We start from the raw sequence: 57,671 nt of genomic DNA, 5'->3' as shown, positions 1-57,671 counted from the left end.
TGATCCGGGCTTCGAGGCCGGCGGCATGCAGGTAGCGCGGCGCCACCACGCCGCGCAGCAGCGCCCGGCCGCTGAGGGCCATGTCGAGGATCGGCACCCGCATGGCGACCCGGCCGCCCTCGGCCCGGTAGCGGGCATTGTAGATGCGCAGGCGCAGGGCCTCGTCATGCTCCGACCAGGCCAGCACCACGTCGTCGACCTCGGCGGCGATGCCGTATTCCGACAGGCTGAGCGCCTCGGCGACATAGGGAACGAGGAAACCGAGCGACAGCGGCGCCTGGGAAACGCGCCACACCAGCAATCCGGCCAGCACGACCAGCGTTGCGGTGGCCGCCATGATCCAGCGCACCAGCAACCGACTCCACCCCAGCACTGCACGACGCGCCATAGACCTGTTCCGTCAGGGAAAAAACCGTTCTGCAGGGACCGCCGTCACCCGCCAGCCCGCGACTTGACCCCTTGATAAGTTTAGCCGAACTTGCCGGGCGGCACGAGGGGAACACATGCCTGTGAATACCGCGCCGGTCTGGCGCAACCTGCCATCTCCGTTCGATGCCGCGGCTGCGGCCCGCGGCTTTGAAAGCTGGACCGAAACCCTGTCCGGCCTGGAGGATCGCGGCCTCGCCCGGCGGCTGAAGACCCTGACCCTTACGGCCGCGGCCGGAAAAACCGGCGCCCGCGCCCTGCTGGACTGCCTGTTCGGCAACAGTCCCTATCTGACCGGGCTGGCGCTGCATGAACCGGAGACGGTCAGTATCCTGCTGGAATATGGCGCGGATGAGGCGACGGACCGCGCCATGGCCGCCCTGCGCGAGGCCGCCGCGGCCCCGGCCCTGGCCGAGGACGGGCCGGAGGCCCTGGCCCTGCCGCTGCGCCGCGCCAAGCGCCAGATCGCGCTGGCCACGGCGGTGGCCGACATCGCCGGCCTGTGGCCGCTGGAGCGGATCACGGAAACCCTGAGCGACTTCGCCGCGCTGGCGGTGGACAGCGCCATGGCGGTGCTGCTGCGCGCGGCGGCCGCGAATGGCGAACTGGTGCTGCCGGACCCGGCCGATCCCTGCCGCGGGTCCGGTTTCGTCGCGCTCGGCATGGGCAAGCTGGGTGCGCGCGAGCTGAATTACTCGTCCGATATCGACCTGATCATGCTCTACGACCAGGAGGTGGTGCGCTACCAGGGCCGCAAGTCGGCGCAGGAATGCTTCGTGCGGCTGACCCAGCAGATGGTGAAGCTGCTGAACGAGCGCACCGAGGATGGCTATGTCTTCCGCACCGACCTCAGGCTGCGGCCCGATCCGGGCTCGACGCCGGTGGCCCTGTCGATGGTGGCGGCCGAAACCTATTACGAGAGCTTCGGCCAGAACTGGGAACGCGCCGCCATGATCAAGGCGCGGCCGGTGGGCGGCGACATCGAGGCCGGCGCAGGCTTCCTGCAGCGGCTGACGCCCTATGTGTGGCGCAAGAATCTCGATTTCGCCGCCATCGAGGACATCCATTCGATCAAGCGGCAGATCCATGCCCACAAGGGCCATGGCGAGATCGCGGCGGCCGGCCACAACATCAAGCTCGGGCGCGGCGGCATCCGCGAGATCGAATTCTTCGCCCAGACCCAGCAGCTGATTTCCGGCGGCCGCGATACCCGCCTGCGCGCGAAAGCCACCTGCGATGCGCTGCGCGCCCTGGTCGCCACCGAACGGCTGTCGGAGGCGGCCTGCGCCGCCCTGATCGACGACTACCGCTACCTGCGCCGGGTCGAACACCGGCTGCAGATGATCGACGACGAGCAGACCCATACGCTGCCGGCCGAGGCGGATGCGCTGGCGCATCTGGCCGGCTTCCTCGGTTTCGCCGATACCGCGGCCTTCGAGGCGGAGCTGCTGGCGGTGCTGCGCCGGGTGAAAGCCTATTACGACGACCTGTTCGCCGAGGCGCCGACCCTGGGCAGCGAGACCGGCAGCCTGGTCTTCACCGGCACCGACGACGATCCCGAAACCCTGCAGACCCTGAGCGGCCTGGGCTTCACCGATCCGCCGGCGGTGGCGGCGATGGTGCGCGGCTGGCATTTCGGCCGCTACCGCGCCATGCGCTCGGAACGCGCGCGCGAGAAACTGACCGCGATCATGCCGCAGCTGCTGGATGCCTTCGCGCGCACCGGCAGCCCCGACGTGGCGATCCGCCGTTTCGACCAGTTCCTCTCCAGCCTGCCGGCCGGCGTGCAGCTTTTCGCGCTGCTGCAGGCCAATCCCGGCGTGCTCGACACCCTGGCCGAGATGCTGGCCGCCGCGCCGCAGCTGGCCGAAACGCTGGCGCAGAATGCCGCCCTGTTCGACAGCCTGCTGGAATATGCCGCGCATCCGGCCAGATTCGATGCCGCCCGGCTGACCGCCAGCCTGAAGCGGCAGCTGTCGGCGGCGCGCGACTTCCAGGACGTGCTGGACTGGACGCGGCGCTGGACCCACGAGCTGAAGCTGCAGGTGGGGATCGGCCTGCTGCGCGGCCTGCTGGACGGCGTTGCGGCCGGGCGCGCGCTCAGCGCGGTGGCCGATGTGGTGCTGGCCGAGCTGTTCGGTCATGTCGCGGCCGAATTCGCCGCCCAGCACGGCACCATCCGCGGCGCGAAGGCGGCCATTGCCGGTTTCGGCCGGCTGGGCAGCCGCGAGCTGACGCTGGAATCCGATCTCGACCTGGTGCTGGTATTCGACTGCCCGAAGAATGCCGGCGAGTCCGATGGCGAGCGGCCGCTGACGCCGGGGCTGTACTACACGCGGCTGTGCCAGCGCTTCATCAACGCGATCACCGCGATGACCGGCGAAGGCCGCCTCTACGAGGTCGACATGCGGCTGCGCCCCAGCGGCAATGCCGGGCCGGTCGCCATCGGCTTCGACGGCTATGCCGCCTATCACCGCGACGAGGCCTGGACCTGGGAGCATATGGCGCTGACCCGGGCCCGCGTGGTGATGGGCGCGCCGCCGCTGGCGAAGAAGATCGACAAGCTGCACCACGACATGCTGACGCGGAAGCGCGATCCCAGGAAACTGCTGGCCGATGTCGCCAGCATGCGGGCACGCATGGCGGCGCAGCATCCGGGCGCCGGCCCCTGGGACCTGAAGGCGCAGCGCGGCGGCACCGTCGACCTGGAATTCATCGTGCAGTATCTGCTGCTGCGCCACGGCGCGGCGAAGCCGGCGGTTCTGCACAGCCATCCGCTGGAGGCACTGGAGGCGATGGCGGCGGCGAAGCTGCTGAAACCGGACCAGGCCGCCACCCTGTCGGCGGCGGCCCGGCTCTATGCCACCCTGCTGGCGGCGACGCGGCTGGCCGGCCGCGAGGAGGCCGGCGATCCGGCGCGCTGGCCGCCGGCCCTGGCGAAACGGCTGCCGCAGCTGCTCGGCTGCGACGGCCTCGATACACTGACCGCGCGGCTCGAACGGATGCAGGCCGATGTGCATGCCCTGTTCGTCGCCCTGGTCGAACAGCCGGCCGCGCCGCATCTGGCGCTGGCCGACAGCCTTTCCTCCCGCGCAACCTGACAGGAACCGGCCATGAGCAAGAGCAATGCGAAAACCCTCGACGTCGGCGACAGGGCCCCGGCCTTCACCCTGCCCACCGATGGCGGCGGCAAGGTCTCGCTGTCGGCGCTGAAGGGCAAGATCGTCGTGCTGTATTTCTACCCGAAGGACGACACGTCCGGCTGCACCAGGGAAGCCATCGCCTTCAGCGCCGCAAAGGCGAAATTCGACAAGCTGGGCGCCGTAGTGATCGGCTGTTCGCGCGACAGCGTCGCCGCCCATGACAAATTCCGCGACAAGCACAACCTGAAGGTGATGCTGGCCGCCGACGAGGCCGGCAAGGTCACCGAGTCGTACGGGGTCTGGGTCGAGAAGAGCCTCTATGGCCGCAAATACATGGGCATCGAGCGGGCCACCTTCCTGATCGATGCCTCTGGAAAACTCGCCGCCATCTGGCGCAAGGTCAAAGTGCCCGGCCATGTCGAGGCCGTGCTGGAAGCGGCCCGGTCAGTTTAGAATCAAGCGCTTGCAGGGCTTTTCCACATCCTGTGGATAACCAGCAAGACACGGCGTAAGTCTGTGTTCGTGCGGGTTTTTTCCCAAATCGTCATCGATTCTTCCTTGCATTAACCAAACCAAATAAGCCCTAATCCCCTCACGACTTTGCGAGGGATTCCGGCAGCTATTTCGGGGGGCTGAGTGACACGACGCGCGAGACGACAATGGCGGGAGTTGCGCGACCGCCTGTTCCCTGAGCGGCAGATCATTTTCCGCAGCCGGGGCGATGTCCGCTATGTCGCCCTGTCGACCCGGGCGCAGATCCTGATGGCGACCACCGTGGTCGCCTTTGCCGGCTGGATCGGCTACGCCTCCGTCAACGTCTTCTACCGCGATGCCATGCTGGACGCGCGCGACCGCCGCATCGCCGAGCTCAGCCTCGCCTATGACCGCCTGGCCGCCGATTTCGACCGCAGCCAGGAAAGCTTCGTGGTCGCCTCGCGCGACCTGGAGGAACGCTACCGCCGCCTCTACGACATGGCGATGAAGCAGCGCGCTCCCGGCCTGCCCGCGGAAGGTGGCAGCGGCAATGCCGCACAGCCGGCCGCACCCGGCGGCAACGTGCAGACCGGCGCCCTGCCCGCCGCCCGGACGCCGGACGGCAGGACCGCAGACACCAGGACGGCTGACGCCAAGACCGCCGCGGCGCCCGCCACCGCGGCGCCGGCCGCCCCGACAGCGCCCACCCCGACAGCGACCGCCGACGCGGTCAGGCCGGCCGACGCGGCAAAGGCCGCGCAACAGCTGGCGGTGGCGACGCCCGCCGCCCTGCCCGACAGCCATAACCACGACGACGCCGACGAAACCGCGGCCAGCGAAGATCTCGAGGGGATGGCCCGCGAGAACAAGGCCCGCCCGCCGATCCCGGCGGTGAAGCCCGGCGACATCGAGACCCGCATCCTTGCCGTGCGCGGCCGCCAGCGCGAATTGCTGGACGACCTGTCGCAGCGCACCGAGAAGAGCGTCGCCCAGCTGGAAAAGGCCCTGCGCATGACCGGGCTGGACATCACCGGCATGCTGGCGCGCGCCTCCGACGCACGCGCCGATATCGGCATCGGCGGCCCGCTGAAATCGCTCGGCCTGCCCGACACCCGCAGCGCCGAGGCCCGGGGCGTCGCCGTTGCCTCGCTGGGCAGCGATGCCAGCAAGATCGAGCAGGACATGCAGTCGCTGGAAGGCAAGCTCGGCCGCTGGGGCGAGCTGATGATCCTGGCCCAGCGCCTGCCGCTGGCCATGCCGATGACCGGCGATCCGGAAGTCTCCAGCAAGTACGGCCGCCGCGTCGATCCCTTCACCAAGCAGTGGGCCTTCCATGCCGGCACCGATTTCATCGGCCCGGCCCGGGCGCCGATCCTCGCCACCGCCCCCGGTGTGGTTGTGTTTGCCGGCCGCAAAGGCCCGTATGGCCGCACCGTCGAAATCGACCATGGTCTCGGCGTGAAAACGCGGTATGCTCACATGAGTTCGATTGCCGTCCAGACCGGCGACACCGTTCCCTTCGGCCGCCAGGTCGGCACCATGGGATCGACCGGGCGCAGCACCGGTCAGCATCTCCACTATGAAATCCTGCTCGACGACGACCAGGTCGACCCGGGCAAATTCATCGAGGCTGGCTACCATGTTTTCAAGCAGCAAGAAGACCGCAGCAGCGCCCGTTAAGCAGAACCCGCCGTCGATCCTGAGCGCAGGGCTCACGGTCAACGGCGATCTGGTCAGCGATGGCGAGATGCAGATCGACTGCCTGGTCAATGGCGACGTCACCGCGGTGCGGCTGGCGATCGGCGAGAATGCCCGCGTCACCGGCGAGGTGATGGCCGAACAGGTGCTGATCCGCGGCGAGGTGGTCGGCCGCATCCGCGCCAAGTCGGTCGAGCTGGACAAGACCGCCAAGGTGCGCGGCGACATCTGGCACGAGCTGCTGTCGATCGCCGCCGGCGCCAAGGTCGAGGGCCACTGCAAGCAGACCGAAAATCCCCGCGACATCCCGGCCAAGCTGAGCGTGATTTCGGGCGAGGCCGGCCATGACGCCGCCGCCGATAAGGATGCGCCGGTGAAGTCGGCGCCGAAGCCGGTGAAGGCCGCCGGCGGCACCGAACTGCCGCTGCCCGCCATGGCCCGCGCCACCAGCTAGGCGGCATCTTCGATCAGACCGAAAAGGCGGCCTGCGGGCCGCTTTTTTTGTTGCCGGCTAGAAGCGCCCGTCGCGCAGGAAACGCAGCACGGCGGCGATCACCCGGCGGTCGGATGGCAGGAAGCTGTGTGCGGCATCCACGGCGATGGCATCCGCGGCACCGGGCAGCATGGCGGAATCCCGCTCCACCGTGCCATCGCCCGGCTCGCGCGCGCCATGCAGCAGATTCACCCAGGCTGCCGGATTGACCGGGTGGAAGCGGCCGGTGCCGGCGATCACACCGGTCTCGGGCGACGGTTGCGGAGGCAGCGCCGCCAGCCAGGGCGCGTCGCGGCCAAGCGCCGCCGCCGGCCGGCCGAACAGGGCCGGGATCATGCGGGTCAGCGGATGGCCGAGCAGGCGGTCGATCACGCGGGCGCCGCGGTTCGGCACGCCGACCAGCACCACGCGGCCGACAGCCAGACCGGGCAGCGGCCGCGCCAGCGCGGCGCGCACCAGCAGGCCGCCCAGCGAATGGCCGACAATATGGGTGCGGCCGGAAATGTCCGGCAGGCTTTCGAGGAAGCCGCGCAGCCCGGCGGTCAGCGTCGCGATGTCATGGCGCCGGCTGGGATAGCCGTGATTGACGACGTCGTAGCCCGCCGCCTGCAGGGCCCGGGCCATGCGGCCCATGCTGCGCGGCGTGCGGGCCAGGCCATGCAGCAGGATGACGCGGTCGCCGCTGCCTGCCGCCGCCATCGTGCCCTGCGGCCTATGCCGCCTTGTCGTCGCCGCCGGCGCCGACCTTGGCCGCCAGCTGGGCAGCCATGAAGGCATCGAGGTCACCGTCCAGCACGCCCTGGGTGTCGCTGGTTTCCAGTTCCGTGCGCAGGTCCTTCACCATCTGGTACGGGTGCAGCACATAGGAACGGATCTGGTGGCCCCAGCCGATATCGGTCTTGGCATCGTTCAGCGCCTGCTGCTCGGCCTCGCGCTTCTGCAGCTCGCGCTCGTACAGGCGCGCCTTCAGCATCTTCATCGCCTCGTCGCGGTTGCGGTGCTGCGACTTGTTGATCTGGCAGGCCACCGCGATGCCGGTCGGGATATGGGTGATGCGCACCGCCGAGTCCGTCTTGTTGACGTGCTGGCCGCCGGCGCCCGAGGCGCGGTAGGTGTCGACGCGCAGGTCCTTGTCCAGCACCTCGATCTCGATGGTGTCGTCGACCACCGGATAGGCGCCCACGGAGGCGAAGCTGGTATGGCGGCGGGCATTGGAATCATAGGGCGAGATGCGCACCAGCCGGTGCACGCCGCTCTCGTTCTTCAGCCAGCCATAGGCGTTGGGGCCGGAAATCCTGACGGTGGCCGACTTGATGCCGGCCTCCTCGCCCTCGCTCTCTTCCTGGAATTCGACCTTGTAGCCATGACGCTCGGCCCAGCGCACATACATGCGCAGCAGCATCGAGGCCCAGTCCTGGCTTTCGGTGCCGCCGGCCCCGGCATGCACCTCGAGGAAGCTGTCATTGCTGTCGGCCTCGCCGGACAGCAGGCTTTCCAGCCGCGCCTGGGCGACTTCCTTCGACAGGCCGGCAATGGCGGCCTCGGCCTCGTCGACCACGGCCTGGTCGCCCTCGGCCTCGCCCAGTTCGATCAGGTCGATATTGTCCTGCAGGGCCTGTTCCAGCCGGCGCTGGGTGCCGATGGCGCGATCCAGGCGGTTGCGCTCGCGCAGGACGGCCTGGGCCTCGGCGGGGTTGTTCCACAGGGCGGAATCCTCCGCCCGGGCATTCAGTTCTTCGAGTTTCTTGACCGAGCTATCCCAGTCAAAGAGACCTCCTCAGCAGTCCGAGCGACTGCTGGATTTCGTCGGCCATCGCCCTGATTTCGGCGCGCATCGTTCCGTTCCTGATAGGGTCCGTTCTCGGGGCCGGACCATACGGATTCCGGCCCGGTTCGTCAAATCGGCCGGTTTCCCGCTGTTATCCGCGCTGTGCCTTCACCAGTTCGCGCATGCTGTCCAGCGAGATGGCACCGGGGATCAGCTGGTCGCCGATCACGAAGCCGGGCGTGCCCTGGATGCCGAGCCTGTCGGCCAGCGACAGGTTGGCGCGCAGCACGGCTTCCGTCTTCGGCGACTGCATCGCCACCTTCAGCTTCGCGACATCGAGGCCGGCTTCCTTCGCCATGCGCAGCACCGCCTCCTCGCCCAGCTGGCCGCGGAAGGCCATCATCGCATTGTGGAAGGCGAAGTATTTCGCCCCCTTCTCCTGCTCCAGCGCCGCCACCGCGGCCCGCGCCGCCGTCACGCTTTCCGGCCCCAGCACCGGCAGCTCCTTGAGCACGACGCGCAGGTTCCGGTCCTCTTTCAGCAAAGCCTCGATATGCGGCTGCACCTGCTTGCAGTAGCCGCAGCGGTAATCGAAGAACTCGACGATGGTGACATCGCCCTTCGGGTTGCCGGCCACATAGGAGACGCCGTCGTCGTAGATCTCCTTCGCATGGGCGGCAATCGCCGCCCGGCCCTGCGCCGCCGCCTTTTCCTGCTGGCGCGCCTCCAGGGCATGCATCGCCTCGACCAGCACTTCCGGATTCTGCAGCAGGTAGTCGCGGATCACGCTCTCGATGGCCTTTTTCTGCTCGGCGGAGAAAGCCGCAGGCTGCTGGGCGCGGACGGGCGCGGCGGCCAGCAGGCCGGCGAGCAGCATGGCAGGGGCCAGAATGGAAAAACGGGTACGGAATCGCATCGGGAAGGGTTCCTGTGTCAGAGCTGCGGCGACTATGGGGTGGCGGCCGGCGACGGGCAAGGCACGAAGCCGTGAGGGCCGGAACGTCAGCGGTTGCGCTGCAGTTTGCGCTGGTCCTTGGCGACGGCGATGATGTCCTGGGCCCGCAGCCAGCCGGGCTCGCCCTCCTTCATCAGCCTGGTGGCGCGCTCGGCCTGGCCCTGGGCATCGCGCAGTTCGCCCAGCACCAGATAGCGTTCCGCCGAGGCCAGCGAGGCCATGCCGATATCGCCGCTGCGGCCATAGGCCACTGCCAGCTGCTGCCAGGCACCGCTGTTGTCGGGCTCGCGCCGGGTGACGTCGCGCAGGATGGCGATCGCCTCGGGCAGCCGGCTGTTATCCTCCAGCGCCACCAGCCGCTGGCCGAGCCCGAAGGCGATCAGCGATTCGTTCGGTGCCAGCCGGTGGGCTTCCGTAATCGGCGGCAGCGAGTCGGCCACCCGGCCGATATTCAGCAGGATGTCGGCCTTCAGTTCGTGGAAGAACGGATCATTCGGATAGGCGGCAATCAGTGCATCGGCCTCCTTCAGCGCGCGCTGGAAATCCAGCGCCTGGAAATAGGCGAAGGCCCGCGCATAGCGGCCATAGAGGCTGGTGTCGGTTTCCGGATATTTGCGCAGGGTCGCCGGCAGGCCCTCCAGATAGCCGACCAGCTTGGCCTGCATGCGCCGGAAGCGCTCGATATTCTCCGGCGTGTCCTGGGCATTGCGGTACGGCGAGCGCGAGGCCCGCGATTCCAGGGCGGCGACGCGTTCAGGCGTCATCGGATGGGTGCGGGAATAGGGGTCCTGGCGGCCAACCAGCAGCGCATCCTGCTGGCCGATGATGCGCAGGAACTCGATCAGGCCGCCCGGCGTCTGCCGGGTTTCCTCCAGATAGGTGGCGCCGGCCTGGTCGGCCGCCGATTCCTGGCCGCGGGTATAGGCAAGGAAGCTGCGTTCGGCGATATGCTGCCCGCCCAGCACGGCGGCGGCGGCCCCCTCGCCCGAGCCGGCCACGGCGGCGGCGGCGCCGAACAGCATGGAGAGGATCATCGCCGTCTGGGCATTCTCGATCTCCTGGCCCATGCGGACCAGATGGCCGCCGGCGATATGGCCGATTTCATGGGCCAGCACGCCGATCACCTGGGCCGGCCGCTCGGCCCGGATCAGTAGCCCGGTATTGATGAAGATGCGCTGGCCGCCGGCGACGAAGGCGTTCAGCGTACGGTCGTTGACCAGGTGTACCGAGATCGAATCGTTGGACAATCCGGCCGCCGCGAACAGTGGCGCGGCATAGGCGCGAATGGTATTTTCGATCTCGGCGTCCCGCACCAGCTGGGCGCCGCGGCGCTGCGCCTCCGCAGCCGTCGGCAGCACCGTTCCGGCCGCTGCCAGCAGCACGGCGCAGCCCAGCATCATGGCCCGGCGGACCCCCATCGCGCATGTGGATACGGACAGGCGGCCGGACACGGACGGCCGGCGGAAAACGGAGAAACGGCGCATGGAGGACCCGGCGGTCATGACGAAGCAAAGTCCCGGCAGGCTGGCCGGAAAGCGCCAGCCCATTCTAGGTAAGGGCCCGACCTCCATGCGTCAATGCGTGCTGCTCGCCGCGATGGCACTGATCCTCGCAAGCTGTTCGGATTCCGACGGAATCCAGTCGAAACCGAGCGCCGGGCAGATCGATTACCTGAGCGGCTTCCTCGGCGGCGTGGCGGCCGACGAGCCGCGTGCCGCGCTGGTTGCCCGCGACACCCTGTCGGCCGGCGGCACCGCCGCCGACGCTGTCACCGCCGCGGCACTGGCCTATGCGGTCACCTATCCCGGCGGCGCCGGGCTGGGCGGCGGCGGCATCTGCGTGGTCGGCGACCCGATCACCGGCCGCGGCCGGGCCGAGACCATCGACTTTCCGGCCCGGGCCGCCGCCGGCGGCGGCCCGCTGGCGATTCCCGGCATGGTGCGCGGACTGGGCCTGCTGCAGGGCCGCTACGGCAAGCTGCGCTGGGAAGCGACCGTGGCGCCGGCCGAACAGCTGGCCCGTTTCGGCGACGGCGCCAGCCGCGCCTTCCTCCGCTCGGTCACCGAGACCGATCCGGCGCTGGCCGCCGATCCGGCCCTGGCCGAAATCCTCGGCGGCCCCGGCGGCCGCCTGCCCGCCGAAGGCGCGATCCGCAGCCAGCAGAAGCTGGCCGGGGTGCTGGCCCGCATCCGCAGTGCCGGCCCGGCCGATTTCTACCAGGGCCACCTGTCCCAGGTGGTGCTGGCCGACATGGCGCGCGAAGGCGGCCGGATCACGGCCGAAGACCTGCGCAACTATGCGATCACCATCGAGAAGCCGATCGCACTGGAATTCGAAAAGAGCGTCACCCTCTATGCCTCGAACAATGCCCGCGGCGGCGCCATTGCGGCCTGGCTGGCCGAACAGGGTTTCGACGATGGCGGACTGATCAGCGGCTCGCGCTTCCGCGCCGACCGCTTTGCCGAGAATATGGGCCAGGCCTACCGCAATGCCGGTGCCGAGGCACCGAAACGCGGCTACGGCTCGGCCAGCATCGCGGTGATCGACCGCAACGGCCTTGCCGTCGCCTGCAGCTTCAGCATGGGTCCGGCCTTCGGCAGCCGCCGGGTCGGCCGCGAGACCGGGCTGCTGTTCGCCGCACCGCCGGGCGTGCCGGGCGATGAAAGCCCCTACATGGCGGCCATGGTCGGCATCAACGGCAATGTGCACCAGGCTTTCATTGCTGCCGGTGCCAGCGGCGGCGCACCGGCGCCGGCCGCCCTGGCCCAGGCGGTGCTGCAGACCACCCTGGCGAAATCGCAGAAGGACCCGGCACCGCAGGCCATCGCCCTGCCCCGCCTGTTCCATGCCGGCCCGCAGGCGCCGGTGCTGGCCGAGCCCGGACTGCCGGCCGACAGCCTGGCCGCCCTGCGCGGCCGCGGCCTGGCCGTCACCGAGGCCGGCCCGCTCGGCCGCGTGACCCTGGCCTATTGCGGCGAGGGCGTGCCGCGCGCACCGCAGAGCTGCAGCTTTGCAGCCGATCCGCGCGGCTTCGGCCTCGCGGTCGGCCGGCTGTTCTGACCCGGCGGCCACCGCGATGCCCGGCCCCGCTGCCCGCGCTCCCGGCTCCCGCGCCTCTGCCGCCAGCCCGCTGACGCCTTCGCGGCGCGGCGCCATCGATCCCTTCTATGTCATGGAGGTGATGAAGGCGGCGGCCGCCCGCGAAGCCGCCGGCGGCGACGTGATCCACATGGAGGTCGGCCAGCCCTCGACCGCGGCACCCCGTGCCGCCATCGCGGCCGCCACCGCGACCGCGCAGCGCGATCCGCTCGGCTACACGCTGGCGCTGGGCATCCCGGCACTGCGCGCGGCGATCGCCGGCCATTACCGCAGCTATTACGGCCTCGACGTGCCGGCCGAGCGCATCGTGGTGACCACCGGCTCCTCGGCCGGCTTCCTGCTGGCCTTCCTCGCCGCCTTCGATGCCGGCGACCAGGTGGCGCTGGGCGAGCCGGCCTATCCGGCCTACCGCAACATCCTGAAGGCGGTCGATCTCGATCCGGCGATGATCGTCACCGAGATGGAAACCCGCTTCCAGCCGACACCCGCGCAGATCAACGCGCAGGCGCCGCAGGCGAAGGGCGTGCTGGTGGCCAGCCCCGCCAACCCGACCGGCACCATGCTGGGCGACGCCGAACTGCAGGCGCTGGTCGACGACTGCGCGGCGAAAAACCGCTGGCTGATCGTCGACGAGATCTATCACGGCATCACCTATGGCGGTCGCGCCCGTTCGGTGCTGGCGCTGACCGACCAGGCCATCGTGATCAACAGCTTCTCGAAATACTTCTCGATGACCGGCTGGCGGCTCGGCTGGATGGTGGTGCCCGAACAGCTGCTGCGGCCGATCGAATGCCTGACGCAGAATCTGTACATCTCGGCACCGGGCATCAGCCAGGTGGCCGGCGTGGCCGCCCTCTCCGCCTATGACGAGCTGGAAGAGAACGTGGCGCGCTACGCGAAGAACCGCGAGATCCTGCTGAACGAACTGCCGGCGGCCGGCTTCGACCGCATGGCACCGGCCGACGGCGCCTTCTATCTCTATGCCGATATCAGCCGCTTCACCAACGACGCCAGCGACTTCTGCAAACGCATGCTGGCCGAGACCGGCATAGCGGCGACGCCGGGCTTCGATTTCGACCGCGGCCGCGGCCACTATTTCATGCGCTTCTCGTTTGCCGGCGCCACCGACCGCATGGTCGAGGCGGCCAGGCGGCTGAAGGCCTGGACGAAATAGGCCTTACAGCTTTTTCGCCATGTGGACGAGGTCGCGGCCCTCATACTGCTCGGTGCCGGTCTCGACGTAGCCCATATGGCTATAAAGCGCGCGGTTCTCGGTGAACTGCGCGTTGGTGTAGAGGCGGATCTGGCCGAGGCTGCGGTGCTGTGCCTGTCCTTCCGCGAAATCGATCAGGCGGCGGCCAAGCCCGGTGCCCTGCTGGGTCGGGTCAACCGCAACCGACCAGATCAGCAGATGGTCGGGCTCCTGCCGCAGCACCAGCGCACCGGCCAGCACGTCGCGGTCATCGCCGTCGACCACCCAGACCTCGTAATCGTCGAGCAGCGCGGCGGCATCCTCGGCCATGGGCTGCGGCTCCGTCCCGATCCGCGGCACATACTTCACGTATGCACGCTTCTGCAGGGCGCCCAGCCGCGCCACATCATCGGATGCGGCGCGGCGGATCGCAGGCTCGCTCAGCGTCGCCACCAGCCCTTTTTCGGTGCCGGTGGGGCGGCTTCCGCTTTCTCTGAACTGCCATCGGTGCCGACGACCACGGTCTCGAAGACCGGGCCGCTATTCTCCGGGGCGGCCGGCGCGGCCGTCTCGGCATGCGGCGGCACGGGTGCGGCCGGCTGCGGCGCCGGGGCGGGTGCCGCCTCGGGCAGCACCACGTCATCCGTCACCACCGGGGCGGCCGGCGCGACATGCACCGGGATCTCGGCGGCGATGTCGCGGGGCTGCGGTTTCGGCTGCGGCTTCGGCGCCGGCTCCTCGTCGTCGAACTCGAAGCTCGGCGTGCCGTCCAGCATGGCGCCGATCGCCGCCGGGGTCATCACCGGACGGTGGCCGCCGGCATCGCCGGAGCGGTCATCGGCACCGTTTTCCTGCCCGCGCTCCTCGCCGCCACGACGGCGGCGGCGACCGCCGCGACGGCCGCGACGACGGCGGCGGCCGTCTTCGCCGCCATCCTCGCCGGCCTCGGCATCGCCATCGGTCTGGCTGTCGTCGCCGGCCTCGGCATCGCCATCGGCCTGGCTGTCGTCGCCGGTCTCGGCATCGCCATCGGCCTGGCTGTCATCGCCGGCCTCGGCACCGGCTTCGCTGCCGGCCTCGCCGCGCGGACGGCGGCGGCGGCGGCGGCGGCGGCGCTTGCGGCCATCGCCGTCGGCATCGCCCTCGCCGGTCTCGGCGGCGCTGTCCTCGCTGTCGTCCCCGGCCTCGGCCGCCTCGTCATCGGCGCTGTCGGCATAGGCGGATTCCTGGGTGATCGGCCGCTGGCCATCGGCCTTCTGGACCAGTTCGGGCCGGCTGACCTCGCCGGGCTGGCGGGTCTTGCTGCGCTCGATGCGGTAATCCGGCGGCACCAGGGCCGGATCGGCGGCAACGATCACCTTCATCACGTAGCGGCGCTCGATGTCGCTGAGCCGCTCGCGCTTGTGATTCAGCAGGTAGATCGCCACCTCGGCCGAAACCGCGACGGTGATCTCGCCGGAACGGTCGCGGATGCCTTCCTCCTCGATGGCGCGCAGCACCTGCAGGGCGGTCGACTCGATCGAACGGACATAGCCGCGGCCCTGGCAATGCGGGCAGGGCATGGTCGAACTTTCGATCAGGCTGGGACGCAGCCGCTGGCGTGACATTTCCAGCAGGCCGAAGGCGGAGATGCGGCCGACCTGGATGCGTGCGCGGTCGTTGCGCAGGCATTCCTTCAGCTTCTGCTCCACCTTGCGGATGTTGCGGTTCTCCTCCATGTCGATGAAGTCGATCACCACAAGGCCGGCAAGGTCGCGCAGGCGCAGCTGGCGGGCGACCTCCTCGGCCGCCTCCAGGTTGGTCTTGTAGGCCGTCTCCTCGATATTGTGCTCGCGGGTGGACTTGCCCGAATTCACGTCGATGGAGACCAGCGCCTCGGTCGGGTTGATGACGATGTAGCCGCCCGACTTGAGCTGCACGGTCGGCGAGAACATGCCATCGAGCTGCTGTTCGACCTGGTAGCGATGGAACAGCGGGATCTTGTCCTGGTACTGCTTGACCCGGTCGGCATGGGTCGGCATCAGCATCTGCATGAAGTCATGCGCGAAGCGGAAGCCCTGCTCGCCCTCGACCATCACCTCGTCGATCTGGTCGGAATAAAGGTCGCGGATCGACCGCTTGATCAGCCCGGCCTCTTCGTAGATCAGGCACGGCGCCGAGGATTCCAGCGTCATCTCGCGGATGCTGTCCCAGCTGCGCAGCAGGAACTCGAAATCGCGCTTGATCTCCGGTTTCGAGCGCTCCATGCCGGCGGTGCGCACGATCACGCCCATGCCTTCCGGGATGTCCAGCTCGCTGGTGATCGCCTTCAGCCGCTTGCGGTCGGCCTGCGACTGGATCTTGCGGGAAATGCCGCCGCCCCGCGCCGTGTTCGGCATCAGCACGCAGTAGCGGCCGGCCAGCGACAGATAGGTGGTCAGCGCGGCGCCCTTGTTGCCACGCTCTTCCTTGACGACCTGCACCAGCATGATCTGCCGGCGCTTGATGACTTCCTGGATCTTGTAGCGGCGGAACACGCTGGTGCGGCGGCGGCTGCGCTCCTCGCGCTCGCCGCCATTGCCATTGCTGCTGCCACTGCTGCTGCTTCCATTGCTGCTGTCGTTGCGGTCGCGACCCCGCCCGCGGCCACGGCCGCGGCCACGGCCGCGCTGGTTGCGGCGGCGGCGCTCGCCACCGCCCTCGCCTGCGGCGCCGGCTTCCGCCGCCGCTTCGCCATCGACTGCTTCGTCATCGGCAGCGTCGTCATCGGCTGCCTCGCCATCCTCGTCGGACCCGGCGTCTTCCTGATCGTCTTCGCCGTCACCGGCATCTTCGGCCTCGGCAGCCAGCGTCGGCACCGGCGCAGCCGCAGCCGGCACATTCCAGTAGGCCGGCGATGCGGCGGTTTCCGCGTCGTCGCCGTCATCGTGGTGATCGTCGCCGTGGTGATCGTCACCGTGGAGATCGTCGCCGTCTTCATCGGCGTCATCCCCGTCGGCATCGTCGTCATCCTCGTCTTCGCCGGCCGGCTGGCCATCGGCGGAGATTTCCTCGACGCTGTCGAAATCGCCGTCGACGGTCTCGATCACGCTGTCGTCGTGATCGTGATCCCCGTCATCGGCCTCGCCGGCGGCGGCACGGGCCTCGGCTTCGGCCAGCTCGGCCTCTTCCTCGGCGGCGGCCAGCGCCTCTTCCTCGGCCTGCTCGGCCAGCAGGCGTTCGCGGTCGGCGATCGGAATCTGGTAATAGTCGGGATGGATTTCGCTGAAGGCGAGGAAACCGTGCCGGTTGCCGCCATATTCAACGAAGGCCGCCTGCAGCGACGGCTCCACGCGGGTCACCCGCGCCAGATAGATATTGCCCTTGAGGACCTGTTTGGTCGATGTCTCGTAGTCGAATTCTTCGAGACGGGTTCCTTTGACGACAACCACCCGGGTCTCTTCCAGGTGGGTGGCGTCGATCAGCATACGCATGCCCATGCGGCATCATTCCTGCGGCGCGGCGCCGCCCGCGCGAATAACAAACGGCGGCGCGCCTGGGTTCTCGAGTCCGGCATCGGGCGGACCGGCCCGCCATGCCACCGACAGGATTCTGTCGAAGACCGGCGGTAATGATCCGCAAGGCAGCCAGGGGGCTCGCTTTGTCTGACCGGCTCCCACCGGTCCGAGCGCGCTCCGCGCCAACTGCCAACCGCGCCACCACCGCCAGAAGAAAAAGGGACGGCGGGCGCCTCGAAGGTTCACTCCAAATCCGGGGTGTCTTGAGCGCGGCGACCAAGGCCGCCGCCCCAGGCCGCCTCCTTCGGGGCAGGCAACTGGATGATGCGGAAAGCTCGGGGCCGACGCGCCGATCCCCCGATCGCGGCCCTGGCAACCCTTGCGGATGAAAACCCTGGCTGGACGGCGGGATCTGACTCGGATATTCGCGCCGGCATGGTACGCTGCCGCGGGGCACAGGAACAAGGTCTTTCTCGCTGCAGAACGGCCGGATTCGACAGGTTCGGGGGAATTTCCATTAAATACCTGCTTTCCATAGTTTTTTTCTGCCTGCTGGGGCTGCCGGCGGCAGGCGCCGCGCCGGTACGGATCGAGGGGCTGCAGCTCGGGCTGAATGCCGGCCTCACCCGCCTGGTGATCGAGGCCTCGGCACCACTGGAAGGCGAGCTTTCCGCCGCCCCCGACGGCCTCGGGCTGATCCTGACCCTGCCCGGCAGCCGCTGGGCGGCGCCGGCGCCGGCCCGCCATGCCGCCGGGCTGGTGGCCGGGCTGGGCCTGCCGGTGGAAGCCGGCGGGGCCGTCAGCCTCGGCCTCGATCTGGTCGAACCGGTGCTGGTCGAGCGCGCCTTCCGCCTGCCGCCCCAGGGCGGGGCCGGCGGCGCCGGCCACCGGCTGGTGATCGACCTGCGGCCGGCCGATCCGCAGGCCTGGCAGGCGGCCTTTGCCACGCCGCTGGCCCTGCCGCTGGCCGGCGCCAGCGACATCCTGCCGCCGCCGGCGGCCGCCGACCGGCCGCGACTGGTGGTGCTGGACCCCGGCCATGGCGGCCAGGACCCGGGGGCCATTTCCGCCTCCGGCCGTTACGAGAAGGATGTCACGCTGGCCATGGCCCGTGCCGTCGCCGCCAAGCTGCAACAGACCGGGCGCTACCGGGTCGTGCTGACCCGCGACCGCGACCGTTTCGTCCGGCTTGGCGACCGTGTGGCGCTGGCCCGCAAGCAGGAGGCCGACCTGTTCCTGTCGATCCATGCCGACAGCCTGGCGGCCGACCGCGCCACCCGCGGCGCCAGCGTCTATACCCGCGCCGAGGATGCTTCCGACACCGAGGCCGAAGCGCTGGCCCTGCGTGAAAACCGCGCCGACCAGCTGGCCGACAGCGCACCGGCCCGCGACCTCGACGAGGTGGTCTCGATCCTGCTCGACCTCGCCTCGCGCGACACGCCGCGGCTGTCGGGCCGTTTCGCCGGGCTGCTGACCGCCAGCCTCGGCGACCGCATGCCGCTGCGCCGCAACGCCCTGCGCGCGGCCAATTTCAAGGTGCTGTCGGCCCCCGACATCCCCTCGGCCCTGCTGGAACTGGGCTACCTGTCCAATCCGGGCGACGAGGCGCTGCTGTTCTCGGAGGCCGGCCGGGCCGAACTGGCGGCGGCCGTGGTCGCCGCCATCGACCGCTTCTTCGGCCTGGACGAAAGATAAAGCGCGGAATCCGGCCACCCCCGCCCTATTCCCGCCACTTTATGGCACCATTTCAGGACCATAAGCCGCTGTACAGGCGGCCCGGCCGGGAGTACGAGTGGCGCCCGCCGGAAACGAGTGTCCGGGGACCGCGAATGCGGGGAATCCGGCCGGCAAAACCGGGGCTGTCATGCGTCTGCTGCGTCATCTGTTCATCCTGCTGATCCTGCTGGTGCTGGGCACCCTCGCCGCCGCCGGCGCCGGCCTGGCCGGCCTGTGGTATTTCGGCCGCAACCTGCCGGACTACCAGCAGCTGGCCGATTACCAGCCGCCGGTGACCACCCGGGTCCATGCCGGCGACGGCCGCCTGATCGCAGAATTCGCCCGCGAGCGTCGCCTGTTCGTGCCCATCGACGCAATCCCGAAGCCGGTGGTGCAGGCCTTCCTGTCGGCCGAGGACAAGAATTTCTACGAGCATGCCGGCATCGACCCGCTCGGCGTTGCCCGGGCCGTGGTGCAGAACATCATCAACCTGGCGCAGAACCGCCGGCCGGTCGGCGCCTCGACGATCACCCAGCAGGTGGCGAAGAATTTCCTGCTCGGCAACGAAGTCTCCCTCGGCCGCAAGGCGCGCGAGGCGATCCTCGCCTTCCGTATCGAGAAGGCCTTCCCGAAGGACAAGATCCTCGAACTGTACCTGAACGAGATCTATCTCGGGGCCGGCTCCTACGGCGTCGCCGCCGCGGCGCTGACCTATTTCGACAAGTCGCTCTACGACCTGACCATCCCCGAGGCGGCCTATCTCGCCGCGCTGCCGAAAGCGCCCAGCAACTACAACCCCGTGCGCCATCACGACCGCGCCAAGGCCCGGCGCGACTGGGTGATCGAGCGCATGCTGGAAGACGGCGCGATCACGCCGGCCGAGGCCAAGCGGGCGGTGGAAACGCCGCTGGTGGCCAGCACGCGGCCGGATTCCGAGATCGCCCGCGCCGACTGGTTCGCCGAGGAGGTGCGCCGCGAACTGGCGCAGAAATACGGCGACCAACGGCTCTACGAGGGCGGCCTCAGCGTGCGCACCACCATGGACCCGCGCCTGCAGTCCATCGGCGAACGCGCCCTGCGCGACGGGCTGGAAGCCTATGACCGGCGCTCCGGTGGCTGGCGCGGCCCCCTGCAGCGCATCGCCCCCGGTCCCGACTGGGCGGCGAAGCTGAAGGAGCTGGGCAATATCCCCGGCGTGATCGCGCCATGGCGGCCGGCCGTGGTGCTGGGGGTTGCCGAGGATGCGGCCGAGATCGGCTTCGCCGATGGCAGCCAGGGCCGGCTGCCCCATGCGGGCCTGCGCTGGGCGCGCAGGAAACTCGGCACCGACAGTTTCGGCCCGGTGCCCCGCCGGCCCGCCGACGTGCTGGCCGAGGGCGACGTGATCGCCGTGGAACCGCTGGGCCCGTCGCCGAAGGACGGCTTCGGCCTGCGCCAGGTGCCGGAGGTGGGCGGTGCGCTGGTCGCCATGGACCCGCATACCGGCCGCGTGCTGGCACTGGTCGGCGGCTTCGATTTCCGCATCAGCCAGTTCGACCGCGCCATGCAGGCGCAGCGCCAGCCCGGTTCGTCCTTCAAGCCCTTCGTCTATGCCGCGGCGCTCGATTCCGGCTTCACGCCATCCAGCCTGATCCTCGACGCGCCTTTCGTGATGGATCAGGGTCCCGGCCTGCCGCTGTGGAAGCCGGGCAACTACACCAAGCAGTTCTACGGCCCGTCGACCCTGCGCATCGGCATCGAGAAATCGCGCAACCTGATGACCGTGCGCCTCGCCCAGGCGGTCGGCATGGAGAAGATCGCCGATTACGCCCGCCGCTTCGGAGTGGTCGACGACCTGCCCCAGGTGCTGTCCATGGCCCTCGGCGCCGGCGAAAGCACGCTGCTGAAAATGACCACCGGCTATGCCGAGTTCGTCAATGGCGGCCGCAAGATCACGCCGACCCTGATCGACCGCATCCAGGACCGCCAGGGCCGCACCATCTACCGCCATGACAACCGCCCCTGCCCCGGCTGTGCCGCCGCCATCTGGGCGGGCCAGGATGTGCCGGCCCTGCCCGACATGCGGCCCGAGGTGATCGACCCGGTCACCGCCTACCAGATCACTTCGATGCTGGAAGGCGTGGTCCAGCGCGGCACCGGCGTGCGCATCCGCGAGCTGGGCTATCCGCTGGCCGGCAAGACCGGCACCACCAACGACAGCTACGACGCCTGGTTCCTTGGCTTCAGCCCCGATCTGGCAGTCGGCATCTATGTCGGCTACGACAACCCGAAAAGCCTCGGCAAGCACGAGCAGGGCGCCTCGGTCGCGGTGCCGATCTTCAAGGATTTCATGGGCGAGGCGCTGAAGGGCCGTCCGGCGATCCAGTTCCGCGTGCCGCCCGGCGTGCGGCTGGTGCGGGTGCGCGCCGATTCCGGCGAGCTGGCACGGGCCGGCGACCGCAACGTGATCCTCGAAGCCTTCCGGCCCGGCACCGAACCGCAGCCCGGCACCCAGGCCAATGTGCTCGATGGGTCGATGGAGGAGCACGAGGGCATCAGCGGCGCCGGCGCCAGCGCCGGCACCAGTGCCGGATCGGGCACGGGCGGCCTCTACTGAAGCCGCGAAAGCGGCGGGCCGGCCTCTGCCGAGGCCGCGCGGACCGCCGGCCGCCCTCTCCTAAACCACTGACCGGCAAGGCCGCTGCCGGGCGCTTGACACGCTGCGGCGGCCTCTTTATACGCTCCGGCACCAGTTGCTTTGCCGGCCTCGCATGCCGGCAGACGGGCGGTTAGCTCAGCGGGAGAGCACACCCTTCACACGGGTGGGGTCACTGGTTCAATCCCAGTACCGCCCACCATCTGGTTTCCCTGAAAAAACTTGCCCTATCAGTGGTGCCGGCCAGCCATGGCCGGGATCGGCTGGTCGACAGCCATTGCCCGCGTCCGGGACGGTTTGCGTCCGGCGCAAACGCTGGTGGTGCCGGCGTGCGATTTTTTTTTCGCGCCCCTCTTGAAGCCAAAAATTCCCGTGCGTATCTCGCCTTCCGCTCCGGCTCCCGTGGCCGGCAAGCATGACCCCAAAGTCCTGCATCTGGAGGAAGGCATGAAGCTTCATCCCCTGCACGACCGCGTCGTCGTGCGCCGTATCGATGCCGACGAAAAGACCGCCGGCGGCATCATCATCCCCGACACTGCCAAGGAAAAGCCGATGCGCGGCGAGATCGTCGCCGCCGGCCCCGGTGCCCGCAACGAGCGCGGCGAGATCGTTCCGCTGGATGTCAAACCGGGCGACCAGGTGCTGTTCGGCAAGTGGTCGGGCACCGAGGTCAAGATCGATGGCGAGGAGCTCCTGATCATGAAGGAGTCCGACATCATGGGAATCATCGAAGGCGGTGCGGCGGCCCGCAAGGCAGCCTGACACGCCGGCTGAAGGAGGACAGAAACAATGGCTGCGAAAGAAGTCAAGTTTTCCGCCGAAGCCCGCGAGAAGATGCTGCGCGGCGTCGATACGCTGGCCAACGCGGTGAAGGTGACTCTGGGACCGAAGGGCCGCAATGTGGTGATCGAGAAGAGCTTCGGCGCCCCGCGGATCACCAAGGATGGCGTGTCGGTCGCCAAGGAGATCGAACTGGAAGACAAGTTCGAGAATATGGGCGCGCAGATGGTGCGCGAGGTCGCCAGCAAGACCAATGACCGCGCCGGCGACGGCACCACGACGGCGACGGTGCTGGCCCAGGCCATCGTGCGCGAAGGCGCCCGGGCCGTCGCGGCGGGCATGAATCCCATGGACCTGAAGCGTGGTATCGACCTGGCGGTGGACGCGGTAGTTACCGAACTGAAGGGCAAGGCCCGCAAGGTCACCCGCAATGACGAGATCGCTCAGGTCGGCACCATCTCGGCCAACGGCGATGCCGAAATCGGCCGCTACCTCGCCCAGGCGATGGAGAAGGTCGGCAATGACGGTGTCATCACCGTCGAGGAAGCCAAGAGCCTGGAGACCGAGCTGCAGGTCGTCGAAGGCATGCAGTTCGACCGTGGCTACACCTCGCCGTATTTCGTCACCAACCCCGACAAGATGCTCGTGGAACTCGAGGACCCCTATATCCTAATCCATGAGAAGAAGCTGACCGGCCTGCAGGCGCTGCTGCCCGTGCTTGAGGGCGTGGTCAAGACCAGCAAGCCGCTGCTGATCGTCGCCGAGGATGTCGAGGGCGAGGCGCTGGCCACCCTGGTGGTCAACAAGCTGCGCGGCGGCTTCAAGGTCGCGGCCGTCAAGGCACCCGGCTTCGGCGATCGCCGCAAGGCCATGCTGGAGGATATCGCCATCCTGACCGGCGGCACCGCCATCAGCGAGGACCTTGGCATCAAGCTGGAGAATGTGACGCTCCAGATGCTCGGCCGCGCCAAGAAGGTCACCATCGACAAGGAGAACACCACCATTGTCCAGGGTGCGGGCAGCAAGAAGGACATCGATGCCCGCGTGCAGCAGATCAAGGCGCAGATCGAGGAAACCACCTCGGATTACGACCGCGAGAAGCTGCAGGAACGCCTGGCCAAGCTGGCCGGCGGTGTGGCCGTCATCAAGGTCGGCGGTGCCACCGAGGTCGAGGTGAAGGAGCGCAAGGACCGCGTCGACGATGCCCTGCACGCCACCCGTGCGGCCGTCGAGGAAGGCATCCTGCCGGGCGGTGGCGTGGCGCTGCTGCGCGCGATCAAGGTGCTCGACAGCGTCAGGCCTGCGAACGACGACCAGAAGCATGGCGTCGATGTCGTGCGGCGCGCCCTGCAGGTGCCCGCCCGGCAGATCGCCCAGAATGCCGGGGAGGACGGCTCGCTCATCGTCGGCAAGCTGCTGGAGAACAACGACTACAACTGGGGTTACAACGCCGCGACCGGTGAGTTCCAGGACCTGGTCGCCTCCGGTGTCATCGACCCGGCCAAGGTTGTCCGCACGGCCCTGCAGGACGCCGCTTCGGTCGCCTCGCTTCTGATCACCACGGAAGCGCTGGTGGCCGACAAACCCAAGAAGGAAGCCGTCCAGTCGTTACCAGCTGGCGGTATGGACTACTAAACTGGGGCCCGGTCAGTTGCGACCGGGCCTTTTTTAACCAGCCTGTTCCCTGCTCCCTGCCCGGCAGGGAACGGAAATCAGACGAATCTGCTGCCAGCCGCCGCCGCGACCCTGCCATTCCGTGCCCGGGCGCTTCATACTGCGCCCATGACCTCCGCTTTCCGCACCGCCCTCCTGCCTGCGGGCGAAGCCGTGCCGGCACTGGGCCTCGGCACCTGGAACATGGGCGAAAGCCGCGCCCGGCATGACGCGGAGGTCGCCGCACTGCGCCTCGGCCTCGATCTCGGCCTGACCCTGATCGACACGGCGGAGATGTATGGCAGCGGCGGCGCCGAGCGCGTCGTTGCCGAGGCCATCGCCGGCCGCCGCGACAGCGTGTTCCTGGTCAGCAAGGTGCTGCCGCAGAATGCCAGCCGCAAAGGCACGCTGACGGCCTGCGAGCGCAGCCTGAAACGGCTGCACACCGACCGCATCGACCTTTATCTGCTGCACTGGCGCGGCAGTTATCCGCTGGCCGATACCGTTGCCGCCTTCGAAGAGTTGCAGCGTGCGGGCAAGATCCGCCACTGGGGTGTCAGCAATCTCGACAGCGACGACATGGACGAACTGGACCGGGTGCCCGGCGGCGGTGCCTGTGCCGCCAACCAGGTGCTGTACAACCTGTCGCGCCGCGGCATCGAGCATGACCTGCTGCCCCGGTGCCAGCGCACCGGCCTGCCGGTGATGGCCTATTCGCCCATCGAGCAGGGCCGGCTGCTGAAGCATGCCACATTGAAGGCCATTGCCGTGCGCCACCAGGCGACGCCGGCCGGCATCGCGCTGGCCTGGCTGCTGCGCCGGCCGGGAGTGATCGCGATCCCCAAGGCCACAAATCCGCAGCATGTGCATGACAACCGCGCGGCGCTGGATGTGGCACTGACCGAGACCGATCTCGCCGAACTCGACCGCGCCTTCCCGCCGCCGAAGGGTCCGCGGCCGCTGGAGATGCTGTAGGCAGCAGAGATGAGCGAATCCGTCACCCTTCTGCCCTCCCGCCCGCTGACCGCTGCAGCCTTCGCACCCTATGGGCAGGTGATCGACCATGACGGCTTCGAGGGCCGCATCTATCGCGGCGACCTGATCGAGAACCGTCGCCCGCAGGCCCGGCTCGATCTGTCCTTCACGCTGGTCGCGGCCAGCTCCCTGCCCTGTCCGCTGAAACTGTTCGAGCGGCACGCATTCTCGGCGCAGGCCTTCATCCCGCTGGATGTCGCGGGCTATCTCGTCACCGTCTGCCCCGATGACGGGCGCGGCCGGCCCGACCCGTCGCAGGCCGTCGCCTTCCTTGCCCGTCCGGACCAGAGCATCGTCTATGCCGCCGGCACCTGGCATCACCCGATGGTGGCTTTGCAGCGTCCCGGCCGCTTTGCCATCGTCATGTGGATGATGGGCGATGCCGGCGACGAGGAGCTGGTGCCGCTGACCGCGCCGGTCACGGTCGGCTGAAGACTGCCTGTTGCTTGGGCAGTCACGCGCAGCCATCCGGTCCCGCCGCCGCGGAATCCCGGCAATCTCCGGCTTTCCGGCTTGGCAAGCGAATTGCTAGGCTCGGGTATCGTCTCTCCCGCCCGCTTTCGTCATGACCTGCCTCTGCACCCCCGGACTGACCCGCCGCGCCGCCGACTATCCGGCGGAATTCCTGCCCCTGCAGTCGCTGGCGGCCGGCCGCAAGGCCGCTGCCGAAATCGCCGCATGGCCCGGTTTTGCAGCCACGCCGCTGCATGACCTGAAAGGCCTCGCCGCCACGGCCGGCCTCGGTTCCGTGTATTACAAGGACGAGGGCGGCCGCTTCGGGCTCGGCAGCTTCAAGGCGCTGGGCGGCGCCTATGCGGTGTTCCGCCTGCTGCAGGACCGCATCGCCGAAGCCACCGGCACGGCGCCCGACAGCATCACCGGCACCGACCTCATTGCCGGGCGCCATGCGCAGATCGTGCGCGACATCACGGTGACCTGCGCCACCGACGGCAACCATGGCCGCTCGGTCGCCTGGGGCGCGTCGCTGTTCGGCTGCCGCTGCGTGATCTACATCCACGCGCTGGTTTCCGACGGCCGCCGCGACGCCATTGCCGCCTACGGGGCCGAGGTGGTGCGCACAGCAGGCAACTACGACGATTCCGTCCGGCAGGCCCAGGCCGATGCCGGGCGGAATGGCTGGTTCGTCGTCTCGGATACGTCGTATCCCGGCTATGAAGACGTGCCGCGCAACGTGATGCAGGGCTACGGCGTGATGGCGGCCGAGGCGCTGGCGCAATGCCCGGCGCCGCCGACCCACATCTTCGTGCAGGGCGGCGTCGGCGGACTGGCGGCGGCCGTGCTGGCCCATGCCTGGGAAAAGCTGGAAGCCGGCTGCCCGCGCTTCGTGGTGGTCGAACCCGACCGCGCCGACTGCCTGCGCCGCAGCGCCGAGGCCGGCCATCCGGTGGCGGTGACCGGTGATCTCGATACCATCATGGCAGGACTGGCCTGCGGCGAGGTTTCGCTGATCGCCTGGAAGATTCTCGCGGCCGGCGCCGATGCCTTCATGGCGGTGGACGACGACAGCGCCGCCGCGCTGATGCGCCTCCTTGCCACGCCCGCCGCCGGCGATCCGCCGGTGGTGGCGGGCGAATCCGCCGTGGCCGGCCTGGCCGGTGCGCTGGCAGCGGCGGCCGATCCGGCGCTGGCCGCCCACCTCGCGCTGGGACCGCAATCGCGGGTTCTGGTCTTCGGCACCGAGGGCGCCACCGATCCGGCCCTGTACCAGCAGATCGTCGGCCGCAGCGCCACTGCCGTGCTGCAGACCAGAGCATAGGGGGCTGCCATGCCGCGCATTGTCACCGTCGGTGCCGCCCAGCTCGGCCCCATCGCCCGCAGCGACAGCCGCGCCAGCGTGGTGGAGCGCCTGATCGCCCATCTGCGCGAGGCGAAGCGCATGGGCTGCGACCTCGTGGTCTTCCCGGAACTGGCACTGACCACCTTCTTCCCGCGCTGGTTCATGACCGACCAGGCCGAGATCGACAGCTTTTTCGAGCGCCGCATGCCCGGCCCCGAAACCCAGCCCCTGTTCGACGAGGCGCGCCGGCTGGGCCTCGGATTCTCGCTGGGCTATGCGGAACTCGACGGCGACGGCGAGCGGGCGCAGCATTTCAACACATCGATCCTGGTCGACCGCAACGGGCAGATCGTCGGCAAATACCGCAAGGTGCATCTGCCCGGCCATCGCGAGCATGAACCCTGGCGCGCCTTCCAGCATCTCGAAAAGCGCTATTTCGATCTCAGCGATACCGGCTTCCCGGTCTGGCGCGCCTTCGGCGGCATCCTCGGCATGTGCATCTGCAACGACCGCCGCTGGCCCGAGACCTACCGGGTGATGGGGCTGCAGGGCGCCGAGATGATCCTGCTGGGCTACAACACCCCGGTCCACAACCCGCCGGCGCCCGACCATGACACCCTGTCGCTGCATCACAACACGCTGGTCATGCAGGCCGGCGCCTACCAGAATGGCTGCTGGGTGATCGGCGTGGCCAAGGCCGGCACCGAGGAAGGCGTGCCGATGATCGCCGGCACCCAGATCATCGCGCCGTCGGGGATGACGGTGGCCGCCACCCGCGGCGAAGGCGATGAACTGGCCGTGGCGGCCTGCGACCTCGATGCCTGCGCCAGCTACAAGACCACCACCTTCAATTTCGCGGCCCACCGCATGCCGCAGCATTACGGCCTGATCACCGAACGCAAGGGAGCCCACCCGCCGCCATGAAGACCAAGCAGAAAGTCGTCGCCATCCGCACCGCCGCGCCGGCACCGGCGGCAAAGACCGCCGCCCCGCTGCCGCCGCCGCTGGTGGCCGCCATGTTCGCCGAGGCCGGCGTCGCGCTGCGGCCCGGCCGGCCGGAAACCATCTCGGCCACGCTCGGGCCTGCCGCCGGCCGCTTCCGCGCGATCGCCCGCAAGCTGGCTTTCGAGCGCGAACCCGGGCTGTTTCCCGCTGCCGGACCGAAAGCATCGAAGAAGAAGAAAGGCGCCCGGTGATGAGCGGCGACATTATCAATCTCGGCCTCGTCGAGGCCGCACAGGCCGTTGCCCGCGGCAGGCTGACCAGCCAGGCGCTGACCGAGGCCTGCCTCGCCCGCATCGCCGAGTGGCAGCCGAAGACCAATGCCTTCCTCAAGCTGGAAGCCGACCTTGCCCTCAAGGCGGCCAGGGCGGTCGACCGCGCCCGCAAGCGCGGCGCCAAACTCGGGCCGCTGGCCGGCGTGCCGCTGGCCCACAAGGACATGTATTACCGCGCCGGGCAGGAAACCAGCTGCGGTTCGGCAATCCGCCGGCACTGGAAGGCGACCGAGACATCCACCGCACTGGCGCGGCTGGATGCCGCCGGCGCGCTGGATCTCGGCCGGCTCAACATGGCCGAATTCGCCTTCGGCCCGACCGGCCACAACTACCATTACGGCCATGCCCGCAATCCGTGGAACAGCGACCGCATCACCGGCGGTTCGTCCAGCGGCTCGGCCGCCGCAGTAGCGGCGCGCATGGTGTTCGGCGCGCTGGGGTCGGATACCGGCGGCTCGATCCGCCAGCCGGCGCATTACTGCGGCCTGGTCGGCATGAAACCGACCTGGGGCCGGGTCAGCCGTGCCAACTGCATGCCGCTGAGCTACTCGCTCGACACGGTGGGGCCGCTGACCCGCCGGGTCGAGGACAGCGCGCTGCTGGTGCAGCTGATGGCCGGGGCCGATCCGCGCGATCCGACGGCCAGCGATCGGCCGGTGGACGACTACCTGAAGGCGGCACGCTCCGGCGCCGTCCGCGGACTGAAGCTGGCGGTGCCGCGGCGGTTCTTCTGGGACAAGCTGAACAAGCCAAGCGCCCAGCTGCTGGAACAGGCGCTGAAGACATTCGCGAAGCTGGGCGTGAAGATCGTCGAGATGACGCCGCCGGACATGGATGCGGTCACGGCAGCGGCCAATGTGCTGCTGTCGGGCGAGGCTGCGGCCCTGCATGGCAACTGGCTGCGGACCCGCCCGCAGCTCTACAGCGACCAGGTCCGCGCCCGGCTGGAGAACGGCCTCGCGCTCAGCGCGGTCGACTATATCGATTCCCAGCGCTGGCGCAGCGAGGCGGTTGCCGCCTTCCTCAAGGCGATGACCGGCGCCGATGCGGTGTTCGTGCCGGTGGCCGACCGGCCGGCCCCGACCATCGAGGAAACCGATGTCGCCGGCAGGCCGGAGGCCGGCAAGGTGATCGCGACGCTGACCCGGCTGACCCGGCCGATCAACTATCTGGCCCTGCCGGCGATGACGGTGCCGGCCGGCTTCGTGCGCGGCGGCCTGCCGGTCGGCTTCCAGCTGATCGGCCGCGCCTTCGACGAGGCGATGCTGTATCGGTTGGCCGGTGCCTTCGAGACGAAAGTGCCGGTCTACGAAACGATGCCGCGCTGAGCCAGCAGGGCGGCCAGCGCCGGCGACAGGCCGGTGCTGGCCAGCGGCCCGGGGAAAGCCAGCGCACCGGTTTCGGCCTTGCGGGCACCGCTGAGTACCGCGGCTTCCGCCCATTTCACCGCCGGAGTCAGGCCGTCGATCACCGGCACCGGCAGATGCGGTGCCACGCGCTCGACCATGCCGACCATGCCGGCGCCGCCGAGAATCACCAGCCCGGCGCCATCTTCCTCGATGCACAGCCGCGCGGCTTCCTGCACGGCCTGCTCGGCCGCGGCCGGGTCGGCGGCGATCTGGCCGCCATCGGCCCGCAGGGTGCGCACGCCGGACAGGCGATCCCCCAGCCCGAGGCTGTCCACATATTCCGTCAGCATCGGCCGCCAGCGTTCGCCGCCGGTGACGATGCCGAAACGCGGCGCCAGCTGTGCCGCGAAATGGCATCCGGCCTCGGCCATGCCGACCACCGGCACGGCGGCCAGTTCCTTCAGGGCGAGAAGGCCCGGGTCGCCGAAACAGGCCAGCACCACGGCATCGAATCCCGCGCCATGCTCGGCATAGCAGTCGAGCGCGGCATGGCCGGCAACCGCATAGGCGCTGCGGGTGGCGATGACCGCGGCGCCGAAACGCCCGGTCACCCCGGCAACCTCCGTATCCGGCGCCGCGAGGCCGCGGGCGGCGGCAACCACCCGGTCGGTCATCGCCGTCGAGGTATTGGCATTGATCAGCAGCAGGCGCATGGCGGGACTCGTCTGGAATGGCTCCAGACGCTGACGGCTCCGGACCGCTTCGGCAAGCGTTATGCATCCGCCCTGACTCCGCCTGTTTTTCAGGCAGCTCTGCCCAAAGCCGGGCAGCCGCCGCACTGCCTTTTGTTTGACCACATAGAATCATGACCTTGGCGGCTGGCACAGAGTTTGCGTTGCGGCAGGCACCATCCAACACAGGATCGTGCCATGACCAAAATGCCTTTCTCCTCCCGACTAGCTTCCCTCCTGAGTGCCGCCGCGCTGTCGGTCGCCCTTGCCGGCCCGGCCCAGGCCCAGGGCACCCTGCGCATCGGCATGACCGCCTCCGACATCCCGCTGACCACCGGCCAGACCGACCAGGGCGGCGAGGGCATGCGCTTCATGGGCTACACAGTCTATGACGCCCTGATCAACTGGGACCTCAGCAAGTTCGACAAGCCGTCGGTGCTGATCCCCGGCCTCGCCACCAGCTGGAGTGTCGATGCCGCCGACAAGACCAAGTGGACCTTCAAGCTGCGCGACGGCGTGAAATTCCACGACGGCAGCGATTTCACAGCCGAATCGGTGGTGTGGAACTTCGAGAAGATCCTGAACAAGGACGCGCCGCAATTCGACCCGCGCCAGTCGGCCCAGGGCCGCTCGCGCATCCCGGCAGTGGCCAGCTACAAGGCGGTCGACAAGCTGACCCTGGAAGTCGTCACCAAGGCGCCGGACGCCACCCTGCCCTACCAGCTGGCCTGGATCATGATGTCCTCGCCGGCCCAGTGGGAAAAGCTCGGCAAGAACTGGGACGAATTCGCCAAGACCCCGTCGGGCACCGGCCCGTGGAAGCTGACCGCCTTCGTTCCGCGCGAGCGCGCCGAACTGGTGCCGAATGCCGCCTACTGGGACAAGGCCCGGGTGCCGAAGCTGGACAAGATCGTCCTCCTGCCGCTGCCGGAGCCGAATGCCCGCGTTGCCGCCCTGCGCTCCGGCCAGGTCGACTGGATCGAGGCACCGGCGCCGGATGCGGTGCCGTCGCTGAAGGCCGCCGGCCTGCAGATCGTGACCAATGCTTATCCGCATAACTGGACCTGGCATCTGTCGCGCATCGAGGGTTCGCCCTGGAACGATATCCGCATCCGCAAGGCGGCCAACCTTGCCATCGACCGCGCCGGCCTGAAGGAACTGCTGGGCGGCCTGATGATCCCGGCCGAAGGCTTCCTGCCGCCGGGCAACCAGTGGTTCGGCAACCCGACCTTCAAGCTGAAGCATGATGTGGCCGAGGCGAAGAAGCTGATGAAGGAGGCCGGCTACGGCCCCGACAAGCCGCTGAAGGTGAAGGCGCTGATCTCGCCGTCTGGTTCCGGCCAGATGCTGCCGCTGCCGATGAACGAATTCGTGCAGCAGAACCTCGCCGAGATCGGCATCCAGGTCGAGTTCGAGGTGGTGGAGTGGAACCAGCTGATCAACATCTGGCGCGCCGGCGCGAAGAGCGAGAGCGCCCGCGGCGGGGCCTCGATCAACTTCACCTACTTCATCCAGGACCCCTTCACCGGCCTGATGCGGCATCTGCAGTGCAACCTGGTGGCGCCGAACGGCACCAACTGGGGCCATTACTGCGATCCGGAGATGGACAAGATGTTCGATGCGGTGCGCAACACCTTCGACGCCAAGGAGCAAGACAAGATTCTGCAGAAGATCCACGAGAAGTATGTCAACGAGGCGCTGTTCCTGATGGTCACCCATGACGTCAACGCCCGGGCGATGAGCCCGAAGGTGAAGGGCTTCGTGCAGGCGCAGAACTGGTTCCAGGACTTCTCGCCGATCACCATGGCGAAGTAAGCCTTCCGCACCGTGGCCGGCCCGGAGCGATCCGGGCCGGCCGCCACGACCCGGTACCCGTCCCGACCAGCTAGCTTTCCCCACAGGCCGCCCCATGCTGCGCTATATCCTCAAGCGGCTGCTCTATGTGCTCCCCGTTGCCCTCGGGGTCAGCATCGTCTGTTTCCTGCTGGTGCATATCACGCCCGGCGATCCGCTCACCGCGATCATGCCGATCGATGCCACCGCCGAACAGCAGGCGGAAATGCGCGCCGCCTATGGCTTCGACAAGCCGCTGCCGGTGCAGTATGCGATCTGGCTCGGCAAGGTGCTGACCGGCGACCTCGGCACCTCGATCGCTACCGGCCGCGCCGTCGCCTCCGATGTGATGCGCGCCGTCGGCAACACCATCATCCTCTCGGCGGTCGCCACCCTGATCGGCTTCTTCTTCGGCTGCCTGTTCGGCTTCGTCGCCGGCTATTACCGCGACACCCTGCTGGACCGCGCCGCCTCCATCATCTCGGTCCTTGGCGTCAGCGTGCCGCATTACTGGCTCGGCATGGTGCTGGTGATCGTCTTCTCGGTGCAGATGAACTGGCTGCCCGCCACCGGCGCCGGCCCCGGCGGCTCGGTCGACTGGGCCTGGGACTGGGTGCATATGCGCCACCTGATCCTGCCCGCCATCACCATGTCGGTGATCCCGATGGGCGTGATCGCCCGCACCGTGCGCGCCCTGGTGGCCGAGATCCTGTCGCAGGAATTCATCCTCGCGCTGGCCGCGAAAGGCCTGACCGACCGCGGCATCTTCGCCCATGTGGTGAAGAATGCCGCACCCACCGCACTGGCAGTGATGGGCCTGCAGCTCGGCTACCTGCTCGGCGGTTCGATCCTGATCGAGACGGTGTTTTCCTGGCCCGGCACTGGCTTCCTGCTGAATGCCGCGATCTTCCAGCGCGACCTGCCGCTGCTGCAGGGTACCATCCTGGTGCTGGCGATGTTCTTCGTGGCCCTCAACCTGCTGGTCGACGTGCTGCAGACGGCACTCGACCCGCGCATCCAGCGGAGCTGAACCGATGGCCGCCGACACCATGGCTTCCGCCAAGCCCGCCGTCATGCCGATCCAGGTCTCCGAAGGCTACTGGCTCGGCGTCGCCCGCCGTCTGGCCCGCGATCCCGTCGCGATGATCGCGCTGGCGGTGATCGTCGCGCTGGTGCTGATGGCGATCTTCGCGCCGTATCTCACCCCGGCCGATCCGTTCAAGGGCTCGATGCTGCGGCGGCTGAAGCCGATCGGCTTTCCCGGCTATCCGCTGGGGGCCGACGAACTCGGCCGCGACATGCTCTCGCGCCTGATCTACGGCGCCCGGCTGTCGCTGTTCATGGGCGTCACCCCGGTGCTGATGGCCTTCGTGCTCGGTTCCGGGCTCGGCATCTTCGCCGGCTATGTCGGCGGCGCCATCAACACGGCAATCATGCGCACCATCGATGTCTTCTATGCCTTCCCCTCGGTGCTGCTGGCGGTGGCGCTGTCGGGCGCGCTGGGCGCCGGCATCACCAATGCCCTGGTCTCGCTGACCGTGGTGTTCATCCCGCCGATTGCCCGCGTGGCCGAAAGCGTGACGACCCAGGTGCGCAACCGCGATTATGTGGAAGCGGCGCGCGCCACCGGCGCCGGCGGCCTGACCATCGTGCGGGTGCATGTTCTGGGCAACGTGCTCAGCCCGATCTTCGTCTATGCCACCAGCCTGATCTCGGTCTCGATGATCCTCGCCTCGGGCCTCAGCTTCCTCGGCCTCGGGGTCAAGCCGCCGGAAGCCGAATGGGGCCTGATGCTGAACACCCTCCGCACGGCGATCTACGTCAACCCCGCCGTCGCCGCCCTGCCCGGCGCGATGATCTTCATTACCTCGATTTCCTTCAACCTGCTGTCCGATGCCCTGCGCTCGGCCATGGATGTACGGGGTTGACGCGATGATGACGCCCGATCCCACCCTCCCCGATGCCCGCGACCGCGGCGGCCCGCGCCAGCCCCTGCTGTCGGTCGGCGGCCTGATCAAGCATTTCCCGGTCAACAAGGGCCTGCTCGGACGGGCCGGCGCCGTGGTGCGCGCGGTCGACGGCATCGATTTCGACCTGATGAAGGGTGAAACCCTCGGCATCGTCGGCGAAAGCGGCTGCGGCAAGTCGACCACCGCGCGCCTGCTGATGCATCTGATCGAGCCGGATGCCGGCAGCATCGTCTTCGACGGCGAGGAGATCGGCCACGACCTGTCGCTGTCCGATTACCGCCGCCAGACCCAGATGGTGTTCCAGGACAGCTATGCCTCGCTTAATCCGCGCCTGACCATCGAGGATTCGATCGCCTTCGCCCCGCGCGTGCATGGCGTGCCGCGTCGCGAGGCGCTGGGCCGCGCCCACGACCTGCTGGCCCGGGTGGGGCTGGAACCCTCGCGCTTTGCCGGCCGCTATCCGCATGAACTTTCGGGCGGCCAACGCCAGCGCATCAACATCGCCCGCGCGCTGGCGCTGGAACCGCGGCTGGTGATCCTCGACGAAGCGGTCTCGGCGCTGGACAAATCGGTGGAGGCACAGGTGCTCAACCTGCTGCTCGACCTCAAGGAAGCCTTCGGTCTGACCTACATCTTCATCTCGCATGACCTGAATGTCGTGCGCTTCATGGCCGACCGGGTGATGGTGATGTATCTCGGCAAGGTGGCCGAGATCGGTGCGGCGGAAGCCATCTTCTCGCAGCCCGGCCATCCCTATTCGGCCGCCCTGCTGGATTCGATGCCGGCCATGGACCCGGACAGCCGCACCGAGGAAGCACCGCTCTACGGCGATCCGCCCAATCCGATCGACCCGCCGCCGGGCTGCCGCTTCCATACCCGCTGCCGCTATGCCGAGGCCGTGTGCAGCGTCAGCGCGCCCGGCCTGGCGCCGCTGTCGGCCAGCCAGCAGGCCGCCTGCCTGATCTATCGTCCCGGTTCCGGCCACAGCAAGGCGCCACTGCCTGCCGGGGAGGCCGCCGCATGAACGCCATGAATGCCGGCAGCACGCAGCCGGTCATCGATATCCGCGACCTCACCGTCACCTTCACCGGCAGCCGCAAGCCCGTGCATGCGGTCAACGGCGTCGACCTTGCCGTCGGCAAGGGTGAGGTGCTGGCCCTGCTCGGCGAATCCGGATCGGGCAAGAGCGTCACGCTGCGCACCCTGCTGCGCCTGCATCCGGAGAAGCGCACCCGCATCAGCGGACAGGTGCTGGCAGCCGGCGAGGATGTGATGGCCCTGTCGGGCCGGGCGCTGGCCGATTTCCGCGGCCGCCGCGTTTCGATGATTTTCCAGGAACCGCTGCTGGCGCTGGACCCGGTCTATACCGTGGGCCAGCAGATCGCCGAATCCGTGCGGCGCCACGAGAAGGTTTCGGGTGCCGCCGCGAAGGCACGCGCCCTGGCCCTGCTGCAGCAGGTGCGCATCCCCTCGCCCGAACGGCGGCTGGAGGCGTTTCCGCACCAGATGTCGGGCGGCATGCGGCAGCGGGCGATGATCGCGCTGGCACTGGCCTGCAACCCGGAAATCCTGCTGGCCGACGAACCGACCACGGCGCTGGATGCCACGGTGCAGATCCAGATCCTGCTGCTGCTGCGCGACCTGCAGCGCGAACTCGGCCTGTCGGTGATCCTGGTCACCCATGATATCGGCGTCGCCGTCGAGGTCGCCGACCGTATCGCCGTGATGTATGCCGGCCGCATCGTCGAAAGCGGCCCGGTGCGCGACGTGATCCGGGCACCGAAGCATCCCTATACCCAGGGCCTGCTGGCCTCGCGCGCCCATGATGCCATGGACGGCGCCCGCCTCGATGCCATCCCGGGCGCGCCGCCCGATCTGGCCGCCCTGCCGCCGGGTTGCGCCTTTGCCCCGCGCTGCAGCCGTGCCGATGACGGCTGCACGTTGCAGCAGCCTGGTCTGGCCACTGTCGGCCCCGGCCACGAGGCCCGCTGCCTGCGGATCGCCTGACATATTCAGGTACCGTTCCCGCACGGCTTTTCCGGGGGTTACCGGAAACTAATTTGTAAATCAGCGCCCCCCGGTGTTTCTGGACCAGGCACCTAATCGCGCAAATCACGGCCCGGCATCATTGCATGCATATGTATCGGTGTTAATTTGGCCGTAACCACAGCGCGTATTAGATAAATGATTATTCAATCAACTGGTTGGGCAGATCCTCGTGGCAAGATATCTCGTGACCGGCGGGTGCGGATTCATCGGCTCCCATCTTGTGGACGCCCTGCTGCGCCGGGGTGACAGCGTACGTGTGCTCGATGATCTTTCGACCGGACGCCGCGAGAATCTCGATCCGGCCGCCGAACTGGTCGTCGGCGACGTGGCCGACCTGAAGCTGACCCATGCGGCCATGGCCGGGATGGACGGCTGCTTCCATCTTGCCGCCATCGCCTCGGTGCAGCAGTCGGTCGACCACTGGCTGGCCACCCATCACGCCAACCAGGCCGGCGCCATTGCCGTCTTCGACGCCGCCCGCAATCCCGGCGGCCAGCCGCTGCCGGTGATCTATGCCTCCTCGGCCGCCGTCTATGGCGACAATCCCGACACGCCCCTGCTGGAAACCGCGGCAACCCGGCCGCTGACCGCCTACGGCGCCGACAAGCTCGGCTGCGAGATGCATGGCCGCGTCGCCTGGCTGGTGCATCGCGTGCCGACCACCGGCCTGCGATTCTTCAATGTCTACGGCCCGCGCCAGGATCCGAGATCCCCCTATTCGGGCGTGATCGCGCTGTTCTCCGGCCGCATCGCCGCCGGCCAGCCGCTGACCGTGTTCGGCGATGGCGAGCAGGAACGCGATTTCGTCTTCGTCGCCGACGTGGTCGAGCATCTGCTGGCCGCCATGGACCACCAGCCGCGGCAGGCCTGCATCTACAATGTCTGCACCGGCCGCCCCACCAGCGTGCTGCAGCTGGCCGCCGAGATCGGTCGCGTCGCCGGCCAGCCGCCGGCCATCCGGCACGAAGCGGCCCGCACCGGCGATATCCGCCGCTCGATCGGCGATCCCGCCACCGCCACCGCCGCACTGGGCGTCGCAGCCCGCACCACTCTGGCCGCCGGCCTGCGGCCCACCCTGCACCATGTCTTCGACGGGGCGGCATGCCCCGCCTGACCGGCCCGGCCGGCCGGCTGCTCGCACTGGCCGCGCTGCTGCTTCTGCCCGGCAGCCTGCGCGCCGCCGATTACGCCCCCTGGGTGGTCTATTACCGCGGCAGCGAGCCCGCCCGCAGCTTTTTCGACTACCGGCTGGCCGTGTTCGATGCCGACCGCCATCCGCCGCTGGCGCCGCTGCTGGACCGCGACATCTGGCTGCTGGGCTATATCAGCATGGGCGAGGTGGAATCCTGGCGCAGCGATTTCGCCGCCGTGAAGCAGGCCGGCATCGTGCTGGACGAGAACCAGTACTGGCCCGGCAGCTATTTCGTCGATATCCGCAATCCGGCCTGGCAGACACGCATCCTGGACGAGATCGCGCCGCGCATCCGTGCGCAGGGCTTCCATGGCTTCTTCCTCGACACGCTCGACAATCCGCCGCATCTGGAGCGTCTCGACCCGGTGAAATACAAAGGTATGACAGCCGCGGCCGCCAGACTGGTGCAGGCGCTGCGCCAGCGCTTTCCCGGCATGAAGATCATGCTGAACCGCGCCTTCGAGATTCACGATGCGGTGGCCGGCGATGTCGACTTCATTCTCGGCGAGGCGATCCGCTCCAACTGGTCCGCCGAACGCGAAGCCTATATCCTGACGCCCGACGCGGAATACGAAACCTATCTCGCCAAACTGCGGGCCGCACAGCGGCAGAATCCCAAACTGACCATCATGACCCTGGATTACTGGTCCCCCGATGACCCGGCCGGCATACGCAAGATCTACGCTGCCCAGCGCGCCGCCGGCTTCCTGCCCTATGTGGCGACCCGGGCACTGGACCGCATCATCCGGGAACCCTGACCGGTTCGCGGCGATGATCCGTGCGGTCTGCCTCTGCCTGCTGGGACTGACCTTCGCCATGCTGCCGGCTGCACCGGCGCCGGCGGCGACAGAACCGCGCACCATCCTCGCCCTCTATGACGGCCGCACCGAAACGCAGCTGAAATTCAGCAACGCCCACCAGCTGGCGGCAATGCCGCTGAACCATCTCGGTCTCGTTGTCGAATTCCGCGACATCCGCGACGGCCTGCCGGATCTGGCGGACCGGAACGACCTGCGCGGCATCCTGATGTGGCTGACCAGCCAGGTGACCGAGCAGCCGGATGCCGTGTGGTCATGGCTGGAGACGGCGCTCGGGCGCGGGCTGCGGCTGGCGGTGCTGGGCGACCTGCCCCTGCGCGATCCGGCCGGGCAGGTGGTGGAGACCGCCCGCATCAACCGCGTGCTTGCGCCGCTGGGAGCGCAGCTGCAGGACCGCTGGGTGGCCGGCACCTACGGCACCCGCATCCGGCAGGCCGACCCGGCACTGATGAATTTCGAGCGCGCCCTGCCGGAAATCCTGCCCGCCTTCGGGATCTTCCGGCCCAGCGACGGGCTGGTGTCGTCCCTGCTGGTGCTGCAGGGCCCGGGCGGCGCCCAGGACGAAAGCCATGTGGCGGTCATCGGCCGCCGCGGCGGCATGGTGGCGCCGGGCTATGCATTTTTCCGCGACCCCGCCTTCCTGCGCACGCAGTGGCACCTGAACCCCTTCCGCTTCTTCGCCGCCGTGTTCGAGACCGACGGCCTGCCCAAGCCCGACATCACCACGGCCAGCGGCCGCCGGCTGTTCCACAGCCATATCGATGGCGATGGCTGGCTGAACCAGAGCCAGGTGCCCGGCTATGCCCGCCGCCGCGCCAGCGCCGCCGAAGTGATCCTGCACGAGATCGTCGACGGCTATCCCGACCTGCCGGTCTCGGTGGCGCCGGTGGCGGCCGAACTCGACCCCGACTGGCATGGCAGCGACACGGCGATGCGCATCGCCCGCGACTATTTCGCCCGGCCGAATGTCGAACCGGCCAGCCATACCTACAGCCATCCCTTCCAGTGGGGATTCTTCCGCAACTACGACCCGGCCCGCGAGGCGCCGTTCCGCGCCATCTACCGGGCGAAGGGGCAGGAGCGCTATCAGGGCAGCGATCCCGACGAGCAGAGCCGCGAGATGGAAGCCGCGCGTGCCGCCGGCCTGCGCACCGGTTACCGCATTCCGCGCGCCTATGGCGACCATCCCTTCGACATCGACCTGGAAACCGGCGGGGCCCTGCGCTTCCTGCAGGCGCTGGCGCCACCCGGCAAGCCGGTGCGGCTGGTGCAGTGGTCGGGCGATACCTCGCCGTTTCCGGAAGTCCTGCGCAAGGTCCGCGAGGCCGGTGCACTCAACATCAATGGCGGCGATTCCCGCTTCGACGACGAGTATCCGTCCTATTCCTCGGTGGCGCCGGTCGGCCTGCGCATCGGCGGCGAGATCCAGATCTACGCCGCCAATTCGAACGAGAATACCTATACCGACCTGTGGACCGGGCGGTTCTACGGCTATCGCTACCTGCGGCAGACCTGGACCAATACCGGCGCGCCCCTGCGCATCAAGCCGCTCAACCTCTACTACCATATCTATTCCGGCGAGAAGCTGGCCGCCCTCAACGCGGTGAAGGGCAATCTCGACTGGCTGCGCGGGCAGAGCATCGCCCCGGTCAGCACCTATGACTATGCCGCCATTGCCAACGGCTTCTTCACCACCCGGATCGAACGGCTCGCGCCGCGGCACTGGCGTATCCGCGACCATGGCGCGCTGGCAACCATCCGCTTCGACGGCACCCTCGCCGCCCTGACCCCCGATGCGGCTGCCAGCCGCGGCGTGATCGGCTGGCACCGCGACCAGGGCGTGCTCTATGTCGCCCTCGATGCCGATGACGCCAGCCCGGAAATCGTGCTGGCCGAGGCGCCGCCGGCCCCGGCGCATCCGCAGCTGCGGGATGCGCGCTGGCGCGTGCGCGGCTTCGCCTGCCGGCAGGCCGCCTGCAGCATGCAGGTACAGGGCTATGGCGATGGCAGCTTCACCTGGCTGGTGCCGCCGGACAGCCGCTGGCAGATCACCCTGACGGCGGCGAACGGCGCCCGCTTCCCGCATGAGGCCGCGGCCGGCGCCGACGGCCTGCTGACCTTCACCCTGCCCGCCATCGCCATCGGCGGCGCCGGCCTGCAGATCGGCCCGCGGCCATGAAGCTGAACCTGCTGCTGGTGGCTGCCGTCGTCCTCGCCGCGCTGGCGGCCAGCCTGCTCATGGTGCCGCGAACATCCGAACAGGCCCTGATGCTGCTGCGCAGCGGCGATCTCGAGGGCGCCCGCGCCCTGCTGGAGCAGAACCTGTCCGCCGGCAGGCTCGAGGCGGCGACGATCCGCCCGCTGGTCGATGTCTCGCTTGCCAATGGCGAGCCGGAACGCGCGATCGATGCCCTGGCGCTGTTCGTCGCCCGCCATCCGGACGACCCGAAAGCCCTGCGCCTGCTGGCCGACCTGCAGCGGCAGGTGAACCGCTTCGATGCCTATGCCGCCACGCTGGCCGCGCTGTATGCCGCCACCGGCGAGGCGGCGACCCTGCGCGACTATGCCGATCTTGCGGTATTCCGCGACGACCGCGCGGCCCGCCGCTGGGCGCTGGGCGAACTGGCGCGTATCGGCAGGGCCGAGCCGGAAGAGTATGTCGAACTCGCCCGCTATATGGGTCATGACGGCCGGCCGGCAGCCGGCCTCGATGCGCTGGACGGTCTGGCGAAGGCATGGCCGCGCGATGTCGACGAGACCTTCATCGACCTCTACACCGCACTGGCAAGCGCCGCCGACGCAAACCAGCGCATGCAGGCGATGCTGCTGGACTGGCTGCGCAGCGGCACCGACACCGATGCCGACAGCGTGCAGGCCCTGCTGGCCGGCGTCGCCCGGCGCCTCGGTCCGGCGGCCGCCCGCGCCGTCATCGCCGCAGCCGACCGCGATCCGCAGCTGGCCGCCCGCCATGCCGAGGCCTTTGCCGCCGCCGAGGCGGAAGCCGGTCAGCCCGATGCCGCCCTGGCACGCCTGGCCGCACGGGACACGCTGTCGGCGGCCGGCCGCCGCCTGCTGTTCGGGCTGGCGCTGGATGCCGGCCGTTTCGATCTGGCCGCGACCACCCTGGAAAGCCTGCCGGACAGCCGCCTCGCCGATCTGGTCGCCCTGCTGGATGCCCTGCCCGAAGACCGGCGCGCCGCCTTCGGCAGTCGCCTGCGCGACCGCATCGGCACCGAACAGATGGCCGCCCGTCCGCTGCTGGCGGCGCGGCTCGCCCTGGCCGTGAATGATCGCGCGGCAGCCCGGCAATGGCTGGCGCAGGTGGCGGTGGACGGGCTGGACTTTGCCGACCGCCTGTTCCTCGCCCAGGTGCTGCTGCAACTGGATGAGCACGAGCGCGGCCTCGGCCTGCTGGCGGCACTGGCCGGCGATCCGCGCCTGCCGCCGGACAGCTTCGGCGATCTCGCGCAGGCCTATCTGCGGCTCGGCCGGCAGGCCGAAGGCGCCGCCCTGCTGGCAAGCCTGCGGCAGGCACGGCCGGGCATCGCGATGCTCGATGCCGCCTGGGCACGGCTGGCGACGGCCAGCGGCGATGCGGCCGCGGTGGCCGGCTGGCTGGCGCAGGCAGCCCCGCGCGATCCCGCCCTGCTGACCGATCTGTATTATCTTGCCGGCGACCGGGCGCAATGGCCGCTGGCACTGGCAGCGGCGACCCGGCTGGCTGCCCTGCAGCCCTTCCCGGATCATGCCGTGATGCGGGCCCGTGCCCTGCTGGCGCTGAACCGGCCGGCCGAGGCCCTGCCGCTGCTGGCCAGCCTTCCGGCCGGCACGCCCGACGCGGCCCTGCTGGCGCTGGATGCCGCACGGCAATCCGGCGCCGATGCAACGGCCGCCGCGGCCGCGGCACTGGCGCAGCCCGCCCAGACGCCGCAGGAACGTCGCGACATCATCGGCGCCCTGACCGACCCGCAAATGAAACTGTCCGGCACGACAGCCGCCATCGTCGCCGCGGTCGAGGCCGACCTGGATGCCGGCAGTCTCGGTGCCGACGAACTGCAGGCCCGCCTCGAACTGCTGGCAAGGCTGGCGCCCCGGCGCGCCCTGCCGCGCTGGCAGGCGGCCGCGGCGGCCGGCAGCCGCACCATCGGCGACGGCTATCTCGACCTGCTGGCCAGGCTCGGCCGCCGCGACGACGCCGTCGCCTTCCTCGCCGGCCGCATGCAGCGCGGCGCCGGCCGCAAGGAAGCCGAGGCCGATCTTTATGCCCTGCTCGATATCGGCGGCGCCCAGCGCGCGCTGCCCTACCTGAAACAGGCCGCCGAACGCTGGGGCGGCAGCTGGCGGCCGGCCTATGAAGAGGCCCTGGAAAAGCTCGGCCGCCGCGACGAGCTGCTGGCCCTGCTGGCCGCCGTCGCCGGCGATGCGAAACGTCCGGCCGCCGAACGCCGCGACGCGGCCTTCCGCCTGCTCGATCTGGGCGACCGCGCGCCGGCCGAGGCGGCCTTCCGCCAGCTGGCCGGGCGGGAAGGCCCGGATGGCGAGAATACCCGCCAGCTGCTGTATCTCTGGGGACCGCGCCCGCGCAGGGACGGCCTCGACTGGCTGGAGGCGCGGGCCCGCGCCGCCCGCGGCGAAGCCCAGCTGCAATGGCTGCAGCTGCTGCAGGAACATGGCGGCGGCGAGCGCATGGCCGCCCTGCTCGGCAGCAGCGACGACCTGCTGGACCAGCCCCGCCGGCTCGACCTGCTGGTCGGCTATCTCGCGGAACGCCGACGCCTGCGCGAAGCCGAAGACTGGCTGCTGCGGGCCGGGCAGGCTGCCGGACGTGATGGCGCCAGGCTCGCCGCCCTGCTCGACCGTGCCGAGGAATTCGGGCTCACCCGTGCCGTCGCGGAACTGGCGCGCGCCATGGCCGCTGCCGATCCGAATGACCGCGAGGCTTTGCGGCGGCTGGCCCGGGCGGCGTTCGATGCCGGGCGGCGCAGCGAGGCACTGGCATTGTACCGGCGCTATCACGACAGCGGTCCCGGCAACTGGCAGAGCCATTACAATTACGGCGAACTGCTGCTGTCCGGCCAGAAACGCAGCGAGGCGGCACAGCAGTACCGCCAGGCGCTGGCGATCATCGACCGGCAGCTGCAGCCCGGCGCCGAAGCGGCCCGGGCGCGCCCCTTCCTGCTGGGCCGGCTGGGCCGGCTCGACGAGATGGACGAGGCCATGGCCGCCCTGCTGAAGGCCCGCCCCGGCGATACCGACCTGCGCACGGACCTGGCCGGCCTGCTGATCGACCTCGGCCGCCTCGACGAGGCGGAACGGATTATCAATCCTTAACCGCCATAACCGGGCAGGAATGATTTAGAGTAGAATTACATGATGCGATTTCCACATACCGTCCGCCGGCCCGCCGCCATTGCCCTGTTCGCCCTGACCCTGACCGCAGGCGGCGGCGCCATGGCCCCCGCACAGACCGCTAACGATCTGTTCCTCAAGGGGAAAGCCCCCGAGATCGAACTGACCGCGGATCGCTTCGAGCTGCTGCTGCGCTTTCCGCAGCCGGTCGACCCGGCCCTGGCCGATACCCTGCCCCGGCTGTTTCCCGATCTCGTCGAGTTCGTCAGCACGGGCTATGACCAGATTCTGATCCGCGGCAAGCGGCCGCTGGCCTACAGTATTGCCCCGGCCGAAGGCGGCAGCCGCCTGCAGCTGGCCGCCGGCGCGCCGGCACCGGATGCGGCCGCGGCCGGTGACCAGCCGGCCGACCTGCGCCGCGGCCTGACCCTGGCGCGACTGGAAATCCAGCGCGGCCAGATCGGCCAGGCCACCATGCGGCTGGATAGCCTGACCGCGCGCTATGGCGAACGGGCCGAGATTCTCGCCGCCCGTGCCGAACTGGCCGAAACCCGCGGCGCCTGGCGCCAGGCGGCCGACAATTTCCGCCGCGCCGGCGCGCTCGACCGCGACAACGAGTTCTATGCCGATGCGGCCCGCCGCATGGGACAGCAGGGCGCGCCGTTTGTCCGCGCCGATACCGATGTCGTCAAGGTGCGGAATGCCGACCGGCAGGTGATCACCGTCGGCCAGGGCCAGGCTGCCATCGGCAGGATGACCGATGCCGGCGCCATCGTGGAAACCCGGCGGCTGGATACCGATGCCGCCCTGCGGCCCGACGGCACCAGCCGCGCCGCCCATCTCGACCGCCAGCGCGCCGAGGTCTATGTCAGTCACAGCTTCGATGCCGGCGGCACCCTGCGCGGCGCGCTGCTTGCCAATTCGGAAGGCACGCCCGGCGCCGCCGTTTCCTATGCCTGGCGCGATGCCCGGCAGGAAACCCGCATCGGTGCCACCTACCACCGCTCCTACTGGGAACTGGTTTCCGGCATCGTCAATGACGGCCGCCACGACAATGTCGAACTGCAGCATGAACGCCAGCTCGGCGATGGCTGGTCGGGCGGGCTCGGCCTGCGCTACAACCGCTACGGCATCGACGGCGATGACGATGTGACCCGCAGCGCCGGCCTCACCGGCAGCCTGCGCAAGGCATTCACCATCAACGGCCTCGATCTCAGTGCCGGCTACGGCCTCGATGGCGAATACATCGACAGCCAGCAATCCTATCGGGCTGCCGACGGCACGCTGTTCCGCCCGCTCGATATCGCCACCCGCGAAATCCACAGTCTCGACCTGGCCGTGACCGAGACCCTGGCCAACTGGCTGCGCATGGACCTGTATGGCGGCTATGCCTATGACCGCTACAACGAGGGCGGTCCCTTCGTGGGGGGCAGCCTGACCCTGGTCGGGCTGGAGCAGTTCGAAGCCGGCCTGCGCGCCAGCCGCGCCAAGGCCCTGTCGCGCGGCAGCAACGACGACGTCACCCGCGCCGGCGCCTATGCCCAGTGGCGGTTCTGACCGCGCCGCGCCTCGCGATGGACCCCGCCAGCCCTGCCGAAACCGATGCCCCGCCCCGGCCCGCCCGCCGGCTGGCCGGCTGGCGGCTGATCGCGCTGCTGGAGATCGGCGTCTTTCTCATCGCGGCCCTGCTGCTGGACCATTACCTGTTCGCCGGCGACCGCTTCGCGGCGGTGCAGCCGCATCCCTTCTGGATCATCATCCTGCTGACGGCGGCGCAGTACGGCACCGGCGAGGCACTGCTGGCCACCATCGCCTGCAGCATCGCCCTGCTGGCCGGCAATATCCCGGACCAGCCGATCGACCAGGATATCTACAGCTTCTACCTCGACCTGTTCCGCAACCCCATTCTCTGGCTGCTGACCGTGATCTTCGTCGGCGAGATCGGCCGGCGCCACCGCAACCGCATCGCCGACCTGTCGCATCGGCTGTCCCACAGCGAACGCCAGGTCGGCGTGCTCGACGAAGCCTACCGCAAGCTCGCGGAAGCAAAGACCCGGCTGGAAGTGCGGGTGGCCGGGCAGATGAAAACCGTGGTCGCGCTCTACGAGGCCGCGCGCGCCATCGACCGGCAGGCGCCCGAAGAGGTGCTGGCCGGCGTCGACCAGATCATCCGCACCATCCTGGATCCGCAGCAGTATTCGGTCTTCATGCTGCAGAACGGCGTGCTGCGGCCGCTGGTCACCGAGGGCTGGGAGAAGCCGGACCAGTATCGCCGCGAGTTCACCGCCGACAGCCCGCTGTTCCATGCCGTGATCGGCCAGCAGCGCCTGCTGCATGCGGCGCAGCCGGCGGATCTGGGCATCCTGAATGGCGAGGGCGTGATCGCCGGCCCACTGCTGGCGGCGGATACCGGCGAGGTCTATGGCATGCTGAAGATCGAGCGGATCGGCTTTCTCGACTTCACCCTGTCGACGCTGGAGAATTTCCGCGTCACCTGCGACTGGATCGCCACCGCCTATGCCCATGCCCTGCGCTTCAGCAAGGCCGAGGCCGGGGCCGCCTATGGCACCAGCCGCGCCCTGTTCGCCGCCGGCTTCCGCGAGCGGCAGACCCGGGTGATCACCGACCTCGCCCGCCGGACCGGCTTTCCGGTCAGCGCGCTGCGGCTGTCGGTGCAGGGCAGCGAGAAGGTGCCCGAAGCGCGCCGCCCCGCCATTTCGGCCGCCGTCGGCAAGGCCGTGCAGGCCACCCTGCGCGACAGCGACCTTGCCTTCGAACACCAGAAGAGCGGCTGGGATTTCGAAGTCCTGCTGCCGGCCACGCCGCACAGGCATGCCACCGTCGCCGCCGAGAAGCTGCGCCATGAACTGACCGCCCTGCTGGCTAAGGAGCATCCCGGCCTGCAGGTCAGCATCGCCGTCCGCCGCCTGTATGATCCGTCGGACGGCAATGGCGGCACCGGCGCGCAGGACTGACGGGATGTCTGCCGCCGCCGACAGCACCGCCCTGCCGGCCGCCGCGACGACACGCGGCCGCAACGAATGGCGCCGCACCCTCGAAATCCTGCTGCCCTGCCTGCTGCTGCTGGCGGCGCAGACCGGCCTGCTGTGGCTGGCCTTTACCGGCCGCATCGGCCTGCTGCCTTTCGCCTGTTTCCATATCGGCATCGTGCTGCTGGTGCTGGGCTGGGCCTACAGCTTCCGGCGCGGCGGCCGCATCAACCGGTTTGCCATGCTGCTTGCCGTCACCGGCGGCTTTTTCGGCCCCCTCGGCACGCTGGGGCTGGCGGTCATCACGCCCCTGCAGGTACTGCTGCGCCGCCAGGCCACGCCTTTCGAGCAATGGTATGCGGCGCTGTTTCCCGAAGACAGCGACGACGAGGACGAGAAGCTGTACCGGCTGGTAGCCTCCGGCCGCGCCGCCAACCAGGCGCTGAGCGGCATCGACTCCTTCACCGACGTGATGCGCCTGGGCAGCATCGAGCAGAAACGCGCCGTACTCATGCTGCTGGCGCGCCGTTTCCGCCCGGAATTCGCTCCGGCCCTGAAACAGGGGCTGCAGGACAGCAACGCGGCGATCCGTGTGCAGGCGGCCACCGCCGCGGCGGAGATCGAGGATTCCTTCACCACCCAGACCCTCGAACTCGAGGCCGCCGTGCAGGCCGAACCGGACAGCTTCGACCGTCATCTCGCCCTGGCCCGGCATTACGACAGCTATGCCTTCTGCGGCCTGCTGGATGCCGCGCGCGAGCATGCCGGCCGCCGCGCAGCCCTGCAGCATTACGGCGAATGCCTGAAGCTGAACCCGCGCGATACCGAGCTGCGCATGGCGATCTGCCGGATCCTGGTGCGCGAGGGCCGGTATGCCGATGCGGTCGACTGGCTGGGCCAGCGCCTGCAGCGCGAGGGCGCCAGCCGGGCCATCGTGGGCTGGTATCTCGAATGCCTGTTCCAGTTGCACCGCTACGGCGAGGTCCACGGCATCGTCACCCGCTTCCGCGACCTGCTGCAGAGCGAAGACGGCGACGGGGAAGACCGTCTGGACCAGAGCGCGCGGCTGTGGCTGGCGGCGGATCGCGGGGTGCCGGCATGAGCACGCGCGCCCCCGCCGATATCTGCATGATCCTCGAGGGCACCTATCCCTACGTGGCCGGCGGCGTGTCGTCCTGGGTGCACGACATGCTGCGCACCCATGCGGACCGCAGCTTTCACCTGGTCTGCCTGCTGCCCGACCGGCAGGAACGCCAGCACCGCTATACCGTGCCTGGCAATGTGGTGGGCATCGACCATGTCTACCTGCAGGAGATCGCACCCGGCAGCCGCCCGCGCCCCGGCGACCACCGGCTGTTCCGGCGCATGGAATCCGGCATCACCGCGATGGTCCGGGGCGGCCGGCTGGAAGACCTGGCCCGCCTCGATGCGGCGCTGGCCCCGATGCGCCGCCGCCTCGGCCGCCGCCGCCTGCTGAATTCCGCCGCCGCCTGGCAGAGCATCCTGCGCCTCTACGAACGCGAACTGCCGGAAGCCTCGTTTCTCGAATTCTTCTGGAGCTGGCGCAGCATGATGTCGAGCCTGTTCGCCGTCATGCTGGCCGATATTCCGCCGGCCCGGCTCTATCACACCATCTCGACCGGCTATGCCGGCGCGCTGGCCGCCCGCGCCCATATCGCAACGCGCCGGCCGGTGCTGGTCACCGAGCATGGCATCTACACCAACGAGCGCCGCATCGAGATCACCATGGCCAACTGGCTGCACGAGGTGAATGCCGGCTCGCTGGCCCTGCAGCGCAAGAAGCGCGACCTGCGCGACCTGTGGATCGACAGTTTCACCGGCTATTCGCACTGCACCTATTCTGCCGCCAGCCGCATCATCACCCTCTATGGCGGCAACCAGGATCTGCAGCGCCGCGACGGCGCCCCGGAAGACCGCCTGCTGGTGATCCCGAACGGCATCGATTTCGACCGCTTCGCCGCCATCCCGCGGGTCAATGGCGGCCGGCCGCCGACCATCGCGCTGATCGGCCGCGTGGTGCCGATCAAGGACGTGAAGACCTATATCCGCGCCGCCGGCCTGCTGCGCCGCCAGATCCCCGACCTGCAGGCGCTGGTGCTGGGCCCAACCGAGGAAGATCCGGCCTATGACCGCGAATGCCGCGAACTGGTCGCCATGCTGGGCCTGGGCGAAACCGTGCTGTTCAAGGGCCAGGTGAAGCTGGACGACTGGCTCGGCCGCCTCGATGCCATCGTGCTGACCAGCATCTCGGAGGCGCAGCCGCTGGTGATCCTCGAAGCCGGCGCCGCCGGCGTGCCCACGGTTGCCACCGATGTCGGCGCCTGCCGCGAGATGATTCTCGGCCCGCCGGACGAGACGCCGGCGCTGGGGGACGGCGGCGCCATCACGCCGCTGGCCAATCCGCAGGCGACGGCGGCGGCGCTGGCCGGGCTGCTGCGCAGTCCGGAGCGGCTGGCGGAAGCCTCCCGCGCCATCCGCGAACGGGTGCGCCAGCGCTACAACAAGCGGCATCTGGACCGCATCTACGCCGATCTCTATGCCGAGACGATGGCGCTGCCCGATGCCGCGCCGGTGCATCTGCACACGCCGCGGCCGGCCGGATTCTTCGCCGGCTGGCGGCAGAAGCGCCGGGGCGCGGCCTGACATGGCGGGCATCGGCTTTGTCCTGCGCCGCCTGACCCGCCAGGACGACCTGACCGGCGTCGTGGTCGGCTATGTCTACGCGGCGCTGGTCTCGTCGGGCCCCTTCCTGGTGACGGTGATCGCCATGGCGGCGGTCGGCCTGCTGGGCGATGCCGCCGGCGAGCAGCCCGCCGTCGCCACCTTCCGGCTGGTCACCATCTACAATTTCGCCCTGTCGCTGGTCTGCTGCGGCCCCTTCCTGCTGGTGATGACGCGCTATCTGGCCGACCGCATCTACGAGCACAAGGTGGAAGAGGCGCCCGGCATGCTGATCGGCGCCACCGCGGTCACCCTCGGGCTGCAGCTGCCGCTGGTGGTGTGGCTGTATTTCATCCATGCCGACATGACCCTGCCCGAGCGGCTGGCCGCCAGCGTGCATTACTTCCTGATCTGCGGCATCTGGCTGGTCAGCGTGTTCCTGTCGGCGCTGAAGGATTACCGCGCCATCGGCTACAGCTTCGCCGGCGGCATGGCGCTGGGCTTCGCCGCCGCCCATCTGCTGCTGCCGGATTTCGGCGCCGCCGGCCTGATCGGCGGCTTTGCCATCGGCCTAGCGGCGATCTTCTTCGCGCTGACCCTGCGGGTGATGGTGGAATATCCCTACGGCATCCTGCGCCCCTTCGCCTTCCTGCGCTATTTCCCGCGCGTCTGGCAGCTGGCGGTATTCGGCTTCGCCTACAACCTGACGATCTGGTGCGACAAGCTGGTGCTGTGGCTGGCGCCCGAGGCGGAGACCGCCGCCATCGGCCTGGTCAGCAACCCGGCCTATGACAGCGCCATGTTCCTCGCCAACCTGACCACGGTGCCGGTGCTGGCGGTGTTCATCATCGCCATCGAGACGGAGTTCTTCGAGCGCTACCAGACCTTCTACCGCGCCATCGAGCAGCATGCGACATACCGCGAGATCCGCGCCAACCAGGCGGCGATCGCCCGCACGCTGGCCACGGCCGGGCGCAGCATCCTGCTGCTGCAATGCATCGTCGCCGCGCTGGCGATCCTGGCGAGTCCGGCCCTGTTCGCCGCCCTGGGCATCGACGCGCGGCAGCTGGGCATCTTCCGGCTGGGCACGCTGGGTTCGCTGTTCCAGATCCTGTTCGTCTTCCTGACCATCGTGCTGGCCTATTTCGACCTGCGGATGCGGCTGGTGCAGGTGACCCTGCTGTATCTGGGACTGAATGCCGGCCTCAGCTGGGCCAGCCTCGCCTGGGGCTTCGCCTGGTATGGCTACGGCTTTTTCCTCGCCTCGCTGCTGGCCTTCCTGGCGGCGCTGGCGGTGGTGATCCGCGAGGTCGGCCGGCTGCCCTTCCTGACCTTCGTCAAGAACAATGCCAGCATCCGCTGAGGCGACGCCGGCGCGGGGACAAGTCTCTGTTTTTTCAGGAGAAAATGGTGGCTGGAGGCGGACTTGAACCGCCGACCCAGGGCTTATGAGTCCCTTGCTCTACCAACTGAGCTATCCAGCCACTGTGCCGTGTGGGCGGCGCATGGAATACGGGGCCGGCGCCGGGATGTCAAGCATGCCGCAAGCGGCTGAGCCGCCTGTGGAAAATCAGGCGGCGGCGCTGCTGCCGGCGGCGGCCGCGGGCCGCGCGATCCAGCCGCCGCCGAGCAGCCGGTCGCCATCATAGACCACCCCGGCCTGGCCCGGCGCCACGCCGAATTCCGCCACCGCCAGGTCGAGCCTTGCCGTATCGGGCGACGGCCCCGGATAGATCGTCGCCGCCACCGCCGGCTGCGCCGAGCGCAGCTTCACGGTGACCGCGCGGCCCGCGGCCGGAATCCCGCCCGCCTCCAGCCAGTTGAGTTCGCGCAAGGATACCTCCGTGCGCGCCAGCGCCGCCTTCGGCCCGACCACCACCTGCCGCTTCGCCGCATCCAGGCGCAGGACATACAGCGGCTCGGGCCCGGCAATGCCGATGCCCTTGCGCTGGCCGACGGTGAAGCGGATCACGCCGTCATGCCGCCCCAGCACATGGCCCTGCGCATCGACGATCTCGCCGGCCTCGACCGCTTCCGGCCGCAGCTTCGCCACCACGGACGCATAATCGCCATCGGGCACGAAGCAGATATCCTGGCTGTCGGGCTTGTCGGCCACCGCGAGGCCGAAGCCTTCCGCCAGCCGGCGCACCTCGGACTTGTCCATGCCGCCCAGCGGGAAGCGCAGGTAATCGAGCTGCGCCTGCGTGGTGGTGTAGAGGAAATAGCTCTGGTCGCGGCGCGGATCGGCGCCTCTGTGTAACTCCGGGTGACCACCTGCCCCAAGAATGCGCTGCACGTAATGGCCGGTGGCGAGGCAGTCGGCGCCGAGATCGCGGGCGGTCTGCAGCAGGTCGCGGAATTTCACACGCTGGTTGCAGCGGATGCAGGGGATCGGCGTCTCGCCCTGCATGTAGCTGTCGGCGAATTCGTCGATCACCGACTGGCGGAAGCGGCTTTCGTAATCCAGCACGTAATGCGGAATGCTTAAGCGCGCCGCCACGTTGCGGGCATCGTGGATATCCTGCCCGGCGCAGCAGGCGCCCTTGCGCGCGATCGCCGCGCCGTGATCGTAAAGCTGGAGCGTGATCCCGACCACGTCATAGCCCTCGCGCGCCAGCAGCCCGGCCACCACCGACGAATCCACCCCGCCCGACATGGCGACCACCACGCGGGTTTCGGAGGGCGGCTTGGCGAAGCCGAGGCTGTTGGGCGCGGGGATCATCGCGCGGGACACTCCTGTATGCGGCCGGCATATGCGGCCTGTCGTATGCGGGGCCGGACTATACCGCCCGGCGGCCGGGGGGCAACCACAATACCGCCCGGACCGGACCAGCCGGGCCGGACCACCCGGGCCGGACCGCCCGTGACCGTTTCTGACCGCCAGTGACCATTCGTGACCGCTGGTGACCGCTGCGGACCGTTTCTGACCGCTGGTGACCGCCCGTGACCGCTGCGGACCGCTGGTGACCGGCGCTGACCGTTTCTGACCGTTCCGCACATCTTCTGACAGCCGTGATAGCACTGCTATCGCCCGGCACGGCCGGCCCGGTCTCCGAAGGCGGCCCCGGAAGCGAGCCCCGAAGGCGGCCCCCGAAAGCAACCCTTGAAAACAACGACAGGGAACATAGATCGAACTGGCAGCAAATCAAGGGGCGGCATGCACCTGCAACCGCCTCAGTATTCACCCTGCCCGGATCACCTGCCCGGAGACCGCCATGACCGCCCGCCCCACTCCGAAAAGCAAGGCCCCGCCGCTGCCCGACAGCCGCGCGATCAGCCGGCGCATCGCCGTGCCCTTCGCGGCGGTCTGCGCCTTTCTCTCCGACCCGGGCAACTGGCCGCGCTGGGCCGAGGGGCTCGGCAGCCTCAGCCATGACGCCGGGACCGATACCTGGACGACCCGCAGCCCCGATGGCCGCATCATGCGCGTGACCTTCAGCCCGCCCAACACCAAGGGCATTTTCGATCACACGGTCTATCCGCCGGCGGAAGACAATGCGCCACCCATTCAGGTGCCGCTGCGGGCCGAGCCGGACGGCGCGGAGGCAACGCTGGTGACCCTCACCCTGATCCGCCAGCCCGGCATGGAGGATGCGGCCTTTGAACGGGATGCGGCATGGGTGGAGGGGGATCTGGAGAGATTGGCGAAAGCAATAGAAAGCTAGCCGGCATCAACCTGACCTACCGCCTCTCCCATCGTCACCCTCGGGCTTGACCCGAGGGTCTCAGGCAAATTCCAAGAGTGGCCAACATACATTCTTACTCATCAGACTTCGCCACATAGCATACACACCCATTGGTACAATTACCGGGCACAAAATAATCTCTTGGCACCTTCTCTCATCAAGGCAAGTTCGTCACGCTTACTTGTCAATGCCATTCACAGATACTCCACCTATGAGCATGAGGTGACAAATGAATATCTGTATGTTCTGCCAAGAACCTCTATCAAAGGGAAATCGAGCAAAGGAGCATATCCTCTCGAAAGATCTCCTTGCAGAGTTCACTTTGAGCAAAGTGATCTTGCAGCACTCCGACCTATCAATCATAAGCAAAAACTTCTCCGGCGGGCATATATCCATACAAGAGGTACAGAGGTCCCCAACATACTCAGGCTTCATTGCTGGGAAAGTATGCGCAAAATGCAATAACGGGTGGATGAATCAGCTTGAACAGGAAACACGCCCCCTCCTCTATCCATTAATCAGAGGAGATACGGAAGTTTCAAATCTTCACGCTCATGAGAAGGAAATACTCTCCATTTGGGCTTTCAAAACTGCATCTACATTAAGCCAGTCAACGGGAGCGGTTCAATTCAACATTCCTCTACAACATAGCAGACAGCTCTACATTGATGACGCCGTATGCCTGCCGCAAAACACAGCGGTTTTCGCCTACTCAGCTCAGACAAATGACTTTTTATGGAGCTTATGCCCAACTTGGTCGGTGCAGATAGAAGATGAAATAGATAGCATTGCGCTTCCAAGCCAGCATGAGCATGCATATAAAATATTCTTACAGCTTGGAAGACTAATGATCGCAGTATGCCATTGGCCAAACGCAAAGGCTACGTACACTTTCGAGCAGTGGGGAATTGAACCGATAGATATAAATGGAAGCTATTTAGATATTGACGAAGATTGTCGTCCTTTCTTTCAAGAAGAGTCATTGCAATTCATGATGGCCCTTGGGGTACACTTAGCCCCCCAAGGGGAAATACAGAAAGTTGGACGCAATACGCCATGCCCTTGCGGCAGCAGGAAAAAATTCAAACTTTGCCATGGCGCCTAACTTCCAACTGACAGCATCCCTCACCCCGCCCGCCCCTTCCGCTTCCCCGCACTCTCCTCCAGCACTGCGGCCAGGGCGCGCACCTTCGCCTGCGGCTGGTCGTGGCGCCAGACCAGCAGGGTGGTGGCGCTGCGGAAGGGCGGTGGCAGGCGGTGCAGGCGCACGCCGGATTCGCTGACGCCGGCCAGCACGCTGCGCGGCATCAGCGCCACGCCCATGCCAGCGGCGACGCAGCCCAGGGCCACGTGATACGAGCCGAGTTCCACCAGGCGCTCGGCCGGCACGCCGCCGGTGGCCAGCCAGGTTTCCAGCCGCTGGCGGTACGGACAGCCGGGATGGAACACCAGCAGGCTGCGCTGGCGCAGGTCGGCCGGGCGGCGCACCGGCGGATGCGATGCCGCCGTCACCAGCACCAGTTCCTCCGTGAAGAGCGGCAGCGTCGCCATCCGCGCCAGCGCCGCGCCGGCCGCCTCGTCGCCCGCGAAAGCCTCAGTCATCAGCGCCGCATCGAGCGCGCCGGCGGCGATGCGGCCGAGCATGTCGCGCGGGCTGCCGGTGGAGAGTTCCACCTGCACGGCGGGATGGCGGCGGTGGAATTCGGCCAGCGGCCCGGGCAGCCGCACCGCCGCCGTGCTTTCCATCGCGCCCAGCCGCAGCAGACCGCGCGGCGCCGCATCCTGCAGGGCATCCTGCGCCTCGGCGGCCAGCGCCAGCAGGCGGCGGGCGTAATCCTGCAGCTGCTCGCCGGCCGGGGTGAGCGCAAGCCGGCGGCCGGCGCGGCGGAATAACGGCTGGCCGACGCTGTCTTCCAGCTTGCGGATGCGCGCGGTGACGTTGGACTGCACGCGATGCAGCCGCGCGGCGGCGCGGGTCACCCCGCCGGCCTCGATCACCGCGAGGAAGACGCGCAGGTCGGATAACTCCATCATGGCAATTCCATCGCGGCGGCCTCTCCATTGTTCCCGTTTCGAGAACAATCTGATCTGAATTATTCATTTTTCATGATGACCAGCAAGGCCTATCTCTGCGCCATGCAGCCCCGCCAACCATGCCGGAGAGCCTCATGAGCAAAGCCTACTGGATCGTGCGCGTCAGCGTACAGGATGCCGCCCGCTATCCCGAGTATCTGGCCGCCGCGAAGCCGGCCTTCGAGAAATACGGCGCCCGCTTCCTGGTGCGCGGCGGCGCCAGCGCGGTTCTCGAAGGCCGCGGCCGCGACCGCAACGTGGTGGTCGAGTTCGCCGACCGCACCACCGCGCAGGCCTGCTACGACAGCCCGGAATACAGCGCGGCGAAAACCATCCGCCAGGCCGCGGCCGAAACCGATTTCGTCATCCCGGAGGGAGTCGATAGCGGTGTCGATAATGCGAACCCTGCCGGCGGCGGGCCGAAGCCGTGGCCCGATCCGGCCTTCCGTCCGGTCTTCAGCCGTTATTACTGAGCGGCATTGCAACCCGACAATTCCGCGCTTGGCGCGGCCGCGCGCCGCTTCTAGGCTGCGCGCATCTCCGGCTTCAGCATCGGGTGCAGGTCATGCTCCGCGTCCTCGGTTTCGTCGCCTCGATCAATGTGCGCAAGGTGCTGTGGGCCTGCGAAGAGATCGGCGTCCCCTATCTGCTGGAGCCCTGGGGCGGGCGCGAGGGCCGGCCCACATCCGATTCCGCCTTCCGCGCCCTCAATCCCGCCGGTCTGGTGCCGGTGGTGGTGGATGGCGACCCGGCGCAGGGCGGCCTCGTGCTGCCGGAATCGAACACCATCCTGCGCTGGCTGGCCACCCGGCACGAGCGCCGCGACCTGCTGCCGCCGGCCGATGCCGCCCATGCGGCGGCGCGCGCCCGCATCGAGCAGTGGATCGACTGGCAGGCCACCGAGTTCAACGGCGCCTGGCTCTATGCCTTCCTGGCGCTGGTCCGCCGCACGCCCGGCCATGACGATCCGGCGAAGATCGCCGCCTCGCTGGCGGCCTGGGACGGCATGGTCGCGCTGATCGATGCGCAGCTGCAGAAGACCGGCGGGCATATCGCCGGGCCGGAATTCACCCTGGCCGACATTCCGGTCGGCCTCGGGCTGCATCGCTGGATGACGCTGCCGGCGGCGCTACGGCAACCCCATGCGGGGCCGCGCCCCACCCTGCCCCATGCGGAGGCCTATCACGCGCGGCTGGCGGCGCGGCCGGCCTTTGCCGCCCATGGCAGCCTGACCGAAATCTGATCAGCGCGGGATCAGATCACCGCGGAATCTGATCAGCGCGGGATCTGATCAGCGGAAATTGGATCGCGGATGACGGGCCCGGTCGCGGATGACGGCAGCGGCCGGGCCGCGTAGTCTGGCGCATCCGCCGTCCGCAGGGAAACAGAGAGAACAGGATGCCGAAGGGATACTGGATCGTGCGCGTCGATATCCGCGAGCCGGCGCGCTATCACGAATACCTCGCCGCCGCGCAGCCGGCCTTCGACAAATACGGCGCCCGCTTCCTGGTGCGCGGCGGCCCCTTCGAGGCGCGCGAGGGCACGGCGCGGGGCTATAACGTGGTGGTCGAGTTCGACGACCTCGCCACCGCGCGGGCCTGCTACGACAGCCCGGAATACCTCGCCTCGGTGGCGATCCGCCAGCGGCTGGCCGATGCGGATTTCCTAATCATCGAAGGCACCTGACAGGAGACCGGCCCGCCTAGGCCAGCCACGGCGCCGCCAGCAGCCAGCGGCCGGCGATGTAAAGCCCCAGCAGCAGCAGGGCGATGAAGAAGACCCGGCGGAAGGCGGCCTCCGACAGGCGGCGGCGCAGCGCCCGGCCCGCCGCCATCCCGGCCAGGGCCGGGATCACCGCCAGCGCCGAGCTGCCGAGCAGCTCGCCCGGCAGCAGGCCGCGGCCGCCCAGCGCCAGGCCGAGCGCGACGGTCGAGGCCATGAACAGCATCCCCATCGCCTGCACCAGCGCCTCGCGGCCGAGCCCCAGGCTCTGCAGATACAGCACGCCCGGCACCACGAAGCTGCCGGTCAGGCCGGTCAGCACGCCGTTGACGATCCCGGCCAGCGGCCCGGCCCAGGCCTCCCGGCGCGGCGGCAGCTGCCAGGCCGGCCGCATCAGCCCGAGCAGGGCATAGGCGATCACCAGCGCACCGAGCAGGGCCTTCAGCGCGCCGGCATCGGCGGTCTTCAGCGCGGCGGCGCCGAACCAGATCGACAGGCTGGCGCAGAGCAGGAACGGCCACAGCCGGCGCAGCAGGGGCATGAACTGCCCGCCGCCGGCCATCTGCCAGATATTGGTGACAAACGACGGCACCAGCAGCAGCGCCATGGCGGCGCGGATATCCATGGTCACCGCCAGCAGGCCGAGCGAGACGGTGGGCAGGCCGAGGCCGATCGCCCCCTTCACCGTTCCGGCCAGCAGGAAAACGGCACCGATCCACAGCAGCAGGGTGGCATCGGCAGGCAGGAAGGCGGCGGGATCGGGCATGGCGGTGCGGTTTCCGGACAGGGGACGATACCCCCGGTTATGCCATCCCGCGGGCGGGCGATGCTTCGGTTCCGGCCGAACTGTCCGCGGCGGGAATGACAATAGTCACAGACAACCGCGGGAGGCCGGATTCCGGCGGGTATCAACCGAACGGTTGAAACACGGGCCGAGGCATACATCTGGACACGAACGCGCGGGTCCGCGCCAGGAAAAATAATATTCATAAAAATCATATATTTATACGATGACAATAGTGATACGATACTATGCAGTCATCCAGTTCCAGTCGGCCGGCGTATCTTCAGCCGCAAGATCATCCTCGCCCGCAGGAGAGTTTCGGCGGGCATCTTCCACCAGATCCAGACCGTGCCGGCATGCATGTTCCTGTTTCATGCATCTGCCGGCGGATGCGTTACCGATTTCCAACCATCGCGTTATCGCAAAGACACTCCGCCGCCGGCCGATGGCCAAGGCAGTGTCGCGTCACCCGGCCGGGCTGCCGCCCTGCCCAGTGCAACCGAAAGAAGGACCAACCGCCATGTTCGGCTTTTCCAGCAAGATGTCGGGCAGCGACATGCAGGGCCAGATCGCCGCGATCAACCGCGCGCAGGCCGTGATCGAATTCGCCCTCGACGGCACCATCCTGCATGCCAACGAGAATTTCCTGAAGACCATGGGCTATACCCTCGACGAGGTGAAGGGCCGGCATCACAGCCTGTTCGCCGAGCCGGCCCAGGCCCAGAGCGCCGAATACAAGGCCTTCTGGGACAAGCTGCGCCGCGGCGAATACGACGCCGGCCAGTACCGGCGGCTGGGCAAGGGCGGCCGCGAGGTCTGGATCCA

General features: G+C 68.6%; 47 protein-coding genes and 2 tRNA genes (1 of these 49 running past the window's edge). 37 read left to right on the top strand and 12 right to left on the bottom strand.

Translation table 11 applies throughout. The annotated features are described in order from the left end of the window. Positions 1–388: the beginning of an AsmA-like C-terminal domain-containing protein gene (locus ACEQZY_RS12860; RefSeq protein ID WP_370154968.1), read on the bottom strand. The gene continues 2,888 nt to the left of window position 1, outside the view; 388 of the gene's 3,276 nt are visible here — the first part of the coding sequence; its start codon is at positions 386–388; its stop codon lies beyond the left edge, outside the window. 115 nt (positions 389–503) lie between these two features. Here ACEQZY_RS12860 and ACEQZY_RS12855 point away from each other — a divergent pair, with 115 nt between their 5' ends. The 4 genes from ACEQZY_RS12855 (at position 504) to ACEQZY_RS12840 (ending at position 6,195) form a co-directional block, all read left to right on the top strand. Next, positions 504–3,527, top strand: a complete 3,024-nt coding sequence (locus tag ACEQZY_RS12855) for a bifunctional [glutamine synthetase] adenylyltransferase/[glutamine synthetase]-adenylyl-L-tyrosine phosphorylase (protein ID WP_370154966.1) — start codon at positions 504–506, stop codon at positions 3,525–3,527. Positions 3,528–3,539: 12 nt separating this feature from the next. Beyond that, the gene (locus ACEQZY_RS12850; protein ID WP_341705516.1) at positions 3,540–4,022 is read left to right on the top strand and encodes a peroxiredoxin; all 483 of its coding nucleotides are present in this window, start codon (positions 3,540–3,542) and stop codon (positions 4,020–4,022) included. Between the two features lie 216 nt (positions 4,023–4,238). Further along, entirely contained in the window at positions 4,239–5,723 is a 1,485-nt protein-coding gene (locus ACEQZY_RS12845; protein ID WP_370154964.1) for a M23 family metallopeptidase, read from the top strand. Further along, positions 5,683–6,195 (top strand): polymer-forming cytoskeletal protein, encoded by a 513-nt coding sequence (locus tag ACEQZY_RS12840; protein WP_341705815.1) that lies wholly within the window; start codon positions 5,683–5,685, stop codon positions 6,193–6,195. The genes ACEQZY_RS12845 and ACEQZY_RS12840 overlap by 41 nt, the downstream gene beginning before the upstream one ends. Positions 6,196–6,252: 57 nt before the next feature. Here the strand turns inward: ACEQZY_RS12840 and ACEQZY_RS12835 are convergent, their stop codons facing one another. The 4 genes from ACEQZY_RS12835 to ACEQZY_RS12820 form a co-directional block, all read right to left on the bottom strand. Continuing rightward, positions 6,253–6,933 (bottom strand): esterase/lipase family protein, encoded by a 681-nt coding sequence (locus ACEQZY_RS12835; RefSeq protein ID WP_370154962.1) that lies wholly within the window; start codon positions 6,931–6,933, stop codon positions 6,253–6,255. 13 nt (positions 6,934–6,946) lie between these two features. Further along, a protein-coding gene (gene prfB, locus ACEQZY_RS12830) for a peptide chain release factor 2 (protein ID WP_370154959.1) occupies positions 6,947–8,069 on the bottom strand; the annotation gives its coding sequence in 2 pieces (ribosomal slippage) (positions 6,947–8,002 and positions 8,004–8,069; 1,122 coding nt in all). 84 nt (positions 8,070–8,153) lie between these two features. Then, complete coding sequence (locus ACEQZY_RS12825) at positions 8,154–8,918, bottom strand: DsbA family protein (protein ID WP_341705475.1); 765 nt, start codon at positions 8,916–8,918, stop codon at positions 8,154–8,156. Between the two features lie 86 nt (positions 8,919–9,004). Continuing rightward, positions 9,005–10,357, bottom strand: coding sequence for a M48 family metalloprotease (locus ACEQZY_RS12820; protein WP_341705476.1), 1,353 nt, complete (start codon positions 10,355–10,357; stop codon positions 9,005–9,007). 100 nt (positions 10,358–10,457) lie between these two features. On the opposite strand from ACEQZY_RS12820, the gene ACEQZY_RS12815 reads away from it, so the two are divergent. Together ACEQZY_RS12815 and ACEQZY_RS12810 are read left to right on the top strand one after the other, a co-directional pair. Further along, entirely contained in the window at positions 10,458–12,017 is a 1,560-nt protein-coding gene (locus ACEQZY_RS12815; RefSeq protein ID WP_370154956.1) for a gamma-glutamyltransferase, read from the top strand. Between the two features lie 16 nt (positions 12,018–12,033). Further along, a complete protein-coding gene (locus ACEQZY_RS12810) occupies positions 12,034–13,230 on the top strand; it encodes a pyridoxal phosphate-dependent aminotransferase (RefSeq protein ID WP_370154953.1) in 1,197 nt (398 codons plus the stop codon). Positions 13,231–13,233: 3 nt separating this feature from the next. Here ACEQZY_RS12810 and ACEQZY_RS12805 read toward each other — a convergent pair whose 3' ends face one another. Both ACEQZY_RS12805 and ACEQZY_RS12800 read right to left on the bottom strand, forming a co-directional pair. Beyond that, a complete protein-coding gene (locus ACEQZY_RS12805) occupies positions 13,234–13,701 on the bottom strand; it encodes a GNAT family N-acetyltransferase (protein WP_370154950.1) in 468 nt (155 codons plus the stop codon). Next, entirely contained in the window at positions 13,689–16,706 is a 3,018-nt protein-coding gene (locus ACEQZY_RS12800) for an Rne/Rng family ribonuclease (protein WP_370154948.1), read from the bottom strand. Before ACEQZY_RS12800 ends, ACEQZY_RS12805 begins: the two co-directional genes overlap by 13 nt. Before the next feature lie 453 nt (positions 16,707–17,159). Here ACEQZY_RS12800 and ACEQZY_RS12795 point away from each other — a divergent pair, with 453 nt between their 5' ends. The 11 genes from ACEQZY_RS12795 (at position 17,160) to ACEQZY_RS12745 (ending at position 28,946) form a co-directional block, all read left to right on the top strand. Beyond that, the gene (locus ACEQZY_RS12795) at positions 17,160–18,419 is read left to right on the top strand and encodes an N-acetylmuramoyl-L-alanine amidase (RefSeq protein WP_370154945.1); all 1,260 of its coding nucleotides are present in this window, start codon (positions 17,160–17,162) and stop codon (positions 18,417–18,419) included. 169 nt (positions 18,420–18,588) lie between these two features. Next, positions 18,589–21,036: a penicillin-binding protein 1A gene (locus tag ACEQZY_RS12790; protein WP_370154942.1), complete on the top strand. Its 2,448-nt coding sequence runs from the start codon at positions 18,589–18,591 to the stop codon at positions 21,034–21,036. Positions 21,037–21,202: 166 nt separating this feature from the next. Then, a tRNA-Val gene (locus ACEQZY_RS12785) sits at positions 21,203–21,277 on the top strand. A gap of 245 nt (positions 21,278–21,522) precedes the next feature. Continuing rightward, complete coding sequence (gene groES / locus ACEQZY_RS12780; protein ID WP_341704745.1) at positions 21,523–21,837, top strand: co-chaperone GroES; 315 nt, start codon at positions 21,523–21,525, stop codon at positions 21,835–21,837. A 27-nt stretch (positions 21,838–21,864) separates the two neighbouring features. Then, positions 21,865–23,490, top strand: coding sequence for a chaperonin GroEL (gene groL / locus ACEQZY_RS12775; RefSeq protein ID WP_341704744.1), 1,626 nt, complete (start codon positions 21,865–21,867; stop codon positions 23,488–23,490). Positions 23,491–23,637: 147 nt separating this feature from the next. Further along, positions 23,638–24,483: an aldo/keto reductase gene (locus ACEQZY_RS12770; RefSeq protein ID WP_370154940.1), complete on the top strand. Its 846-nt coding sequence runs from the start codon at positions 23,638–23,640 to the stop codon at positions 24,481–24,483. 9 nt (positions 24,484–24,492) lie between these two features. Continuing rightward, a complete protein-coding gene (locus tag ACEQZY_RS12765) occupies positions 24,493–24,975 on the top strand; it encodes an ureidoglycolate lyase (protein WP_370154938.1) in 483 nt (160 codons plus the stop codon). 133 nt (positions 24,976–25,108) lie between these two features. After that, positions 25,109–26,320, top strand: a complete 1,212-nt coding sequence (locus ACEQZY_RS12760) for a diaminopropionate ammonia-lyase (RefSeq protein ID WP_370154935.1) — start codon at positions 25,109–25,111, stop codon at positions 26,318–26,320. 9 nt (positions 26,321–26,329) lie between these two features. After that, entirely contained in the window at positions 26,330–27,265 is a 936-nt protein-coding gene (locus ACEQZY_RS12755; protein WP_370154932.1) for an N-carbamoyl-D-amino-acid hydrolase, read from the top strand. Next, positions 27,262–27,537, top strand: a complete 276-nt coding sequence (locus ACEQZY_RS12750; protein ID WP_370154929.1) for a hypothetical protein — start codon at positions 27,262–27,264, stop codon at positions 27,535–27,537. The genes ACEQZY_RS12755 and ACEQZY_RS12750 overlap by 4 nt, the downstream gene beginning before the upstream one ends. Further along, positions 27,537–28,946, top strand: a complete 1,410-nt coding sequence (locus tag ACEQZY_RS12745; protein WP_370154926.1) for an amidase — start codon at positions 27,537–27,539, stop codon at positions 28,944–28,946. The genes ACEQZY_RS12750 and ACEQZY_RS12745 overlap by 1 nt, the downstream gene beginning before the upstream one ends. Here the strand turns inward: ACEQZY_RS12745 and ACEQZY_RS12740 are convergent. After that, positions 28,925–29,680, bottom strand: a complete 756-nt coding sequence (locus ACEQZY_RS12740) for an aspartate/glutamate racemase family protein (protein ID WP_370154923.1) — start codon at positions 29,678–29,680, stop codon at positions 28,925–28,927. The genes ACEQZY_RS12745 and ACEQZY_RS12740 overlap by 22 nt on opposite strands. A gap of 216 nt (positions 29,681–29,896) precedes the next feature. On the opposite strand from ACEQZY_RS12740, the gene ACEQZY_RS12735 reads away from it, so the two are divergent. The 14 genes from ACEQZY_RS12735 to pelG all read left to right on the top strand — a co-directional run bounded on the left by ACEQZY_RS12735 (position 29,897) and on the right by pelG (position 49,944). Further along, positions 29,897–31,513 (top strand): ABC transporter substrate-binding protein, encoded by a 1,617-nt coding sequence (locus tag ACEQZY_RS12735; RefSeq protein WP_341704425.1) that lies wholly within the window; start codon positions 29,897–29,899, stop codon positions 31,511–31,513. Between the two features lie 94 nt (positions 31,514–31,607). After that, complete coding sequence (locus ACEQZY_RS12730; RefSeq protein ID WP_370154919.1) at positions 31,608–32,561, top strand: ABC transporter permease; 954 nt, start codon at positions 31,608–31,610, stop codon at positions 32,559–32,561. A gap of 4 nt (positions 32,562–32,565) precedes the next feature. Beyond that, positions 32,566–33,459, top strand: coding sequence for an ABC transporter permease (locus ACEQZY_RS12725; RefSeq protein ID WP_341704423.1), 894 nt, complete (start codon positions 32,566–32,568; stop codon positions 33,457–33,459). A gap of 4 nt (positions 33,460–33,463) precedes the next feature. Further along, positions 33,464–34,525: an oligopeptide/dipeptide ABC transporter ATP-binding protein gene (locus ACEQZY_RS12720; protein WP_341704422.1), complete on the top strand. Its 1,062-nt coding sequence runs from the start codon at positions 33,464–33,466 to the stop codon at positions 34,523–34,525. Further along, a complete protein-coding gene (locus ACEQZY_RS12715) occupies positions 34,522–35,508 on the top strand; it encodes an ABC transporter ATP-binding protein (RefSeq protein ID WP_341704421.1) in 987 nt (328 codons plus the stop codon). The genes ACEQZY_RS12720 and ACEQZY_RS12715 overlap by 4 nt, the downstream gene beginning before the upstream one ends. 211 nt (positions 35,509–35,719) lie before the next feature. Continuing rightward, a complete protein-coding gene (locus ACEQZY_RS12710) occupies positions 35,720–36,664 on the top strand; it encodes an NAD-dependent epimerase/dehydratase family protein (protein ID WP_370154914.1) in 945 nt (314 codons plus the stop codon). Beyond that, positions 36,652–37,500: an endo alpha-1,4 polygalactosaminidase gene (locus tag ACEQZY_RS12705; RefSeq protein ID WP_370154911.1), complete on the top strand. Its 849-nt coding sequence runs from the start codon at positions 36,652–36,654 to the stop codon at positions 37,498–37,500. Before ACEQZY_RS12710 ends, ACEQZY_RS12705 begins: the two co-directional genes overlap by 13 nt. 13 nt (positions 37,501–37,513) lie before the next feature. Beyond that, positions 37,514–39,739 (top strand): hypothetical protein, encoded by a 2,226-nt coding sequence (locus tag ACEQZY_RS12700; RefSeq protein WP_370154908.1) that lies wholly within the window; start codon positions 37,514–37,516, stop codon positions 39,737–39,739. Then, positions 39,736–42,891 (top strand): tetratricopeptide repeat protein, encoded by a 3,156-nt coding sequence (locus ACEQZY_RS12695; RefSeq protein ID WP_370154905.1) that lies wholly within the window; start codon positions 39,736–39,738, stop codon positions 42,889–42,891. The genes ACEQZY_RS12700 and ACEQZY_RS12695 overlap by 4 nt, the downstream gene beginning before the upstream one ends. Before the next feature lie 39 nt (positions 42,892–42,930). Further along, positions 42,931–44,466, top strand: a complete 1,536-nt coding sequence (locus tag ACEQZY_RS12690) for a hypothetical protein (RefSeq protein WP_370154902.1) — start codon at positions 42,931–42,933, stop codon at positions 44,464–44,466. Continuing rightward, positions 44,454–45,884 carry a GAF domain-containing protein gene (locus ACEQZY_RS12685; RefSeq protein ID WP_370154899.1) on the top strand — a complete coding sequence of 477 codons (1,431 nt, stop codon included), beginning with the start codon at positions 44,454–44,456 and terminating at the stop codon, positions 45,882–45,884. The genes ACEQZY_RS12690 and ACEQZY_RS12685 overlap by 13 nt, the downstream gene beginning before the upstream one ends. A 4-nt stretch (positions 45,885–45,888) precedes the next feature. Beyond that, positions 45,889–47,001, top strand: coding sequence for a HEAT repeat domain-containing protein (locus ACEQZY_RS12680; protein ID WP_341704492.1), 1,113 nt, complete (start codon positions 45,889–45,891; stop codon positions 46,999–47,001). After that, complete coding sequence (gene pelF / locus ACEQZY_RS12675; protein WP_370154896.1) at positions 46,998–48,563, top strand: GT4 family glycosyltransferase PelF; 1,566 nt, start codon at positions 46,998–47,000, stop codon at positions 48,561–48,563. The genes ACEQZY_RS12680 and pelF overlap by 4 nt, the downstream gene beginning before the upstream one ends. A 1-nt stretch (position 48,564) precedes the next feature. Continuing rightward, positions 48,565–49,944: an exopolysaccharide Pel transporter PelG gene (gene pelG, locus ACEQZY_RS12670; RefSeq protein WP_370154893.1), complete on the top strand. Its 1,380-nt coding sequence runs from the start codon at positions 48,565–48,567 to the stop codon at positions 49,942–49,944. Between the two features lie 45 nt (positions 49,945–49,989). Here pelG and ACEQZY_RS12665 read toward each other — a convergent pair. Next, positions 49,990–50,065 (bottom strand) — tRNA-Met (locus tag ACEQZY_RS12665). An 86-nt stretch (positions 50,066–50,151) separates the two neighbouring features. Then, entirely contained in the window at positions 50,152–51,303 is a 1,152-nt protein-coding gene (mnmA, locus tag ACEQZY_RS12660) for a tRNA 2-thiouridine(34) synthase MnmA (protein WP_370154890.1), read from the bottom strand. Between the two features lie 493 nt (positions 51,304–51,796). Here mnmA and ACEQZY_RS12655 point away from each other — a divergent pair, with 493 nt between their 5' ends. Both ACEQZY_RS12655 and ACEQZY_RS12650 read left to right on the top strand, forming a co-directional pair. Continuing rightward, positions 51,797–52,246, top strand: coding sequence for a hypothetical protein (locus ACEQZY_RS12655; RefSeq protein ID WP_370154888.1), 450 nt, complete (start codon positions 51,797–51,799; stop codon positions 52,244–52,246). A gap of 493 nt (positions 52,247–52,739) precedes the next feature. Continuing rightward, the gene (locus tag ACEQZY_RS12650) at positions 52,740–53,372 is read left to right on the top strand and encodes a YecA family protein (RefSeq protein ID WP_370154885.1); all 633 of its coding nucleotides are present in this window, start codon (positions 52,740–52,742) and stop codon (positions 53,370–53,372) included. A gap of 20 nt (positions 53,373–53,392) precedes the next feature. On the opposite strand, the gene ACEQZY_RS12645 is transcribed toward ACEQZY_RS12650, so the two are convergent. Then, positions 53,393–54,301, bottom strand: a complete 909-nt coding sequence (locus ACEQZY_RS12645; RefSeq protein WP_370154879.1) for a LysR family transcriptional regulator — start codon at positions 54,299–54,301, stop codon at positions 53,393–53,395. A 134-nt stretch (positions 54,302–54,435) separates the two neighbouring features. On the opposite strand from ACEQZY_RS12645, the gene ACEQZY_RS12640 reads away from it, so the two are divergent. The 3 genes from ACEQZY_RS12640 to ACEQZY_RS12630 all read left to right on the top strand — a co-directional run bounded on the left by ACEQZY_RS12640 (position 54,436) and on the right by ACEQZY_RS12630 (position 56,026). Next, complete coding sequence (locus tag ACEQZY_RS12640; RefSeq protein WP_370154878.1) at positions 54,436–54,813, top strand: DUF1330 domain-containing protein; 378 nt, start codon at positions 54,436–54,438, stop codon at positions 54,811–54,813. Positions 54,814–54,905: 92 nt separating this feature from the next. Next, a complete protein-coding gene (locus ACEQZY_RS12635) occupies positions 54,906–55,583 on the top strand; it encodes a glutathione S-transferase family protein (protein ID WP_370154875.1) in 678 nt (225 codons plus the stop codon). Between the two features lie 155 nt (positions 55,584–55,738). After that, complete coding sequence (locus ACEQZY_RS12630; protein WP_341704484.1) at positions 55,739–56,026, top strand: DUF1330 domain-containing protein; 288 nt, start codon at positions 55,739–55,741, stop codon at positions 56,024–56,026. 16 nt (positions 56,027–56,042) lie between these two features. On the opposite strand, the gene ACEQZY_RS12625 is transcribed toward ACEQZY_RS12630, so the two are convergent. Then, positions 56,043–56,828: a sulfite exporter TauE/SafE family protein gene (locus ACEQZY_RS12625; protein WP_370154872.1), complete on the bottom strand. Its 786-nt coding sequence runs from the start codon at positions 56,826–56,828 to the stop codon at positions 56,043–56,045. A 538-nt stretch (positions 56,829–57,366) separates the two neighbouring features. Here ACEQZY_RS12625 and ACEQZY_RS12620 point away from each other — a divergent pair. Next, positions 57,367–57,671 (top strand): PAS domain S-box protein (locus tag ACEQZY_RS12620; RefSeq protein WP_370154869.1); only part of this gene is annotated, 305 nt, incomplete at its 3' end.

It is taken from the genome of Ferrovibrio sp., assembly GCF_964218355.1.
Classification (GTDB): Bacteria; Pseudomonadota; Alphaproteobacteria; order Ferrovibrionales; family Ferrovibrionaceae; genus Ferrovibrio.
Note: the sequence above shows the minus strand (reverse complement) of the source record. Positions and strands in the feature narration are given on the sequence as shown.

Coding starts and splice junctions, on each gene's coding strand:
- ACEQZY_RS12855 (WP_370154966.1), top strand. CDS start 504: ATGCCTGTGAATACCGCGCCGGTCTGGCGCAACCTGCCATCTCCGTTC.
- ACEQZY_RS12850 (WP_341705516.1), top strand. CDS start 3,540: ATGAGCAAGAGCAATGCGAAAACCCTCGACGTCGGCGACAGGGCCCCG.
- ACEQZY_RS12840 (WP_341705815.1), top strand. CDS start 5,683: ATGTTTTCAAGCAGCAAGAAGACCGCAGCAGCGCCCGTTAAGCAGAAC.
- ACEQZY_RS12835 (WP_370154962.1), bottom strand. CDS start 6,933: ATGGCGGCGGCAGGCAGCGGCGACCGCGTCATCCTGCTGCATGGCCTG.
- ACEQZY_RS12825 (WP_341705475.1), bottom strand. CDS start 8,918: ATGCGATTCCGTACCCGTTTTTCCATTCTGGCCCCTGCCATGCTGCTC.
- ACEQZY_RS12820 (WP_341705476.1), bottom strand. CDS start 10,357: ATGATGCTGGGCTGCGCCGTGCTGCTGGCAGCGGCCGGAACGGTGCTG.
- ACEQZY_RS12815 (WP_370154956.1), top strand. CDS start 10,458: ATGACGAAGCAAAGTCCCGGCAGGCTGGCCGGAAAGCGCCAGCCCATT.
- ACEQZY_RS12810 (WP_370154953.1), top strand. CDS start 12,034: ATGCCCGGCCCCGCTGCCCGCGCTCCCGGCTCCCGCGCCTCTGCCGCC.
- ACEQZY_RS12800 (WP_370154948.1), bottom strand. CDS start 16,706: ATGGGCATGCGTATGCTGATCGACGCCACCCACCTGGAAGAGACCCGG.
- ACEQZY_RS12795 (WP_370154945.1), top strand. CDS start 17,160: ATGGTACGCTGCCGCGGGGCACAGGAACAAGGTCTTTCTCGCTGCAGA.
- ACEQZY_RS12790 (WP_370154942.1), top strand. CDS start 18,589: ATGCGTCTGCTGCGTCATCTGTTCATCCTGCTGATCCTGCTGGTGCTG.
- groES (WP_341704745.1), top strand. CDS start 21,523: ATGAAGCTTCATCCCCTGCACGACCGCGTCGTCGTGCGCCGTATCGAT.
- groL (WP_341704744.1), top strand. CDS start 21,865: ATGGCTGCGAAAGAAGTCAAGTTTTCCGCCGAAGCCCGCGAGAAGATG.
- ACEQZY_RS12770 (WP_370154940.1), top strand. CDS start 23,638: ATGACCTCCGCTTTCCGCACCGCCCTCCTGCCTGCGGGCGAAGCCGTG.
- ACEQZY_RS12765 (WP_370154938.1), top strand. CDS start 24,493: ATGAGCGAATCCGTCACCCTTCTGCCCTCCCGCCCGCTGACCGCTGCA.
- ACEQZY_RS12760 (WP_370154935.1), top strand. CDS start 25,109: ATGACCTGCCTCTGCACCCCCGGACTGACCCGCCGCGCCGCCGACTAT.
- ACEQZY_RS12755 (WP_370154932.1), top strand. CDS start 26,330: ATGCCGCGCATTGTCACCGTCGGTGCCGCCCAGCTCGGCCCCATCGCC.
- ACEQZY_RS12750 (WP_370154929.1), top strand. CDS start 27,262: ATGAAGACCAAGCAGAAAGTCGTCGCCATCCGCACCGCCGCGCCGGCA.
- ACEQZY_RS12745 (WP_370154926.1), top strand. CDS start 27,537: ATGAGCGGCGACATTATCAATCTCGGCCTCGTCGAGGCCGCACAGGCC.
- ACEQZY_RS12740 (WP_370154923.1), bottom strand. CDS start 29,680: ATGCGCCTGCTGCTGATCAATGCCAATACCTCGACGGCGATGACCGAC.
- ACEQZY_RS12735 (WP_341704425.1), top strand. CDS start 29,897: ATGACCAAAATGCCTTTCTCCTCCCGACTAGCTTCCCTCCTGAGTGCC.
- ACEQZY_RS12730 (WP_370154919.1), top strand. CDS start 31,608: ATGCTGCGCTATATCCTCAAGCGGCTGCTCTATGTGCTCCCCGTTGCC.
- ACEQZY_RS12725 (WP_341704423.1), top strand. CDS start 32,566: ATGGCCGCCGACACCATGGCTTCCGCCAAGCCCGCCGTCATGCCGATC.
- ACEQZY_RS12720 (WP_341704422.1), top strand. CDS start 33,464: ATGATGACGCCCGATCCCACCCTCCCCGATGCCCGCGACCGCGGCGGC.
- ACEQZY_RS12715 (WP_341704421.1), top strand. CDS start 34,522: ATGAACGCCATGAATGCCGGCAGCACGCAGCCGGTCATCGATATCCGC.
- ACEQZY_RS12705 (WP_370154911.1), top strand. CDS start 36,652: ATGCCCCGCCTGACCGGCCCGGCCGGCCGGCTGCTCGCACTGGCCGCG.
- ACEQZY_RS12700 (WP_370154908.1), top strand. CDS start 37,514: ATGATCCGTGCGGTCTGCCTCTGCCTGCTGGGACTGACCTTCGCCATG.
- ACEQZY_RS12695 (WP_370154905.1), top strand. CDS start 39,736: ATGAAGCTGAACCTGCTGCTGGTGGCTGCCGTCGTCCTCGCCGCGCTG.
- ACEQZY_RS12690 (WP_370154902.1), top strand. CDS start 42,931: ATGATGCGATTTCCACATACCGTCCGCCGGCCCGCCGCCATTGCCCTG.
- ACEQZY_RS12680 (WP_341704492.1), top strand. CDS start 45,889: ATGTCTGCCGCCGCCGACAGCACCGCCCTGCCGGCCGCCGCGACGACA.
- pelF (WP_370154896.1), top strand. CDS start 46,998: ATGAGCACGCGCGCCCCCGCCGATATCTGCATGATCCTCGAGGGCACC.
- pelG (WP_370154893.1), top strand. CDS start 48,565: ATGGCGGGCATCGGCTTTGTCCTGCGCCGCCTGACCCGCCAGGACGAC.
- mnmA (WP_370154890.1), bottom strand. CDS start 51,303: ATGATCCCCGCGCCCAACAGCCTCGGCTTCGCCAAGCCGCCCTCCGAA.
- ACEQZY_RS12655 (WP_370154888.1), top strand. CDS start 51,797: ATGACCGCCCGCCCCACTCCGAAAAGCAAGGCCCCGCCGCTGCCCGAC.
- ACEQZY_RS12650 (WP_370154885.1), top strand. CDS start 52,740: ATGAATCAGCTTGAACAGGAAACACGCCCCCTCCTCTATCCATTAATC.
- ACEQZY_RS12645 (WP_370154879.1), bottom strand. CDS start 54,301: ATGATGGAGTTATCCGACCTGCGCGTCTTCCTCGCGGTGATCGAGGCC.
- ACEQZY_RS12640 (WP_370154878.1), top strand. CDS start 54,436: ATGAGCAAAGCCTACTGGATCGTGCGCGTCAGCGTACAGGATGCCGCC.
- ACEQZY_RS12635 (WP_370154875.1), top strand. CDS start 54,906: ATGCTCCGCGTCCTCGGTTTCGTCGCCTCGATCAATGTGCGCAAGGTG.
- ACEQZY_RS12630 (WP_341704484.1), top strand. CDS start 55,739: ATGCCGAAGGGATACTGGATCGTGCGCGTCGATATCCGCGAGCCGGCG.
- ACEQZY_RS12625 (WP_370154872.1), bottom strand. CDS start 56,828: ATGCCCGATCCCGCCGCCTTCCTGCCTGCCGATGCCACCCTGCTGCTG.